At 59.1% G+C, this 56827-nt stretch carries 51 protein-coding genes (1 of these 51 cut by a window edge); 28 read left to right on the forward strand and 23 right to left on the reverse strand.

The genetic code is table 11. From position 1 onward, the window contains the following. The first annotated feature begins 32 nt into the window (after positions 1-32). From ACJ8IN_RS20820 to ACJ8IN_RS20840, 5 genes are all read left to right on the forward strand, one after another. Entirely contained in the window at positions 33-584 is a 552-nt protein-coding gene (locus tag ACJ8IN_RS20820; protein ID WP_033648805.1) for a LuxR C-terminal-related transcriptional regulator, read from the forward strand. A 254-nt stretch (positions 585-838) separates the two neighbouring features. Further along, a complete protein-coding gene (locus tag ACJ8IN_RS20825) occupies positions 839-1225 on the forward strand; it encodes an ArsC family reductase (protein WP_033654592.1) in 387 nt (128 codons plus the stop codon). Then, complete coding sequence (gene dapE, locus ACJ8IN_RS20830; RefSeq protein WP_033648807.1) at positions 1222-2349, forward strand: succinyl-diaminopimelate desuccinylase; 1128 nt, start codon at positions 1222-1224, stop codon at positions 2347-2349. Before ACJ8IN_RS20825 ends, dapE begins: the two co-directional genes overlap by 4 nt. Continuing rightward, positions 2346-3020, forward strand: coding sequence for a M15 family metallopeptidase (locus tag ACJ8IN_RS20835; protein WP_060428641.1), 675 nt, complete (start codon positions 2346-2348; stop codon positions 3018-3020). The genes dapE and ACJ8IN_RS20835 overlap by 4 nt, the downstream gene beginning before the upstream one ends. 2 nt (positions 3021-3022) lie before the next feature. Beyond that, positions 3023-3208 (forward strand): YpfN family protein, encoded by a 186-nt coding sequence (locus tag ACJ8IN_RS20840; protein WP_060428639.1) that lies wholly within the window; start codon positions 3023-3025, stop codon positions 3206-3208. Positions 3209-3238: 30 nt separating this feature from the next. Here the strand turns inward: ACJ8IN_RS20840 and ypfH are convergent, their stop codons facing one another. The 6 genes from ypfH to dapA all read right to left on the reverse strand — a co-directional run bounded on the left by ypfH (position 3239) and on the right by dapA (position 10025). After that, positions 3239-3928, reverse strand: coding sequence for an esterase (gene ypfH / locus ACJ8IN_RS20845; protein ID WP_308325954.1), 690 nt, complete (start codon positions 3926-3928; stop codon positions 3239-3241). 120 nt (positions 3929-4048) lie between these two features. Then, positions 4049-6061: a GNAT family N-acetyltransferase gene (locus tag ACJ8IN_RS20850; protein WP_308325955.1), complete on the reverse strand. Its 2013-nt coding sequence runs from the start codon at positions 6059-6061 to the stop codon at positions 4049-4051. 56 nt (positions 6062-6117) lie between these two features. Beyond that, on the reverse strand, positions 6118-6981 hold the full coding sequence (ypfJ, locus tag ACJ8IN_RS20855) for a KPN_02809 family neutral zinc metallopeptidase (protein ID WP_033635497.1): 864 nt from the start codon (positions 6979-6981) through the stop codon (positions 6118-6120). Between the two features lie 209 nt (positions 6982-7190). Further along, positions 7191-7904, reverse strand: a complete 714-nt coding sequence (gene purC, locus ACJ8IN_RS20860) for a phosphoribosylaminoimidazolesuccinocarboxamide synthase (RefSeq protein WP_004941708.1) — start codon at positions 7902-7904, stop codon at positions 7191-7193. Between the two features lie 170 nt (positions 7905-8074). Beyond that, positions 8075-9127, reverse strand: coding sequence for an outer membrane protein assembly factor BamC (gene bamC / locus ACJ8IN_RS20865; protein WP_033648812.1), 1053 nt, complete (start codon positions 9125-9127; stop codon positions 8075-8077). 16 nt (positions 9128-9143) lie between these two features. After that, positions 9144-10025 (reverse strand): 4-hydroxy-tetrahydrodipicolinate synthase, encoded by an 882-nt coding sequence (gene dapA / locus ACJ8IN_RS20870; protein WP_043147806.1) that lies wholly within the window; start codon positions 10023-10025, stop codon positions 9144-9146. A gap of 110 nt (positions 10026-10135) precedes the next feature. Here dapA and ACJ8IN_RS20875 point away from each other — a divergent pair, with 110 nt between their 5' ends. Both ACJ8IN_RS20875 and bcp read left to right on the forward strand, forming a co-directional pair. Beyond that, the gene (locus ACJ8IN_RS20875) at positions 10136-10741 is read left to right on the forward strand and encodes a glycine cleavage system transcriptional repressor (protein ID WP_369919484.1); all 606 of its coding nucleotides are present in this window, start codon (positions 10136-10138) and stop codon (positions 10739-10741) included. A 2-nt stretch (positions 10742-10743) separates the two neighbouring features. Further along, complete coding sequence (gene bcp / locus ACJ8IN_RS20880) at positions 10744-11208, forward strand: thioredoxin-dependent thiol peroxidase (protein WP_033654587.1); 465 nt, start codon at positions 10744-10746, stop codon at positions 11206-11208. A gap of 43 nt (positions 11209-11251) precedes the next feature. Here bcp and ACJ8IN_RS20885 read toward each other — a convergent pair whose 3' ends face one another. Beyond that, positions 11252-12328 (reverse strand): AI-2E family transporter, encoded by a 1077-nt coding sequence (locus ACJ8IN_RS20885; protein ID WP_033635501.1) that lies wholly within the window; start codon positions 12326-12328, stop codon positions 11252-11254. An 854-nt stretch (positions 12329-13182) separates the two neighbouring features. Here ACJ8IN_RS20885 and ACJ8IN_RS20890 point away from each other — a divergent pair. Further along, on the forward strand, positions 13183-13395 hold the full coding sequence (locus tag ACJ8IN_RS20890; RefSeq protein ID WP_033648813.1) for a hypothetical protein: 213 nt from the start codon (positions 13183-13185) through the stop codon (positions 13393-13395). Between the two features lie 72 nt (positions 13396-13467). Here ACJ8IN_RS20890 and ACJ8IN_RS20895 read toward each other — a convergent pair whose 3' ends face one another. Together ACJ8IN_RS20895 and ACJ8IN_RS20900 are read right to left on the reverse strand one after the other, a co-directional pair. Beyond that, positions 13468-15663 (reverse strand): TonB-dependent receptor, encoded by a 2196-nt coding sequence (locus tag ACJ8IN_RS20895; RefSeq protein ID WP_060423962.1) that lies wholly within the window; start codon positions 15661-15663, stop codon positions 13468-13470. 56 nt (positions 15664-15719) lie between these two features. Further along, on the reverse strand, positions 15720-16802 hold the full coding sequence (locus tag ACJ8IN_RS20900; protein WP_049233876.1) for a YncE family protein: 1083 nt from the start codon (positions 16800-16802) through the stop codon (positions 15720-15722). 392 nt (positions 16803-17194) lie between these two features. Between ACJ8IN_RS20900 and ACJ8IN_RS20905 the strand changes: the two genes are divergently transcribed. Then, positions 17195-17647 carry a GNAT family N-acetyltransferase gene (locus tag ACJ8IN_RS20905; RefSeq protein ID WP_033635504.1) on the forward strand — a complete coding sequence of 151 codons (453 nt, stop codon included), beginning with the start codon at positions 17195-17197 and terminating at the stop codon, positions 17645-17647. 20 nt (positions 17648-17667) lie between these two features. On the opposite strand, the gene ACJ8IN_RS20910 is transcribed toward ACJ8IN_RS20905, so the two are convergent. Continuing rightward, entirely contained in the window at positions 17668-18285 is a 618-nt protein-coding gene (locus ACJ8IN_RS20910) for a LysE family translocator (RefSeq protein ID WP_033635505.1), read from the reverse strand. A gap of 193 nt (positions 18286-18478) precedes the next feature. Between ACJ8IN_RS20910 and ACJ8IN_RS20915 the strand changes: the two genes are divergently transcribed. After that, on the forward strand, positions 18479-18940 hold the full coding sequence (locus ACJ8IN_RS20915; protein ID WP_033654583.1) for an Lrp/AsnC family transcriptional regulator: 462 nt from the start codon (positions 18479-18481) through the stop codon (positions 18938-18940). Between the two features lie 34 nt (positions 18941-18974). On the opposite strand, the gene ACJ8IN_RS20920 is transcribed toward ACJ8IN_RS20915, so the two are convergent. Both ACJ8IN_RS20920 and ACJ8IN_RS20925 read right to left on the reverse strand, forming a co-directional pair. Next, the gene (locus tag ACJ8IN_RS20920) at positions 18975-20183 is read right to left on the reverse strand and encodes an NAD(P)/FAD-dependent oxidoreductase (protein WP_060423959.1); all 1209 of its coding nucleotides are present in this window, start codon (positions 20181-20183) and stop codon (positions 18975-18977) included. Between the two features lie 157 nt (positions 20184-20340). Then, a complete protein-coding gene (locus ACJ8IN_RS20925) occupies positions 20341-20880 on the reverse strand; it encodes an RrF2 family transcriptional regulator (RefSeq protein ID WP_004941666.1) in 540 nt (179 codons plus the stop codon). Between the two features lie 339 nt (positions 20881-21219). Between ACJ8IN_RS20925 and ACJ8IN_RS20930 the strand changes: the two genes are divergently transcribed. The 4 genes from ACJ8IN_RS20930 to ACJ8IN_RS20945 all read left to right on the forward strand — a co-directional run bounded on the left by ACJ8IN_RS20930 (position 21220) and on the right by ACJ8IN_RS20945 (position 24053). Continuing rightward, positions 21220-22689, forward strand: coding sequence for a beta-barrel assembly-enhancing protease (locus tag ACJ8IN_RS20930; protein WP_033635508.1), 1470 nt, complete (start codon positions 21220-21222; stop codon positions 22687-22689). Positions 22690-22709: 20 nt separating this feature from the next. After that, complete coding sequence (gene arsC, locus ACJ8IN_RS20935; RefSeq protein ID WP_033648817.1) at positions 22710-23063, forward strand: arsenate reductase (glutaredoxin); 354 nt, start codon at positions 22710-22712, stop codon at positions 23061-23063. Between the two features lie 200 nt (positions 23064-23263). After that, positions 23264-23494: a hypothetical protein gene (locus ACJ8IN_RS20940; RefSeq protein WP_033644019.1), complete on the forward strand. Its 231-nt coding sequence runs from the start codon at positions 23264-23266 to the stop codon at positions 23492-23494. A gap of 13 nt (positions 23495-23507) precedes the next feature. Further along, the gene (locus tag ACJ8IN_RS20945) at positions 23508-24053 is read left to right on the forward strand and encodes a helix-turn-helix transcriptional regulator (RefSeq protein ID WP_308325957.1); all 546 of its coding nucleotides are present in this window, start codon (positions 23508-23510) and stop codon (positions 24051-24053) included. A gap of 7 nt (positions 24054-24060) precedes the next feature. Here the strand turns inward: ACJ8IN_RS20945 and hda are convergent, their stop codons facing one another. Next, a complete protein-coding gene (hda, locus tag ACJ8IN_RS20950) occupies positions 24061-24762 on the reverse strand; it encodes a DnaA inactivator Hda (protein ID WP_025159568.1) in 702 nt (233 codons plus the stop codon). 272 nt (positions 24763-25034) lie between these two features. Between hda and ACJ8IN_RS20955 the strand changes: the two genes are divergently transcribed. Beyond that, positions 25035-25550, forward strand: a complete 516-nt coding sequence (locus tag ACJ8IN_RS20955) for a hypothetical protein (protein ID WP_060423957.1) — start codon at positions 25035-25037, stop codon at positions 25548-25550. Positions 25551-25583: 33 nt separating this feature from the next. Beyond that, entirely contained in the window at positions 25584-25832 is a 249-nt protein-coding gene (locus tag ACJ8IN_RS20960) for a GlsB/YeaQ/YmgE family stress response membrane protein (protein WP_033635514.1), read from the forward strand. 36 nt (positions 25833-25868) lie between these two features. Here ACJ8IN_RS20960 and ACJ8IN_RS20965 read toward each other — a convergent pair whose 3' ends face one another. From ACJ8IN_RS20965 to upp, 3 genes are all read right to left on the reverse strand, one after another. Further along, entirely contained in the window at positions 25869-26519 is a 651-nt protein-coding gene (locus tag ACJ8IN_RS20965; RefSeq protein ID WP_033648818.1) for a DUF421 domain-containing protein, read from the reverse strand. 108 nt (positions 26520-26627) lie between these two features. Next, entirely contained in the window at positions 26628-27917 is a 1290-nt protein-coding gene (gene uraA / locus ACJ8IN_RS20970; protein ID WP_021504398.1) for a uracil permease, read from the reverse strand. 76 nt (positions 27918-27993) lie between these two features. Beyond that, positions 27994-28620 carry a uracil phosphoribosyltransferase gene (gene upp / locus ACJ8IN_RS20975; RefSeq protein WP_004941642.1) on the reverse strand — a complete coding sequence of 209 codons (627 nt, stop codon included), beginning with the start codon at positions 28618-28620 and terminating at the stop codon, positions 27994-27996. A 255-nt stretch (positions 28621-28875) separates the two neighbouring features. On the opposite strand from upp, the gene purM reads away from it, so the two are divergent. From purM to ACJ8IN_RS20995, 4 genes are all read left to right on the forward strand, one after another. Further along, positions 28876-29913, forward strand: a complete 1038-nt coding sequence (purM, locus tag ACJ8IN_RS20980) for a phosphoribosylformylglycinamidine cyclo-ligase (protein ID WP_025303843.1) — start codon at positions 28876-28878, stop codon at positions 29911-29913. Beyond that, positions 29913-30551, forward strand: coding sequence for a phosphoribosylglycinamide formyltransferase (purN, locus tag ACJ8IN_RS20985; RefSeq protein WP_041036249.1), 639 nt, complete (start codon positions 29913-29915; stop codon positions 30549-30551). Before purM ends, purN begins: the two co-directional genes overlap by 1 nt. Before the next feature lie 114 nt (positions 30552-30665). After that, on the forward strand, positions 30666-31217 hold the full coding sequence (gene speG / locus ACJ8IN_RS20990; RefSeq protein ID WP_004941631.1) for a spermidine N1-acetyltransferase: 552 nt from the start codon (positions 30666-30668) through the stop codon (positions 31215-31217). A 202-nt stretch (positions 31218-31419) separates the two neighbouring features. Continuing rightward, a complete protein-coding gene (locus ACJ8IN_RS20995) occupies positions 31420-31635 on the forward strand; it encodes a hypothetical protein (protein WP_060423954.1) in 216 nt (71 codons plus the stop codon). 119 nt (positions 31636-31754) lie between these two features. On the opposite strand, the gene ACJ8IN_RS21000 is transcribed toward ACJ8IN_RS20995, so the two are convergent. The 3 genes from ACJ8IN_RS21000 to ACJ8IN_RS21010 are packed head-to-tail and all read right to left on the reverse strand — an operon-like array spanning position 31755 to position 39565. Beyond that, on the reverse strand, positions 31755-32021 hold the full coding sequence (locus tag ACJ8IN_RS21000) for a hypothetical protein (protein WP_049213429.1): 267 nt from the start codon (positions 32019-32021) through the stop codon (positions 31755-31757). Beyond that, entirely contained in the window at positions 32018-37837 is a 5820-nt protein-coding gene (locus ACJ8IN_RS21005) for a DUF637 domain-containing protein (RefSeq protein ID WP_308325958.1), read from the reverse strand. The genes ACJ8IN_RS21000 and ACJ8IN_RS21005 overlap by 4 nt, the downstream gene beginning before the upstream one ends. Before the next feature lie 60 nt (positions 37838-37897). Next, on the reverse strand, positions 37898-39565 hold the full coding sequence (locus tag ACJ8IN_RS21010) for a ShlB/FhaC/HecB family hemolysin secretion/activation protein (protein WP_060423953.1): 1668 nt from the start codon (positions 39563-39565) through the stop codon (positions 37898-37900). Between the two features lie 376 nt (positions 39566-39941). Between ACJ8IN_RS21010 and ACJ8IN_RS21015 the strand changes: the two genes are divergently transcribed. Together ACJ8IN_RS21015 and ACJ8IN_RS21020 are read left to right on the forward strand one after the other, a co-directional pair. Next, positions 39942-41396, forward strand: a complete 1455-nt coding sequence (locus ACJ8IN_RS21015) for an SIR2 family protein (RefSeq protein ID WP_060423951.1) — start codon at positions 39942-39944, stop codon at positions 41394-41396. Then, positions 41393-41884, forward strand: a complete 492-nt coding sequence (locus ACJ8IN_RS21020) for a TIR domain-containing protein (RefSeq protein ID WP_033635524.1) — start codon at positions 41393-41395, stop codon at positions 41882-41884. Before ACJ8IN_RS21015 ends, ACJ8IN_RS21020 begins: the two co-directional genes overlap by 4 nt. Before the next feature lie 69 nt (positions 41885-41953). On the opposite strand, the gene pstB is transcribed toward ACJ8IN_RS21020, so the two are convergent. Genes pstB through ACJ8IN_RS21035 form a run of 3 tightly spaced genes read right to left on the reverse strand, consistent with a single transcriptional unit; the run spans position 41954 to position 46612 of the window. Next, complete coding sequence (gene pstB / locus ACJ8IN_RS21025) at positions 41954-42766, reverse strand: phosphate ABC transporter ATP-binding protein PstB (RefSeq protein WP_019452422.1); 813 nt, start codon at positions 42764-42766, stop codon at positions 41954-41956. A 28-nt stretch (positions 42767-42794) separates the two neighbouring features. Further along, positions 42795-44444, reverse strand: a complete 1650-nt coding sequence (pstA, locus tag ACJ8IN_RS21030; RefSeq protein ID WP_033635525.1) for a phosphate ABC transporter permease PstA — start codon at positions 44442-44444, stop codon at positions 42795-42797. Further along, the gene (locus ACJ8IN_RS21035; RefSeq protein WP_197847103.1) at positions 44441-46612 is read right to left on the reverse strand and encodes an ABC transporter permease subunit; all 2172 of its coding nucleotides are present in this window, start codon (positions 46610-46612) and stop codon (positions 44441-44443) included. Before ACJ8IN_RS21035 ends, pstA begins: the two co-directional genes overlap by 4 nt. Positions 46613-47008: 396 nt before the next feature. On the opposite strand from ACJ8IN_RS21035, the gene ppk1 reads away from it, so the two are divergent. From ppk1 to ACJ8IN_RS21065, 6 genes are all read left to right on the forward strand, one after another. After that, positions 47009-49072, forward strand: a complete 2064-nt coding sequence (ppk1, locus tag ACJ8IN_RS21040) for a polyphosphate kinase 1 (RefSeq protein WP_033648827.1) — start codon at positions 47009-47011, stop codon at positions 49070-49072. Between the two features lie 10 nt (positions 49073-49082). After that, entirely contained in the window at positions 49083-50633 is a 1551-nt protein-coding gene (gene ppx / locus ACJ8IN_RS21045) for an exopolyphosphatase (protein WP_041036260.1), read from the forward strand. Between the two features lie 181 nt (positions 50634-50814). Next, positions 50815-50997, forward strand: a complete 183-nt coding sequence (locus ACJ8IN_RS21050; RefSeq protein WP_004941600.1) for a YfgG family protein — start codon at positions 50815-50817, stop codon at positions 50995-50997. Positions 50998-51100: 103 nt separating this feature from the next. Next, positions 51101-52534 (forward strand): magnesium transporter, encoded by a 1434-nt coding sequence (mgtE, locus tag ACJ8IN_RS21055; protein ID WP_033635529.1) that lies wholly within the window; start codon positions 51101-51103, stop codon positions 52532-52534. A gap of 185 nt (positions 52535-52719) precedes the next feature. Continuing rightward, entirely contained in the window at positions 52720-56046 is a 3327-nt protein-coding gene (locus ACJ8IN_RS21060; protein ID WP_308325960.1) for a diguanylate cyclase, read from the forward strand. A gap of 192 nt (positions 56047-56238) precedes the next feature. Continuing rightward, positions 56239-56592: a DNA-binding protein gene (locus ACJ8IN_RS21065; protein WP_033635531.1), complete on the forward strand. Its 354-nt coding sequence runs from the start codon at positions 56239-56241 to the stop codon at positions 56590-56592. A gap of 9 nt (positions 56593-56601) precedes the next feature. Here the strand turns inward: ACJ8IN_RS21065 and alkA are convergent, their stop codons facing one another. After that, positions 56602-56827 carry the 3' end of a DNA-3-methyladenine glycosylase 2 gene (gene alkA / locus ACJ8IN_RS21070; RefSeq protein WP_033654567.1) on the reverse strand. Its footprint extends 1265 nt past the window's final position, so the window shows 226 of its 1491 coding nt (coding positions 1266-1491); its start codon lies off the right edge, out of view; it ends in the stop codon at positions 56602-56604.

The raw sequence follows: 56827 nt of genomic DNA on the forward strand, positions 1-56827 counted from the left end.
ACCGGGAATAAAAAATAAAGGATTATAATAATATGAAGATCGATATTTTCAGCGAATGTACCTATACCATTATCGGTATCAGACAACTGATAAATCAAACATGGTCAGAAAAAAACACGCCAGCCGACTTTAACCGCAGAAGGGTCTGCTTTATCGATGTCACCCTCGCCAATTTTGAAGCGCGTTACCGCGATGAATATGCCAACCCCAAAACCTACAAAATAGTCATTATTACCGACTGTCCGCATGAGATGGTGATTGTCGACAATAAGACCATTATATTATCAAATCTTATATCTTTAAGCCGTTTCAGCCACCTGATCGGCGATTTATATACGCGCTACAGTCACTATACCGAGCCGCCGCAGCTCTCCCGGCGTGAGTCCCTTTTCCTGTCGGAGTGGTCGACGGGAAAATCGCTGACCGATATCAGCAACGCTATGAATATAAGAAACAAAACCGCCAATCATTACAAATCGAGAATCATGAAAAAGCTTGGGGCCAGCAGAATAAAACCGCTGTTGCATATTACCCGCGTACGGTGTTTAACCGATCGTTTAAATATAAAAATTAATAAAGAATAGTTCCTCTGAGCCCAGATCCGCATTGGCGGCTGAACGCGTTCGCCGGCGTCTTTTACAAGCACCGTCGGCGCAGTCTGCCGTTCAACCACATTGCCAACCTCTCTCCCTGGTGCTCAATCGCATCTCGCGCGCATCGTTGTCTGGATCTCGCCGCCGCTTTACTGGCATTATCTCTGCTATCGCCGGGCGGCGAGAAGGCCTAAGACCGCGCCCGCCGCCCAGTATCGACTCGACGAGACAGGTAGCTTTACGCCATGGCAAACAAACCGCAACAGACAACGCTGACGATGTACGGCATCAAAAACTGCGACACCATCAAGAAAGCCCGCCGCTGGCTGGAAGATCAGGGCGTGGCCTATCATTTTCACGACTACCGCGCCGACGGCCTGACCGAACAGCAGCTGCGCGGTTTCGTCGCGCAACTGGGTTGGGAGCCGCTGCTCAATACCCGCGGCACCACCTGGCGCAAGCTGGATGAAGCGCAGCGCAACGCCTGCGATAACGCCGACGCCGCCATCGCGCTGATGCTGGCGCAGCCGGCAATCATTAAACGCCCGCTGCTGGACGACGGCAACGGCCGCGCCCTGCTCGGTTTTAACGCCGACACTTACCAGCAATTTATCGCCGAGGTCGCCGTATGACTTGCCCGGTTATCGAACTGGCCCAGCAGCTGATCAAGCGCCCTTCCCTCAGCCCGAATGACGAAGGCTGTCAGCAACTGATGATCGATCGTCTGCAGGCGATCGGCTTCACCGTCGAAGCGATGGACTTCGAAGACACCCAGAATTTCTGGGCCTGGCGCGGCGAAGGGCAAACCCTGGCGTTTGCCGGGCACACCGACGTGGTGCCGACCGGCGATGAAAAGCGTTGGGACAACCCGCCGTTTGAACCGGCGATCCGCGACGGCATGCTGTATGGCCGCGGCGCGGCGGACATGAAAGGTTCATTGGCCGCAATGGTGGTGGCCGCGGAACGCTTTGTCGCCGCCAACCCGGATCACCGGGGCCGCCTGGCATTCCTGATCACCTCGGATGAAGAGGCCAGCGCCACCCACGGAACGGTTAAGGTGGTCGAAGCGCTGATGGCGCGCAACGAACGGCTGGATTACTGCCTGGTCGGCGAGCCGTCCAGCACCGAGCGCGTCGGCGACGTGGTGAAAAACGGTCGTCGCGGCTCCATCACCGCCAACCTGCATATCCACGGCGTACAGGGGCACGTCGCCTATCCGCACCTGGCGGACAACCCGGTGCATCGCGCCATGCCGGCGCTGAATGAACTGGTGGCGATCGAATGGGATCGCGGCAACGAGTTCTTCCCGCCGACCAGCATGCAGATCGCCAACGTGCAGGCCGGCACCGGCAGCAACAACGTGATCCCGGGCGATCTTTACGTGCAGTTCAACTTCCGTTTCAGCACCGAGCTGACCGACGCGATGATCAAGCAGCGCGTGGAAGAGCTGCTGGAACGCCACCAGCTGAACTACAGCATCGAGTGGCGGCTGTCCGGCCAACCGTTCCTCACCTCGCGCGGCGCGCTGGTGGATGCGGTGGTCAACGCCGTCGAGCACTATTCTGAACTGACGCCGCAGTTGCTGACCACCGGCGGCACCTCCGACGGCCGCTTTATCGCGCAGATGGGCGCGCAGGTGGTGGAGCTGGGGCCGGTCAACGCCACCATCCACAAGGTCAACGAATGCGTCAACGCCGCGGATCTGCAGCTGCTGAGCCGCATGTATCAACGCATCATGGAGCAATTGGTCGCATGATCAACGCAGAGATGCTCACCGGCCGCTCAACCGAACACCTGGCGCCGCTGAGCGGGAACCATCGGCTGCAGCCGCAGGCGGTCAACGCCTTCCTGGCGATGCAGCAAGCGGCGCATGAGGCGGGATTCGATCTCCAGCCCGCCAGCACCTTCCGCGATTTCGACCGGCAGTTGGCGATTTGGAATGGCAAATTCTGCGGCCAGCGGCCAGTATTAGATAAGGACAGCCGCCCGATCGACGTCGCGCCGCTGCCCGCCGCCGAGCGCTGTGAGGCGATCCTGCGCTGGTCGGCTCTGCCGGGCGCCAGCCGCCATCACTGGGGCAGCGATCTGGATGTGTACGATCCGTCGCTGCTGCCGGAAGGGAAAAAGCTGCAGCTGGAGCCGTGGGAATATGAAGAAGGCGGTTACTTTGCGCCGCTCAACCAGTGGCTGACGGCGCATATGGCCGAGTTCGGTTTCTACCGCCCCTTTACCGAAGACAGCGGTGGCGTGGCGGTAGAGCCGTGGCATCTGAGCTACCGGCCGCTGGCGCAAGAGGCCGAACGCTTGCTGACCCCGGCGCTGTTGCTGGCGGCCTGGCAAGACAAGGAGGTCGCCGGTGCCGAATGGCTCGAACGCCATCTGCCCTCGATTTTTTCGCGTTTTATACGCAGTGAAGGAAAGGAGTAGCTATGCAATGGTTAGCTGATTACTGGTGGATTATCCTGCTGATCCTGGTGGGAATGGTCGTCAGCGGCATTAAGGAACTGCGCCGCGTCGACGTGAAAAGCTATCTGGCCAACAAGCCGGAGATACCGCCGCACCGCGACAACAACGCCCAGTGGGATGACGAAGACGACTGGCCGAAAAAGAAATGACATCAGGGCGCTCATCGGCGCCCTGAATTTTTAGCGAAAGGCGATCAGCTCGCCACGCTTGCCGGACAATGCCTCGTCCCAGTAGCGCTGCGGCACATAATAATGCAGCCTTTCCAGCGCGGCGTTCATCATGCCCTGGTTGATTACGTGCCCGACGTTTTCCTCCACGTCCAGCGTAAAATCGGCGCCGCCGGCCCGTAGCGCTTCTGCCGCCGCGTGAGCGTGTTGCACCGCGATCACCGCGTCCTCTTCACCGTGGATCAAATGCACCACGCTGTCGCCGAAAGCCTGCTCAGGCAGCTGGGCGAAACGCCCGCTGAACGCGACCACGCGCCCGGCCAACCGGGTTTCCGCTTTTAGCGCCTCAAGCGCCATGATCGCCCCCTGCGAGAACCCCACCAGCGCCGTGCCGGCATAGCCCACGCCGCTCAGTTGCTGCCAATGGCGCACTACCGCCACAAACTGCGGCATTACGTCTGCGATGCGGGCCGCGCGGTTCTCTTCGGTCACGTCCTGCACCGAAAACCACTGGCGCCCGGCACCGTTGCCAAACGCTTCGGGGCCACCGATGCTCACCACCTGCGCCTGAGGAAACTCTTTGGCGAAGTAGCTGCCGATCTCCCCCATCGCCACCGGGTTGTCGCCGACACCGTGAAACAGCAAGATCAGCTGCGCCGCCGGGGCCGCCGGGCTTTGGACAACGAAATGCTCATGTTTCATCGATGACTCCTTAATAGTAACCAAACCTGGTGCGGCGACAGTCGCCGCCACACCGCTGACAGTGACTATACGCCGTTGAGAAATCGGGAAAATCGGGTTTTATTGAGCGAGTTATTCAATTTATTGCAACGACTGCGTCCAGTCGCGCCAGTAGCGGCAGTGCTGCGCATTCAGCTGTTCCAGCGCCTGCGCCGCTTCGTGCCGCCAGTGGCGCAGCAAGGCTTTCTGGCCGCTAACGCCCGCCAGCTCCGCGCAGGCCGCCGGGGGTTGCCGCCGTTGCAGATGGCCGCGCAGCGCGGGCAGCGGCAGATTGCTGGCCAACAGCAAACGCTGCAATGCCCCCAGGCTGGCCTCCAGCGGCCGATGGGCGAAAGCGAACCCGGCCAGCTCGCGCCAATCCTCTTCGCCGAGCGGCGTATCGCCGTCGTCGCCCGGGATCGCCAGCGCGAGTTCAATACGCTGCCGCAGCCAGGGCCAGTCGCGCGCCAGATGCTTGTGCGCCGCGTGCCGCAGCGCCTCTCCTTGCTCGCTCAGGGGCAGGATAGCCATCGCGGTATAGCAGCCGCTGCTGGCCTCCGGCTTGCTGCCGATGCGCACCAGCTCGAAACCGCAGGATTGCCAAAAGCGCCACAGCGGCTCGGTATAGCCGAAGCTGACCGACAGAAAATCCAGCCCCTGCGCCTGACGGCGTTGCCGCTCGACCAGCTGACGCGCGATACCCCGCCGCCGCAACGCCGGCAGCGTGGCGATGCGGGTAATGCGCCGTGACCGCAGCGTCGGCGCCCACCACTGGCCGCCATGCGCTGCCAGCGACTGCGCCACCAGGTTGCCGCGCGGCCGGCGGCGGCCGGCCCACACATCGTGCGCCAACTCGGCGCTCAAGCCACCTTCGTCCACCAGCCACACGGCGCCAACTACCTCCTGCCCGGCCTGCGCCAGCCCGAAATGCATGCCGGGCGCATCCATCAGCCTGCGTAAGTCCAGCGGCGAGGTGCGGTAATGCGCGCTGCTCAGCAGGGCGTAGAAACGCGCCAGCCGCTGCGGATCGGCGCACAGCTCACGCTGCTCTGCCTGGCTGTAATCGATCGCCTGGCCATCCGCCGGCCAGGCGGGCAGCTCATTGAACAACAGCGCATTGTCCGTGACCCGTTCCAGCGCATCGCCCTGTGCCCAGCGCATCGGCTGTTGCAGGCTCAACGCCTGATAAGACGGCAGCCCGGCGCAAAACTTCAGCAGAAAACCGCGGCCGGTGCCCTCATACCCCTGCACCGTGGTGGTCAGCAGCACGCGCGGGAAATAACCGATCAGCTGCTGCAACAGCGGCGCGGGGATCGCCGCCGCTTCATCCACCAGCAGCCAGCCCACGGCGCCGACGTCCCCCTCCCGACACTGCGCCAGCAAGGCATCAGGCGCCCAAAACTGCGCGCGCCCCTGCGCCCATTCCCCGGCTACCTCCGTGGCGGCGCGGCTCGGCCCGGTGATCCAACAGGTCAGCGGCGACTGCGCCACCAGCATGCCGGCCAGCGTCGATTTGCCGCGGCCGCGGGCGGCGGTCAGCACCCACACGCCGGATTCGGCCTGCAGCAGCGCCGTCAAGATCGCCTGTTGCTCCCCGGTCGGCCGGCCATCCGGCGGCAGCCAACCCTCACGCGCCGGCAGCGCGGCCAGCGTCAGAGGCTCATCCTGCCGCCAGATCGTCACTTCTCGGTCGTCGGCCAGGTGCTGCTGCAGATGGTGAATGAAATGCGGGGTGGTGATCGGCTGTGGGCAATCGCTCCAGCGCAGGCTGTCGCCGTCCGGCAGCTGAGACCATTGCCGCCAGGGCGGCGTCAGCAGCAGCAGCCAGCTGCCGGCGCGCAGTGCGCCGCACAGCGCCGCCAATGCCTCCACGTCCAGCGACTGACCGGCGTCGAACACCGCGTGCAGCCGCTCCTGCCCCAGCAATTGGCGCACGGCGCCACTCGCCAACGCCGTCGGGCCGGGCGGCGGGTTTTGCCCCACCCACGGCCAGTCGCCCGGCAGCGTCGCCGCCAGCCGCTGCGCCTGTTCGCGACACCAGTCGGGCTCACCGCTGAGCACCAGCAGGCGCCGGATGCCCTGCCGCCGCATGAGTTGTTGCGCTGCCTGTAACATAAGGCTGTATCTCAATCCGAAAAAAATGCCGGAGTCAGGCTCCGGCACTTGAGGCGTTAACGGGATGCAAAGGTGTTGCAGGTATTGGGATCGCCGCTGTCGAAGCCCTGTTTAAACCAGGTGTAGCGCTGCTGCGAGGTGCCATGAGTGAAGCTGTCCGGCACGACGCGGCCCTGACTCTGCTGCTGCAACCGATCGTCGCCAATCGCCTGCGCGGCGTTCAGCGCCGCCTGCAGGTCGCCCTCTTCCAGCATCTGCTGCTTCTCGGCATATTTGCCCCACACGCCGGCGAAGCAGTCCGCCTGCAGCTCCATTTTCACCGACAGGCGGTTCACTTCCGCCTGGCTGGCGCCCTGCTGCATCTGGCGCACCTTGGGCTCGATACCCAACAGGTTCTGCACGTGGTGGCCGACTTCGTGCGCCACCACATAGGCCTGAGCGAAATCACCGCCGGCGCCCAGCTTGGTTTTCATGTCCTGATAGAAAGACAAATCGATATACACCGTTCTGTCACCCGGGCAGTAGAACGGCCCCATTGCCGCCTGACCGGTGCCGCAGCTGGTGCGCGTCACGCCGCGATACATCACCAGCTTCGGCGGTTGATAGGTTTTGCCCATGCGCTGGAAAATCTCTTTCCAGTTGTCCTCGGTCGAGGCCAGCACCACCGAGGTGAATTTGGCCAGCTCATCATCTTTCGGACTGATGTTGGCGCTCTGTTGTTGCCCCTGCGGCGCAACGTTACCGCCGTTCAATAGCGGCGACAGATCGATGCCGTAATAGCCGGCCACCAGCACCACCACCAGAATGACGATGCCGCCCTTGCCGCGCACCGGCACGCGGAAGCCGCCGCCGCCCAAACCTGAAGATTGCCCGCGACGATCCTCAACATTGTCACTTTCCCGACGCCCTTGCCAACGCATAAATATACTCCAGATATTTCCCCTGCTCGTTGAAGTTGCGCCGCGATGGTAAGCGCAAAGGCAGCTTCAAGCCTGAGTGGGATAGGTTTTAGTCATCTCGCATCCATTATTATAAATGGTCTGCCGCAGAGGAAATGTAGAAATTTTCTGGAAAAACGCAGAATAGCGGGACGATCCGGCCGGATCGCCCCGAATGGCGGTGCCGACGCTTAGTCGAGCTTCACGCCGATGCGGCGCGCCACTTCTTCATAGGCTTCGATCAGGCCGCCCAGGCTTTGACGGAAACGGTCTTTGTCCATCTTGTCCAGGGTGTTTTTGTCCCACAGGCGGCTGCCGTCCGGCGAGAACTCATCGCCCAGCACCACTTCGCCGTTGAACAGGCCGAACTCCAGCTTGAAGTCGACCAGGATCAGGCCCGCGTCGTCGAACAGCTGGGTCAACACGTCGTTGGCGCGGTAGCTCAGCTCGCGCATGCGCGCCAGATGTTCTTTGCTCACCCAGCCGAAGGTTTCGCAGTAGGATTCGTTGACCATCGGATCGTGCATGGCGTCGTTTTTCAGGAACAGATCGAACAGCGGCGGGTTCAGCACCAGGCCCTCTTCGATGCCCAGACGCTTCACCAGCGAACCGGCGGCGCGGTTGCGGATCACGCATTCCACCGGCACCATGTCCAGCTTCTTCACCAGCACTTCGTTGTCGGACAGCAGACGCTCCATCTGGGTCGGGATGCCGGCTTCTTCCAGTTTGCTCATGATGAAATGGTTGAACTTGTTGTTCACCATGCCTTTGCGATCGAACTGCTCAATGCGCTGACCATCCAGTGCTGACGTATCGTTGCGGAACTCCAACACCAACAGATCGGGATTCTCGGTGGTGTAAACGGTTTTTGCCTTTCCGCGATACAGCTCAGCTAGCTTTTGCATCTTACTTACTCCAGTGATGTATCCCCGATGTCTCCCGAGCGCGGCCCGAAATTAGGGGGTATAGAATTGACCTAATGAATTCTTTGGCGTGCCGGACACTATTGTGCCAAACCTGCGACGCAAACGATACCGTATAGAAAAAACAAAAAGGGGCCGAAGCCCCTTTTTGATTAGTTAACGCTGGTTTTACTGAAGGCAGACTGGAATGCCGCCACCAGTGCGTCGTTTTTCGACTGGGTCAGCGGTTTGCCTTTCGGATCGATAAATTGCAGGCTGGTGCGGTTGTTGAGATCGCCGACCTGCAGCTTGTAATCCCCTTCCGCCAGTTCAGGATCCTTGACGCCCAACGCATCCCAATCGCTGCTGCTCAGGGACTTGTAGGTCACGGCGACGGTGCCCTGCGGACGGCTGCGGTCACCCACTTTCATCCCCAGTTTTTCGAGCGCCGGCGGCAGGCGATCCCACACCACGGTGTACGGGCCGCGCACGACCAGCATCGGCAGGCCGGTATCATCGGCGCCGCTCTGCACGTCCAGCGCGCCGAAGCGGCTGGCGGTTTGGCTGCTCGCCAGGTTGTCCTGCTTGTCCAGGCCTTCGATCAGGGTGTTGATCATCATGCCGTTGTAGCGCTGGATCTCAGACTGATCGGTCACCTGCTCGGTCTTGCCCTGCTGCTGCAGGCCAACGCTTTTCACCACCAGCGCCTGCTGGTAGCCCTGCTGCTGCACGCTGATCTGATAACGGCCTTCGTACTGGTTGTCTTCGTCCAGACGGTTCCACTTCACCCAGTCGGTGGTCAGGGTCTGACCGGCGTCCTGGCGGGAAGCGATCGCGATGTTCTTCGCCTGCAGCAGGCTGACCACGCGCGACCACAGGTTCTGGTTCTGCGGGCTGTTTTCCAGCAGCAGCGTGCCGCTGTCGCCGGCGTATTGCGCGCGTGAACCGCTCAGCAGCGCCAGCGGCTGCACCGGCGGACGAATGTCCAGCTGCTTGCCGACGTTGCCTTGCAGCGTCGTGGCGGGAACGTCATAGTTGCCGCTCTGCACCGGCAGGATCATGCCGGACGGCGCGTTCAGCGCTTTGAGCGGAGCCGCGTCGAGGTAGGCCTCGTCGCCGCTGACCTGGCGCTTGTAGCGCTGATCGCTGCTGCAGGCTGCCAGCATCATCACCAAAGAGATGCCCACTACTTTTGCTACCGTCGACTTTTGCAATGAATAAGCCATCAAATTTCCCTTAGAGTTACAGCAAACCGACGCTTTTCAGCGCGCGCTCCACCACCGGGCGGGCGGCTTCGCTCAACGGCGTCATCGGCAGACGCAGCGTATCGGTTGCCATCAATCCCAACGCCTTACAGGCCCACTTCACCGGAATTGGGTTTGCTTCTACAAATAGATCCTGATGCAACGGCATCAAGCGCTGATTTAAGCGGCGCGCGTCGGCAAATTTGCCCTGCGCCGCCAGCGCGCAAAGTTCCGCCATTTCGCGCGCGGCCACGTTGGCCGTCACGGAAATCACCCCTTTGCCGCCCAGTTGCATGAAGTCCAGCCCGCTGGCGTCGTCGCCGCTCAGCAAAATGAAGTCTTCATCGTCAACCAGCACTTGGATCTGACTAACGCGACTTAAGTTCCCCGTCGCTTCTTTTACAGCAACAATATTCTTGATTTTTGCCAGCCGAGCGATGGTCGGCGGCAGCATGTCGCAGCCGGTGCGCGAAGGCACGTTGTACAGGATCTGCGGCAGCTCGGTGCTCTCGGCGATCGCCTTGAAGTGCTGATACAGCCCTTCCTGCGTCGGCTTATTGTAGTACGGCGTCACCGTCAGGCAGCCCACTACGCCGGTATTGGCGAAGCGGGTGGTGAGCGCGATGGCTTCGGCGGTGGCGTTGGCGCCGGTGCCGGCGATCACCGGAATGCGGCCGTCGGCCAGCTCCAGCGTCTGCAGCACCACGTCAACGTGCTCGTCATGGGCAAGCGTTGCGGACTCGCCGGTGGTCCCTACGGAAACGATCGCCGCGGTGCCACTGGCTACATGATAATCGATCAATTTTTTCAGGCTCGCGCGATCGACAGCACCTTTGTCGTCCATCGGCGTCACCAGTGCAACAATACTTCCCGTAAACATTGGCCGTCCCCTCCACAAACAAGTCACTCATGGTACTTTTGCTGCCTATCCAAAAGCAAGCGCACAACCGCGTTGTAAGCGCTTGGCAGGCGGTTTTTTTTATGTTTACCATGGTAACCCCATTAAGCACGACAGGAAGCGCTATTTTGCCTCAGTCAGACGAACACTATCTCGTGATTACCGCGCTCGGCGCCGACCGCCCCGGAATCGTCAATACCATCACCCGCCACGTCAGCAGTTGCGGATGCAATATCGAAGATAGCCGTCTGGCCATGCTGGGAGAGGAGTTCACGTTCATCATGCTGCTGTCCGGCAGCTGGAACGCCATCACCCTGATCGAATCCACCCTGCCGCAAAAAGGCGCGGAGCTGGATCTGCTGATCGTGATGAAGCGCACAAACTCGCACGAAAGGCCGCCGATGCCGGCCACGGTGTGGGTGCAGGTGGAAGTGAAGGACTCGCCGCACATCATCGAACGCTTTACCGATCTGTTCGACTCCAGCCAGATGAATATCGCCGAACTGGTCTCGCGCACGCAGCCGGCGGAGGGCGACCTGCCGCCGCAGCTGTATATCCAAATCACCGCCCACAGCTCCGGCGATCGGGACGCCTCAAATATTGAGCAAGCCTTCCATCGCCTATGTACAGAATTGAACGCGCAAGGCAGTATTAGCGTGGTGAACTATCCACAGCATGACGAGAAAGATGGAGAGTAGTGATGAGCCCATTGAAAGCCGGTGACACAGCGCCGAAATTTAGTTTGCCTGACCAGGACGGTGAGGAAATTAATTTGGCCGACTTCCAGGGACAGCGAGTTTTGGTTTACTTCTATCCGAAGGCGATGACGCCGGGCTGCACCGTGCAAGCCTGCGGCCTGCGGGACAACATGGACGAATTGAAAAAGGCCGGCGTCGAAGTGCTGGGCATCAGCACCGACAAACCGGAAAAACTGTCGCGCTTCGCCGAAAAGGAGCTGCTCAACTTCACGCTGTTGTCTGATGAAGATCATCAGGTGTCGCAACAGTTTGGCGTGTGGGGCGAGAAAACCTTCATGGGCAAGACCTACGACGGTATTCACCGCATCAGTTTCCTGATCGATGGCAAAGGCAAGATTGAAAAAGTGTTTGATGATTTCAAAACCACCAATCACCACGACATCGTTTTGAACTACCTGCAGCAGTAAATCTCACGAAGCGCAGCGGCCTGCTGCGCTTCGTTATTCCCTCTCAGCCGGCCTCGTCTTCCACCTCGACCCGCAGTTCATCCGGCCAGGCGTGAATCACCGCCTTCACCAGCGTCGCCAGCGGTATGGCGAAAAACACCCCCCAAAAGCCCCACATCCCGCCGAACACGATCACAGAAAGGATAATCACCAGCGGATGCAGGTTGACCGCTTCGGAGAACAGGATCGGCACCAGCAGGTTGCCGTCCAGCCCCTGCACCACCAGATAGGCGACGATCAGCGTCCAGAAATCGGCGCCGACGCCCCACTGGAACAGCGCCACCACCACCACCGGTATGGTGACCAGCACCGCGCCGATGTAGGGGATCAGCACCGAGAAGCCCACCAGCACCGCCAGCAGCAGCGAATAGCGCATGTCCAGCACGGCGAACACCAGGTAGGTCGCCACGCCGACAATCACCATCTCCAGCACCTTGCCACGAATGTAGTTGGTGATCTGCTGATTCATCTCGTTCCAGACCTGCCCCGCCAGGCCGCGATTGCGCGGCAGCACGCGGCGCACCGCGTTCAGCAGCTGCTCTTTGTCTTTCAGCAGGAAGAACATCATCATCGGCACCAGGATCAGGTAGATAGCCAACGTCAGCAGGCCGACCAGCGACGCCAGCGAGAATTTCACCACCGATTCGCCCATGCCGGACAGCCGGCTGCGCAGGTTTTCCGCCATCATGTCGATGATGCCGGCATCCACCAGCGCCGGGTAACGCTTCGGCAGCGTCGCGGCGAAGTTATAGAACTGGTTGAGCATGCCCGGCAGATCGCTCATCAGATTGATGCCCTGTTGCCAGGCGGTTGGCGCGACGACGAACACCAGCAGCATGGCGACGCCCGCAAACACCAGCAGCATGATGCTCGCCGCCCAGGTGCGCGAACAGCCGATGCGCTGCAGGCGCGCGGTCGGCCATTCCAGCAGATAGGCCAGCACAATGGCGACCAGCAACGGGGTCAGAATGCCGTGCAGAAAATAGAGAATGAGGAAGCCGGCAACCAGGATCACCAGCAGCGCGATAGCCTGCGGATCGGTGAAGCGGCGGCGGTACCACTGTAATAACATCTCCAGCATCAGAGCGGGCTCCTCGAGGTTTGACGGGCGGGCATGGCGATTCCTGTGATGGGCGTGATTAAAGCATAGATAGAACGGGCGCACGCGAGGTGTGCAAAGCACTCAGAGTACTCAAAGTTCGCCATACATCAACCGCAATTTGGCTGATTTTATCGCGTGGGCAGGCGATCGGCGCAAAAATCCGCAGACGCGGCGACAGGCGCGGTGAGCGGCCCCTAACGGGGCCGCGGAAGATTACAGCGAGGTACCGATAGAAAGGGGCGAACCGACCGCCAATGCGAACAACAGCACACAGCCAATCGCGATCGCCGCCGCCAAATCATTTTTCATTTTCCCATCCCCTGATGCTTAAACTGATTATCGTCACGAACTCTGTCGGTTCTTGCGTTGCGGCCTTTTCTGATGCACGTCATTAAAAACCCCCGCCGCAGCGGGGGAGAAAACGTTCTGGTGCATCAAGTGTTACAAGGAGGTCATGAGGGATTGCTAACCCTAAATGACTATTTCAAGCTAGGATTATTCCCAGAACATGGCAAGCGATCGCGTCGAGGTTATCCGCACTTTGAGATAAACCTCATAAAAAAATCCCGCACGGCAGCGGGATGAAGGGATGATAACGTCATGAATTTTTTATGCGGACAATGAGGCGGTATTGTCGTCATTTGGCGACAATACCGCGCCGGCACGGCGGTCACAAGGGAAATTTGGCCACGGTGAGGAAATCAGAATTTCGCCACTGCACGCGATCGTGCGCCCGCCAGCATCAACGAAAAAATGAGATTTTCGTCAGACAGCAGCCGGGCAAAAACCGGTAGCATGGCCGATATCATCCCAAACGCCGTAGGGGAAAAAAGATGAACAGCAAACCGTGTGAATTTGATGAAGCCATCTGTCTGGCGATCGGGCGTGGCGTTTGCGAAGTCGTGAAGATAGGGGATGAAATCAGCGTCTTCTCCCTGCTGGAAGCCATCGAGAGCTTCATCGAACGGCAGGCGCTCAGCGAAAGCGAAATCGCGGCGGCGGACGACGCGCTGGATCTGATCAGCGTGCTCACCCATCGGTCATAGTGAAAAACGCTCCCCCGGTGACGAAGAAACCGGCGCCCCATCGCATGTGGGCCGCCGTCGTTTCTGTATCGCTTAGAAGTCGTAAGTTACCGACGCTTTCAGCGTTCTCGCCTGTCCCTGGAAGACGTAAGTGCCATTGCTTTCTACGCCGGACCAATACTTCTCGTTCGTGACGTTGTCCAACCCCACACGCCATACCAGCGTATTTTGATCCTCATTCAAACGCATGCGATAGCGAAGGCCGAGATCCAGGGTCGTGAAACTATCGAGCTTTTTGGTATTGGCGGAGTCGGCATATTGCGAACCGGTATGCCTCACTTTCGCCGTCGCCGTCAGGCCATCGACCGGCCTGATATCGTATTCCGCCCCCAGCACCGCGTAGAAGTGCGCTACGCCGATAGCGTCTTTGCCATCGTTACGGCCGCCCTGGGTTTTGGTCAGCTCGGGCGAAAGCCAGGTAGCGCTGCCGTTAAGGCGCAGGCCGAAGGCCGGTTCGCCAAATACATTCAACTCCACGCCGCGGTTACGTTGCTCGCCGTTCAACGTGTAGTAGTTGTTGCTGTCGATCATGGTGGCCGGCTTTTTGATTTCAAACAGCGCCAACGAGCCGCCCACGCGTTCGAAATCAACTTTCACGCCCACTTCATTTTGCTTGGAACGGGCGATACCGGTACTCTGCCCGAAGTTAGCCGCCTCTTTCGGCGCAATGCCGCCAGGCTGCAACGCCTCGGTATGGTTGGCATAAAGCGACACCGTTTCCCACGGCTTGTAGACCAGCCCGAACGTCGGCATCCAGCGGCTTTGCGTATAACGGGAGGCGGTATCCTCCAGGCCGGTGGCGTTGCTGTAATTACGCACCACCACTTTCTGATGGCGCGCCGCCGCCGTTAACAACACCCGGTCGCCGAAAAAGCCCAACGTATCGCTGAACAACCAGCCCTGCGTCCGGTTACGCGCCGTGGTCAGCGGATCGCTGTAGTTGCCGCCGAAATAGGCGTTGTCCGGTATTGCGACATCATGGTTATCGTAGATATTGGTCGTCGGATTGTTGGCGGACATGCGCCACGCGGTTTTGTCGCGTTTAATCTGCGCGGAATAGCCGACGTTGACCCGATGCGAAACCGCCCAGGTCGTGAACTTGCCCTCAAGCCCCGCCATGCCGCTGAAAGCGTCGATAATGCGGTTGGTGTCCAGGCGCCCAACCGTGGCGTCGCCGTTGGCGTTGATGAGCTTCGGTGCGCTGTAAACACCGGTTTCATGGCCGTGCTGCGCGCCCAAGCCGGCATAGGCCTTCCAGTCGCGGGTTAAATCATATTCCGCTTTCGCCATGCCGAATTCGTTCTCGATATCGCTGTAGCCCCACTGCTGACTGTAATTTTTACGGGTGTCAGGCACCGCGGGTATCACATCGATGCCGCTGATGTTGACCCCCATCGTTCCCCCATGGAAGGTCTTTTTCTGATAACCGAAGTCCAACGATGAACGGAAACGATCGCCGCGATAGTCCAGCCCAACCGATGCCAGCGTAGTGCGCCGCTTATCATCCTCAACCGCCGTTTCACCCTCACGGTGCACCAGGTTGACACGAGCACCAAACTGGTTGTCGTCACCAAAACGGCGGCCCAGATCCAGCGTGCCGCCCACCTGAGAATCGGAGGTGTAGTCGAGGCCGATCTGGGTGGTCGGCGTTTCTTCCGCCCGCTTCGGTTCAAGATTGATCATGCCGCCAACGCCGCTGGAAGCCAGGCCGTTCAATAGGGCGTTCGCCCCTTTGAAGATCTCCACCCGCTCCAGCATCTGGGTATCCATCACCTGGCGCGGCACCACGCCCGGCAGCCCGCCCATCGTCATGTCGTCGCCGTCCAGTTGGAAACCGCGGATACGATAGGTTTCGGCGAAGTTACCGTACCCCTGCACCGCCTGTACACCCGCGTCGTTGCTGACCACGTCGGCGATGGTCTTCGCCTGCTGATCCTGTACCAGCTTCGCGGTATAACCTATGACGTTGAACGGAACGTCCATCGCTTTCTGTTCGCCCAACATTCCCAGGCGGCCGCCGTGGGCGACCTGTCCATCCAGATAGGCGGGAACCAAATCATTGCCGCCGGAGTTGAAATCGCCGTGTTTTTCGGCCCGGACAACCAGGGTGTCCTCCTGGTTTTTCTTGGCGTCGCCGTCTGCGGCCAGCGCCCCCTGGCTCAGCGCGCCAATAGTCAGCGCCAGCAGCGTTTTACGTAAAGGGAAATTCGTTGTACTGGTGTTGTGCATAATTCACTCATGAATGAGGATAAAAGTTAAATGGCCCGTCGCCGGGCCGATGGGGCTTATTTATTCAACGCGATGCGAACCACGCTGTCCGGCCCCTGAGTGGAATGATCTTTGTTAAACGGCTGTTTGACCGTAACGAACAATGTCTGGCCGTCTGCCGACAGCAGCAAGCTGTTTGGATTCGGCGGCAGCGGCCAGCGCTGTTTCACCGCATAGGTCGTCGCATCCAGGCTCAGCACATTGCCGGATTCACGCTGCGAGATGTAAATTTCGTTGCGCCGTGGATTGAAAACGACAGCCAAAGAGTCGCCCACGTCAAGCCGCTTCAATAACTTCCCGGTGTGAATATCCAAGACCAGCGTGGTCTTCGCCTTGGAGTTGTCGGTGACGAACAAACGACCGGTAGCCTCGTCCTCCGCCATATTGAGCAGCAGTGCGGGTTGGTCTCCCAACGGTTTCCAGCGTTTTTCGATGCGGTTGGAACGCGGGTTGATCACCAGGATCTCGCCGCTGCCATTGGCGGCATACACGCGTTGGGTCTGTTCGGAGTAATGCAGGCCGGTCATCCATTTGCCGGTATTTTTAATGCGCGTTTTCAGCTTGAGCGATTCAGCGTCAACCACCCAAATTTGCGCCGGGTCGGCCACCGCCCCCACATACAGCGTGTTGTCGTGAGCCAGAATTTGGCGCGCACCATACGGCAACCCTTTCTCATTGCGCTCGCTGAACAGCAAACGCCCTTTCACCTTACCGTCGGCGGCGCCGATTGCGCTGATACCGCCGTCCAGCGAATTGCTGACATAAAGGGTTTTCCCATCCGCAGAGGCCTGCATGGCGAAATTTTTCAGATCGGTATGCGTCGTGCCAAGGGTTTTCAGGGTCTTGGCGTCCAGCTTATAGACCACGCCACCCTGTACATCTTTAAAACTTTCGGCACTGGCGACGTACAGCGCATCTCCCCCTGGCGTCAGCGCCATTTCATACAAGCCATAAGCCAGTTGGCGTTTGACGATGCTGTCGGATTGCGCCGCTTGCGCCAGAGGTTGCACGGCAGGGGAAGAGGAAGAGGTTTGGTGCGGCGTGCAGCCGCTGAGCGCCATCCCCGTCAGCAGGGCGAGCACAGAGGTTTTCATTTTCATCGGGGAAATCCTTGACCATTCAAAACGGTGTTTACGGCGGGCTCTGCAGTTTAGTTTGGAGCTTTCTCATCACGAGAAATGAGCGCCACCGCGCGTCTCAGTGTTTCCCTGTGAATCAACTATCACGCTAATGCAGGCTAATAACTCCTTCGTGCGCCCGCGAACAACAAAGAGAATGAGAAACATACTCATTATTATTTACGCAATCAAGCGTAATTATTTTCCTTCCTTCTCTAAAAGTCATGGCGACATCTCGTATTATCAAAACCAATACGCCAGCTATCGATCCCGGTGCCGCGCATGGTTATCTCGCCTTACACCGTCGATAAACGGCCTCACCCTGCGTACAGGCACTTAACAACGAGCGAGCAGACAACAGGAGAAGCCCCCTCATGACAACCCCTGCCCCACGGGAGTGGCAGCGTGCGGACTATCTCGTCAGCACCGATCCCGCTCTGCTGGATCTCGATGCCATCCATGCATTTCTGACCCGTTCGTCATGGGCGGAAGGCATTGATAAAGAGACCGTCCGCCAGTCCCTCGCCCACAGCCTGTGTTTCGGTTTGTATCACGGCGCCAGGCAAATCGGGTTCGCCCGGCTGGTTACCGATTACGCCACTTTCGGCTATCTGTGTGACGTGTACGTGCTGGAAACGTACCAAAAAAGCGGGCTGGGTCTGTGGCTGGCGGAATGCTGCCAGGCCCATCCGCTGATGGCGACGCTGCGGCGAGTCATGCTGGTCACCAGCACCGCCCCCTGGCTCTATGAAAAAGTGGGCTATAGCGCCATCAACCGCCCCGACTTTGTCTGGCAGATCGCCCGGCCGGACATCTACCGACGATAGGTGTTTTCGCTGACCAGGCGCTATTTCAGCGCCTGCTCGGCCAGCAGCCCGAGGGCGATGACGATCATCGCCGCGCCGGAGATGCGCCCCACCACCTTCGCGGCCTGTGGGCGCGTGCGCAGTACCGACTGCGATCCGAATCCCACCAGCAGATACACCAGGCCGCAGCTGATCAAATGCACGACGCCCAACGCCAGCATCTGCATCGGCACCGACCATTCGGCCCGGGCGTCGGTAAACTGCGGCAGCAGCGCCAAAAACAGCAGAAACACCTTGGGGTTCAGGCCGCTGACGCACACGCCCTTGCCGGCCCAGCGCAGCCAGGAATCGGAACGCTGATCTTCACCGGCGCCGGGCACCGGCGGGTGCAGCAGCATGTTGCAACCGATCCACAAGAGGTAAGCCGCTCCCAGCAAGGTAAGCGCCGTCAGCGCCAGCGGGTTGCCGACCAGCAGCGCGCCGACGCCCGCCACTACGATCGCAATCATCAACAAATGGCCAAACAGCAAGCCGGCGACGGCGGGCACCACCACCCGGCCGCGAATGCCCGCCGAGATCACATAGGCCCAATCCATACCCGGCGTGATCACCAACAAAATCGATACCGCCCAAAAAGCGGCGAACAGAGCGAGCGTCATACCGCCGCCCTCTCAAACGCGCTGCGCCACACTGAACAGAGAACCATTGCGCTTTCCTCGTGGAAGAAGAACGGCCCCGCCTGCCGCGGCGGCCGTCAAAACCGTTCAACAGATGGCAAGAATATCCTCAAGGGATTAAAATGTGCTTTCAATTACTTGCCTGAAATCGGCATAAGAGGGGAAATTCTTCTAAATGGATAAGATTGATCGCAAGATTCTTGCTGAACTGCAGACCGACGGCCGTTTATCGGTGACCGAGCTGGCCGAGCGGATCGGGTTGAGCGTATCCCCCTGCCACCGCCGGGTGCGGGCGTTAGAGGAATCCGGGGTGATCAGAGGTTACCGCGCCCAGCTCGATCCCGGCAGCCTGGGCTATAACTTTTCCGCCCTGGTGTTCGTCACCATGCGCGAAGGCGATCGCCGCGCCGTTGAAACTTTCGAAAACGCCATGATGGATATTCCCCAGGTGGTGCAGGCGCAGCGGCTATTCGGCGATCCCGACTACCTGCTGCACGTGATCGCCCGCGATCTGCCCGCCTTTCAACAGCTTTACGACGAGAAACTCTCCGCTTTGCCGGGCGTGCAGCGCCTGAGCTCCACGCTGGTGATGAAAACCGTGGTGCCGGAGCGTTCATTCCTGCCGCTGGGAAAATGACGACGGGAGCGTTGCCGCTCCCGTTTTGACTTCTTTAAGGCACAATCACGAAATCCGGATTGGCAATGGCGAACAGCGCCTCGCGATCCGCCGCCGGTGGATAAATCCACTGCGTATTGATCTCCTGCTTAATCTTTTTGCCTTCCTGACGGGTAAAACGCACCTGGCGATCCCAGCCTTCGGTATACAGCGCGCCCCAGGGCCCCAGATCCAGACAGGTCACATACTTCGGCTGGCTGTACGGGTGCGTCGGCAATCCCGCCAGCTCCGCCGCCGCATTGTGGCCGGCCACGCGGCCAAGACTCATCGCATGCTGGCAGGTCATCAGGTTGTGGTTGCCGAGATCGTCGGTCGCCGCCTTCACCGTATCCCCGGTCACGAAAATGCCCGCCGCCGCCGGCGCGCGCAGGAAGGCGTCGCCGATCACCCGGCCGTTGCCGTCGCGCTCGCCGGGGATCTGCTCGGTCAGTGGATGCGCCCGCACGCCCGCCGCCAGGATCACCGTGTTGGCGGCGATGCGCTCACCGTTCGACAGCATCACCCCCTCGGCGTCGATGGCCGAGACGCGCAGGCCGGCCCGCGCTTCCACGCCGCACTCCGCCAGCGCCTGGCGTATCACCGCCCCCGGCTCCGCCCCCATCCCGGCGCCCACTTCCGGCGCGGTATCGACGATCACCACGCGCACGTTCTCGTCTTTGCCCAGCACATCCCGCAGCCGCTGCGGCATCTCCGCCGCGCTCTCCAGCCCGGTCAGCCCCGCGCCCACCACCACGGCGGTGTTGCGCGCCGGCGTCGAGGGTTTGGCCGCCAGCGCTTTGATATGGGCATCCAAACGCTGCGCGCTTTCCAGCGTATCGACGTTGAAACCGTATTCGGCAAAGCCCGGCACCGCAGGCACGGAGAGCCGACTGCCGGTGGCCCACACCAGGCGGTCGTAGACCAGCTCAAGAGATCCCCCCGTCGCCTGCGCCACCGTGAGCGTTTTGGCGGCGGCGTCGATGCGTTCTACCGTCCCGGCCAGGTGGCGCACGCCGACGGCGGCGAGCTGCGCGGAAATGTCCGGGTTCATGTTTTCCAGCACCGCTTCATACAGGCGCGGCCGGATGGTGACCGTGGGCGTCGGCGAAACCATGAGCACCTCGATCTCGTCATGCTTACCGGCGATGTTAATGGCGCGCATGGCGGACACGGCGGCCCAAAAACCGGCAAAACCGGAACCGGCAATCACTATTTTCTGCGTCATGGGATGACTCCTTCATACAGGGTTAACCGGGCGATAAGGCTGCCCGCAGTTTTCGGATGAACGATGCCGTTCCGCTCCCGTAACAGGGTGCAGAAGGCCCGCCCGCCCCTTCCGAAGAGGCGGGAAAAGTGTGTTTCGCTTTAAGGAAAGGCGGTTGTTAGGTCTTGGCGCGCGCCGTTTTGCCGCTGCGCGCGGTGCGCTCCGTCATGCGCTCGTCGAGCCAGAGGTTGACCTCACCGAAGAAGCCCTGCGGCGCCTTGCGGCCAAAGCGGGCCGCGACGGCGCCGAGGGTCTGCGCCGCCAGCGCGTCGCGCATCGCCTTCTCCGCCTGCAGCATCACCGCATGGATCGCGCATTTGCCGGAAACCGCCCAATCCGGCGGGGAATCGTCGAACACCGCACAGCGCCCGCGCACCTCCTGGCAATCGAACAGCGGCTTGTGCCCTTCGATGGCGTCGATGATCTCCAGGAAGCTGATCTCGTCCGCCGGGCGCGCCAGACGATAACCGCCGCGCACCCCTTCACTGGCGGCGACGATCCCTGCCTTTTCCAGCTTGGGGAAAATCTTGGCCAGAAAGCTGGGGGAGATGCCCTGCAGTTCGGCGAGTTCGCGGCTGCTGAGCGCGCGCTGGTTATCGCCGACCAGCCACAGCAGGCAGTGGATGCCATATTCAACGCTGGTTGTGATGTACGCCATGTGTCCGTTTTCGACCGTCAATGAATCTTCAATAACGCAGACTATATGAGTCTGCGTTTATCTTGTCAATAAAACACGGACAAAGTTGATCCGTGTTTTATTCGAAATGCATGCCGCCAGCGACGAAAAAACGCCCTTCAAAATGAAAAATAAAACTTTTTTGCCCGATCCGCGCCCGGCTAACGTTTCCTTGTCGCCTGCGGCTGACTATGATGTGATGGGTGCCGCCGCCGCGGTTTGTGAGCCGCCGCACTTTCGCGCGGATTGCGCCGCGGGAATAAAGAACTCTTGTCTGCTGCTGACGTCTTAGAAATGATTATTTAAGGGAAACGCCTGACTATGACCAACCGGTTGACCAAAACCGCGTTAGCGGTGCTGCTGCTCGGCACGCTGAACGCCACCGCCCTGGCGCCAGCACAGGCGGAAAGCCAGGATCAGTTGCCGGATATGGGCACCTCCGCCGGCGGCACCCTGAGCATCGGACAAGAGCTGGCGATGGGCGATTTCTACGTGCGCCAACTGCGCGCCAGCGCCCCGCTGATCAATGATCCGCTGCTGAGCCAGTACATCAACCAGTTGGGCAACCGGCTGGTGGCCAGCGCCTATTCGGTGCGCACGCCGTTCCATTTCTATCTGGTGCGCAACGACGAGATCAACGCCTTCGCCTTCTTCGGCGGCAACGTGGTGCTGCACTCCGCGCTGCTGCGCGTCAGCGACAACGAAAGCCAGCTGGCTTCGGTGCTGGCACACGAAATCTCGCACGTCACCCAGCGCCACCTGGCGCGCGCAATGGAAGATCAACAGCGCAACGCCCCGCTGACCTGGGTGGGCGCGCTCGGCTCCATCCTGCTGGCGATGGCCAACCCGACTATGGGCATGGCGGCGCTGAGCGGCACCCTGGCCGGCACCCAGCAGGGCATGATCAGCTTTACCCAGTCGAACGAACAGGAAGCCGACCGCATCGGCATTCAAGTGCTGCAGCGTGCCGGATTCGATCCGGAAGCGATGCCCGACTTCCTGCAGAAGCTCTCGGATCAGTCGCGCTACGCCTCCAAACCGCCGGAAATGCTGCTGACGCACCCGCTGCCGGACAGCCGCCTTTCCGACGCGCGCAACCGCGCCAACCAGATGCCGAAACACATCGTGCAGTCTTCGCAGGATTACCTGATGGCCAAGGTGCGCGCACTGGGCATGTACAGCTCGGAAGGCTATGGCCTGAACGAAGAGCTGCTCGGCTCGCTCAGCAAGGGCAATGTGCGCGAACAGGCGGCCGCCAAATACGGCCGCGCCATCCTGTTCTATGAAGCGAAAAAATACGACGACGCACGCAACATCATTCAACCGATGCTGGCGCAGGATGCGAAAAACGTCTGGCTGATCGACCTGATGACCGACATCGATCTCGGCCAGAAACGCGCGCCGCAGGCCATCGCCCGGCTGCAGGCGGCCAACGCCGCCCAGAGCAACAACCCGGTGCTGCAGCTCAACCTGGCCAACGCCTATGTCGAAGGCAACCAGCCGGCGCAGGCCTCGAAGATCCTGAACCGCTACACCTTTGCCCATCCGGACGATCCGAACGGCTGGGATCTGCTGGCGCAGGCCAGCGCCGCCCAAGGGCTGCGCGATGAAGAACTGTCGGCCCGCGCCGAAAGCCTGGCGCTGACCGGCCGGCTCGATCAGGCCATCGGCCTTCTCAGCAATGCCAGCTCGCTGCAGAAACTCGGCAGCCTGAAACAGGCGCGCTACGATGCGCGCATCGACCAGCTGCGCCAACTGCAACAGCGCTTCCGCCAATACCAGCGCAGCTGATGCAACAAGGAATGAACGCCATGAAAAACGTCACGATTTACCACAACCCGCGCTGCTCCAAGAGCCGTGAAACCCTGGCGCTGCTGGAACAGCACGGCGTCGATCCCAAGGTGGTGCTGTACCTTGAAACGCCCCCGTCGGCCGATGAGCTGAAAAAGCTGTTGAAGGAACTGGGCTTCACATCGGCGCGCGATCTGATGCGCAAGAAAGAAGACCTGTACAAGGAATTGAAGCTGGCGGACGACAGCCTGAGCGAAGAACAGCTGCTGGCGGCGATGACGGCGAACCCGAAACTGATCGAACGCCCGATCGTGGTGAAAGGCAGCAAGGCGCGCATCGGCCGGCCGCCGGAGCAGGTGCTGGAGATTTTGTAAACGGTCAACCCGCCTCTTATTGAGCCGTAACATACCAATAGCCCTGAACAGGGCTATTTTTAATTGTTTGTTATATAAATACTTTTCATCATCCTCAACTTCTCCTGTTGCTATGCTGCACAAATGCCGAGCCTCACGGCAAGACAGGCGTTGACAACCGTCAACACCCCCACTACCCTAATCGCATCACTGGACGAGCGATGAAAAAACACCCAGACAAGCATATCCAGGCGGCATTAGCTTACGCCCTTTCTCAGGGCTGGCATTTTCGTCCCAGCAAGGGGCATGCTTTTGGCCGACTGCATTGCGCCTTTGCCGGACATCAAGAACATATGATGAGCATCTGGAGCACGCCGAAAAATCCAGAGGTACATGCCAAACAGATTCGGCGCAAAGTCGATCACTGCCTGGCGCTGTCGCAGAAAAAATAACCGGAGAATCACCATGACGCTCTTTCATTTCTCATTGACGCTAGATGGAGTGACCGCCGATACCACCGGGTTGGAGGATGCGCTGCATGCAGCGGGATGCGATGACGCGCTGATCTGTTTCTACGGTAAAACCGTCTACCTGGAGTTCGATCGAGAAAGCGATAACTTTGCGCACGCGATTTGCAGCGCCATCAGTGATATTGAGTCTGCAAATATTAGCGCCAAGGTGATATCGGTAGACTCCAGCCTGGTGGGATTAAGCGATATTGCCGAGCTCACTGAACTGTCGCGTCAGGCGATCGCGATGCTAAAAGACGGGACTCGCGGCCCCGGCGGCTTCCCTTCCCCCATTCAACGGCTGGGCGGCACCTCACCGTTATGGCGCTGGGCTGACGTGGCGGCCTGGTTGGCGCAACAAGGGAAAATCGACCCACGGCTTGCAGACAATGCGCAGTGTCTGGAACATATCAATCTCGCTTTGCAACTGCGAAGCGATCGGCAACGCCAGCAGGTTGAGCACTACAGCTCCCTGCTGGAACATGCAGAAAAACAGGTTTGATGGCTCGCTACAGCCCCAGGATCTCTTTAACGAACGGGATGGTCAGCTTGCGCTGGGCGGTGATCGAGGCACGATCGAGTTGATCGAGGGTCATAAACAGCGTGCGCATCTCGCGATCCAGCCGTTTCAACAGGAAGCGGCCCACGTCTTCCGGCAGCTCGAAGCCGCGCAGTTTGCCACGCAGCTGCAGCGCCAGCAGTTTCTCTTCGTCCGACAGCGGCTGCAGCTTGTAGATCTGCCCCCAGTCCAGGCGCGAAGCCAGATCCGGCAAACGCAGGTTCAGCTGGCGCGGCGGGCGATCTCCGGTGATGAACAAACGGGTGCGGCCGGTTTCCAGAATGCGGTTGTAGAGGTTGAAGATCGCCATCTCCCACTCTTCGTCGCCGGCGATGCATTCAATATTGTCGATGCAAACCAGCGCCAACTGCTCCATGCCGTCCAACACTTCAGGCACGAAGTAGGCGCGCTTGTCGAGCGGCACATAGCCCACCGCCTCGCCCTTCTGCGAAAGCTCGGCACAGGCCGCATGCAGCAGATGGCTGCGCCCGCCGCCTTCACGCGACCAAAAATAGATATAGCTGCCATGTTCCTGACGGACGGCGGATTGGATCGCGGCTAATAGGGATGGGTTCTCGCCCGGATAAAAACTGGCGAAAGTTTCATCATCGGGAAGATAAAGTGGCAGTGAAAGCTGTGCCGGCGTATTCAGAGAAGCACCTCAACCAAAACTGGCAGAAAAACGTAGGCAGTTTAACACAGAAAACGGGCGCTGTTGAACCGGCAGGATCTTATGCCGCAATAGTGAGCAATGCCTAAGCGCCGCTTGATCGGCTGCGGTGTCCGCCAAGGCAAGAATTGCCCGATATCATTCCCTAACTCCATGCCTGCGCAGGTTAAATTTGTAATTTAAGTAAAATCTGACCTAGTATAGGTAGGCTAAATGCAATCACCATCAACAAGGTTTCTGCAAGGATATAGACGATGAAAGTATGGAATAAAGTGCTGTTGGCCTCCTTTATCGGGTTGTTGGTTGCCGGCTGTGATGACTCGTCCAAGGTTGACGCCAACCTGGATAAAGCCAAAGACAGCGCCGAGCAGATGAAAGACGCCGCCCAGAAAAAAGCGGACGATCTGACGGACAAAGCGAAAGCAACGGCGGATGAAATCAAAAAAGAGGCCGCCACCCAGGCTGACCAGCTGAAAGACAAAGCCTCGGCGATTAAAGATGAAGCTGCCAAACAGGCGGACGCCATCACCAACGACGCCAAGGCCAAGGCCGCCGCGATCAAGGATGACGCAGGCAAACAAAGCCAGCAGCTGGTGGATCAGGCCAAGGCCATCAAGAACGACGCCATCAACGGCGCCAACGATCTGACCGAGCAGGCCAAGGCCAAGACCGAAGCCATCAAGAGCAGCGCCGAAAACAAAGCGCAAGAGTTGAAACAAGAGACCGATGCGGCGGTGAACGGCAATACGCAGCCGGCCACCCAGCAGTAAGCTATTCTCAGCCACAAAAGAAAGGAGCAGTAAATGGGGATTATTTCCTGGATTATTTTCGGCCTGATCGCCGGTATTTTGGCTAAGTGGATCATGCCCGGCAAAGACGGCGGCGGCTTTATCCTGACCATCGTGCTGGGGATCATCGGCGCCGTGGTCGGCGGCTATATCAGCACCTTCTTCGGCTACGGCAAGGTTGACGGCTTCAACTTCGGCAGCTTTGTGGTGGCGGTCATCGGCGCTATCGTGGTGCTGTTCGTGTACCGCAAAATTCGCAGCTAATATGATATTGGGGGGGCTGAGGCTCCCCCTTTTTCACTATTTGACCATGCGTCCGTCATTAAGAATGAACGCAGTTCTACCGTCCCAAAACTCAGCAATAAAAATATCTTTCGGCTCTATACCGTGTTCACGGATAGTTTGGCTCAACCACTCCTCATCTTTATTAATCTCCTGCAGCTCATAAGGCCTGGCCCTGCCATTTTTCATAATGATAATCGAAGGCAGCTCATTTCCCTCACATACCGCGGTGATCTGACCGCCCGGCTCAATTTGCGCATAGACAATCTCCTGAAAGGCGTGAATCCCCTGCGCATGCAGCTGTGAGGAAACGTTCAAGATGTCGATTTTATTTTTCTTGGCTAAAATATTTTCCATCAAAAAGCGGCCGTTTTTTATAATTGGTATCGGGTTGCCGATAGTGACCGAACGAAAGAAGTTGCAGTGTTTACTGATTGCATTCAACAGAGAAATTAGCCCTACACCGATAAGCAGTACAACGACATACTGGTACAAGGGGATGCTATCGCTATAGATAACGCCCCCAATAATGCCCCCGAGCACAAAGTTGCCGATAAAATCCACAGGGGTCATTTGCGATAGCTGGGTCTTTCCGGACAGGTTCAAGTGGGTGATAACAATGACAAAGCCAATAACAAATTTGAGCAAAATATATCCGTAGTACTCCATATCCTTTTCCTTTTAATCGATGTTGTTAATGCTATCAGCTACTTTATCCCAACGGATGTAAAGGCAGAAATACGAGTAAAAAGGGCAGCCCCTGGGCTGCCCTTTTCGTTACTTCTGCTCCGCCGGTTCGTCCGGCGCGTCGAGCACCTCTTCTTCCTTGCGGAACAGGCTGATGACCTTGAATAGCAGGCTCAGGCCGATACCCACGATGGTCGCCAGCGCCATGCCTTTCAGCTCCGCCGCACCGATATGCACCTTGGCACCGCTTACGCCGATGATCAGGATCACCGAGGTCAAAATCAGGTTTTGCGCTTTGTTGTAATCCACTTTGGACTCGATCAGCACGCGAATGCCCGAGGCGCCGATCACGCCGTACAGCAGCAGGGAAACGCCGCCCATCACCGGCACCGGCACCGCCTGGATCGCCGCCGCCAGCTTACCGATGCAGGACAGCAGGATCGCCAACACCGCCGCGCCACCGATCACCCAGGTGCTGTAGACCTTGGTGATGGCCATCACGCCGATGTTCTCACCGTAGGTGGTGTTCGGCGTAGAGCCGAAGAAGCCGGAGAACACCGTCGAAATGCCGTTGGCGAACATCGAGCGGTGCAGCCCGGGATCGCGGATCAGATCTTTCTTCACGATGTTGGCGGTCACCACCAGGTGGCCGACGTGCTCGGCGATCACCACCAGCGCCGCCGGCAGAATGGTGAAGATGGCGAACCACTCAAAGCGCGGAGTGTAGAAGGTCGGCAGCGCGAACCAGTGCGCCTCGCGAATCGGAGTCAAATCCACCACGCCCATGAAGAACGACAGCGCATAGCCCACCAGCACGCCGATCAGGATCGGGATAATCGCCAGGAAGCCGCGGAACAGCACCGAGCCGAGCACCGTGACCGCCAGCGTCACCAGCGAAATGGTGATGGTGGTCGAATCGGCGCTGGTGCCTTCCGCCGGCAGCAGCCCCGCCATGTTGGCCGCCACGCCCGCCAACTCCAGCCCGATGACGGCGACGATCGCCCCCATCGCCGCCGGCGGGAACATCACGTCCAGCCAGCCGGTGCCGGCCTTTTTCACAATCAGCGCCACCAGGCAGAACAGCACGCCGCACATGATGAAACCGCCCAACGCCACTTCGTAACCGAGCGGCAACAGCAGCAGTACCGGCGAGATAAACGCGAAGCTGGAACCGAGGTAGGCCGGGATCTTGCCTTTACAGATGAACAGATACAGCAGCGTGCCAATGCCGTTGAACAGCAGCACGGTCGCCGGGTTGATCTTGAACAGGATAGGCACCAGCACGGTGGCGCCGAACATGGCGAACAGGTGCTGGAAACTGAGCGGAATGGTCTGGAGCAGCGGCGGGCGCTCGCTGACGCCGATGGCGCGACGGGTCATGTGTGCTTTTCCTCGGTTTATTGGTTTTATAGGTTTTAGTCAAAAAAAAGCCGACTCGTTAAGTCGGCTCAAATGTTTACTTGGTACCAAATATCTTGTCGCCCGCATCGCCCAGGCCAGGCACGATGTAGCCCTTGTCGTTCAGGCACTGATCGATGGAGGCGGTGTACAGCTCAACGTCCGGGTGCGCTTTCTCCAGCGCGGCGATGCCTTCCGGCGCCGCCACCAGAACCAGCACCTTGATGCTGTGGCAGCCGGCTTTCTTCAGCAGATCGATAGTGGCGATCATCGAACCGCCGGTGGCCAGCATCGGGTCGACGACCAGCGCCATGCGCTCTTCGATGTTGGAAACCAGCTTCTGGAAGTACGGCACCGGCTCCAGGGTTTCTTCGTCGCGGTATACGCCCACCACGCTGATGCGCGCGCTCGGCACATGCTCCAGTACCCCTTCCATCATGCCCAGGCCTGCGCGCAGGATCGGCACTACGGTAATCTTTTTCCCTTTGATCTGATCCACTTCAACTGGCCCGCACCAGCCTTCGATGGTGACTTTTTCCGTCTCCAGATCGGCGGTCGCTTCATAGGTCAGTAAACTACCCACTTCTGAGGCCAGCTCACGGAAGCGTTTGGTGCTGATGTCATTTTCGCGCATCAGGCCAAGCTTGTGTTTTACCAGCGGGTGTTTCACCTCAACGATCTTCATCATTTTTCTCCTATTAAGGTGGTTGCGGCCAAAAAAATCGCGGGATTATACCTCCTTTTTTTCGCCGCGCCACCCACAATAGCCCGATCGGGATCAACAAAAGTTTGAATATCAGTATAGATGACGAAAAAGCGGAGCCGGTTCACAAGCCGCTCGCAAACGTTTGCCTGCGCTGTTAGAATTGCCGCGCCTTATTCCGGAATCAACATCGGAAGCACAGTTTTCAAACCGCAAACCGTCGTGGGGAATCGCGCAGTGACCGACAAAACCTCTCTCAGCTATAAAGACGCAGGTGTCGATATCGATGCTGGCAACGCATTGGTAGACCGCATCAAAGGTGTAGTTAAACAGACCCGTCGCCCGGAAGTGATGGGCGGTCTGGGCGGGTTTGGCGCCCTGTGTGCGTTGCCGCAGAAATACCGCGAGCCGGTGCTGGTTTCCGGTACCGACGGCGTGGGCACCAAGCTGCGTCTGGCGATGGATCTGAAACGCCACGACACCATCGGCATCGATCTGGTGGCGATGTGCGTCAACGATCTGGTGGTTCAGGGCGCCGAGCCGCTGTTCTTCCTCGACTACTACGCGACCGGCAAGCTGGATGTGGACACCGCGGCCAGCGTGATCACCGGCATCGCCGAAGGCTGCAAACAGTCCGGCTGTGCGCTGGTGGGCGGCGAAACCGCTGAAATGCCGGGCATGTACCACGGCGAAGATTACGACGTGGCCGGTTTCTGCGTCGGCGTGGTCGAAAAATCCGAGATCATCGACGGCAGCAAAGTGCAGTCCGGCGACGCGCTGATCGCCCTGGGCGCTTCCGGCCCGCACTCCAACGGCTACTCGCTGGTGCGCAAAATCCTGGAAGTGAGCAACACCGATCCGACCGCCACCCAGCTGGAAGGCAAACCGCTGGCCGACCACCTGCTGGCGCCGACCAAGATTTACGTGAAGTCCGTGCTGGAGCTGATCGAGAAGGCGGACGTACACGCCATCGCTCACCTCACCGGCGGCGGCTTCTGGGAAAACATTCCACGCGTGCTGCCGGAAGGCATGCAGGCGGTGATCGACGAAGCCAGCTGGCAGTGGCCGGCGGTGTTCACCTGGCTGCAGCAGGCCGGCAACGTCAGCCGCCATGAAATGTACCGCACCTTCAACTGCGGCGTAGGCATGGTCATCGCCCTGCCGGAAGCCGAAGTGGAAGCGGCCATCGCGCTGCTGACCGCGGCAGGTGAAAAAGCGTGGAAAATCGGTAAACTGACCGCCTCTTCCGACGAACAACAAGTGGTCATCAACTGATGAAAAAGATCGTGGTGTTGGTCTCCGGCCAGGGGAGCAATCTCCAGGCGCTGATTGACGCCTGCCAGCAGGACCGCATCGCCGCCGAGATCGTGGCGGTGTTCAGCAACAAGGCGCAGGCTTACGGCCTGCAGCGCGCCGAGGCGGCGGACATCGCCACCCAGGCGCTGGATGCCAAGGCCTACGCCGATCGCACGGCGTTCGACGCCGCGTTGGCGGACGCCATCGACCAGTACCAGCCCGATCTGGTGGTGCTGGCCGGCTACATGCGCATCCTCAGCCCGCAGTTCGTGCAGCGTTATGCCGGCCGCATGCTGAACATCCACCCTTCCCTGCTGCCGAAATACCCCGGGCTGCATACCCACCGTCAGGCCATCGACAACGGCGACAGCGAACACGGCACCTCGGTGCACTTCGTGACCGAGCAGCTCGACGGCGGCCCGGTGATTTTGCAGGCCAAGGTGCCGATTTTCGCTGACGACGAAGAGGATGACGTGGTTGAACGGGTGCAAACCCAGGAACACACGATCTATCCGCTGGTGGTGAGCTGGTTCGTCGACGGCCGCCTGGCGATGCGCGATGGCGCCGCCTGGCTGGACGGCGAACGCCTGCCTGAGCAGGGCCACGCCGCCGACTGATGCGCGCAGCCTGAACCTTGCCTAAACGGCGCCCACGCGGCGCCGTTTTTTTTTCGCCTTCATCCATTCTGTGAAGTTATACTTTGCACAATTTCACGGCACAGAGGAGCCCACATGTCCAGCACTGCCAGCGTCAGGTTACGCCCATTGGAACGGGACGATCTGTCGTTCGTCCACCAGATGGACAACAACGCCAGCGTTATGCGCTATTGGTTTGAAGAACCTTACGAAGCCTTTGTCGAGCTTTCCGATCTCTACGACAAACACATCCACGATCAGAGCGAGCGCCGCTTTATCATCGAGCACGAAGGCGCCAAGGTCGGCCTGGTGGAGCTGGTGGAGATCGATCACATCCACCGCCGCGCAGAGTTCCAGATCATCATCGATCCCGCCCACCAGGGCAAAGGCTATGCCAGCACCGCCGCCCGCCTGGCGATGGACTACGGCTTCTCGGTGTTGAACCTGTACAAGCTGTACCTGATCGTCGACAAAGAGAACCCGAAGGCGATCCACATCTACAGCAAGCTGGGCTTCAACGTGGAAGGCGAGCTGATCGACGAGTTCTTCGTCAACGGCGAATACCGCACCGTGCTGCGCATGTGCATCTTCCAGCCGCAATACCTGGCGAAGTTCAAAACGCCCAATGATAAGCCGCTGGTGAAGTGACAATTAGCGAGAAAAAATAGAAAACCCGCGCAGGCGGGTTTTTTATTGGGAAATAAGTGGCTAGTATTAAGGCATGCTATTTTATCGTCAGGAAATAGCCTGATGAATACGGAAATAAATAATATCTCCCGAGATAATTAATCGAACAATAATTAATGGTGATAGTAAGAGTTACCCTCTGCCTCTACAAAGGAAAAATATAATGACGACCATCTCAAACCTGCTGCTTTTTATCGGTCTGGTCATGTTCGCCATAACCGCCGGCCTGAATACCTATAGCGGCTACACGCCTGCAGATCCCAATAGCGCCCCGCTGTTTTCCCCGCTCTGGTGGACGCGCTGGTTCCCGCTCTACGCCTCGGGCGCTGCGTTGCTGTTGATAGGGCTGGTATTGCGGGTTTCGGGGCGGGGACGATAAAAAAACAGAAACGGCTCCGAAGAGCCGTTTCCATACGTGGGTCAGCAGCCTCCATAAACGGTATTATTTACCTATTTATGATGCATAGCACGTTGCTGAAATAGGGGCGAAGCCATTTCCTAACTTATTTCCTTGATAATATTCTGTACGATAGGTGTAACAGCTGCTGTCAATTTTTCATTGTCAATAGTGAAGATCAAAAGTTCAATATCGCTTTCCGCATCAAGTAGCAACTGTCGTAACCATTTTTCCTCTATCGCTACAATACTGTTACCTGCGTTATCTATTTCTGATTGAACTTCAGCCACAGATAGTTTTCCCTCTAAAAAGGCCACACAGGAAAACCTAAGTTTTTTAATTACATCGGGATAAATCCACTCACTCATTTTTCACTCCTACGAAGGATTGTGATTATGATGTTACCATTGTTTTCAGTAACCACACCAATGTCACCAGCCCGATAAATTGTCCTTTGAATACCATTGGATATGCTTGTTTCAGTAACACCTGTTTTAATTACATGTTCAACTATATTTGGAGAAATGGTTTTTCCAGGTCCAATGGTTCCTGCTGGGGAACCTAAGCTTGTTGGTTGCATTCGGTCAACGGCATGTTGAGAGTAAAGACGATCACCTATACGTGCGTATTGACGTCCATCAACTGTTTTTTTCGGATAATTTTGCCAAGAGTCCCACGGAAGTTTCGTCTCACTTTTGGGCATGCGGTCTAGAGCAATTAATGTGTTTTTCTCGGCAGCTTTGGAAGTAGCTTTAAGCGTGTTACTAGTTATTTTTACACCCAGCTTACCTGCACCGGCGGCCCCAGCAAACAGCCCTAGCCCGGCCATCGTCAGTTTACCAAACTCCAGACCTGCACCAAAAGCGCCATCCACGCCGGCATGTTCGTACTTCGTCTTGAATGTCTCGATCCGCCCCAGGTATTCCTGTTTCACACTCTCTCCGATAATCGAGAATCGTTCATCGTTCTTTATCAGAGCTATTAATGCATCCGCGGCCTCGCGTGGATTACTGGCCACGGCGACCAAACCATCCACCGTATCGCTGATTTCAACCGGGATGCCCGAGACTACACCTGCCGCAAAGGCGCCATCCTGGGTATGGCTCGTTATTCCCCAGTTCGCCAACACAACCGCTTTATCGAGCGGCGATTTCGCGGCCGCCAAATCTTTCTCCATCAATTCTTGCTGTTTGTGGCTGAGATAGTTGTATCGGAACGCATTCTCACCACCGGTGGCGCCACTGTAAGCACCATCAGACTTGCCGGTGAAGACTGCGCCTGCGGCTGCGCCCAGCACTCGTGCCATCTGCGCCTGCTGTTCCGATTTCTTCTGCCACTCCTCCGGCTTGATGATATTGTCGCCCAATATCACCCCGGCCAGCTCCGCCGCCAGCGCCCCTGCCGCTGCGCCTTTGGCATTGCCCTTGCCGATTTCTGCGGCCACGCCCGCTAGAACGGCATGGCTTACGGCTCGGCCCGGTATATTGAGAACCTGACCGTTATCTCCAATCAGATTGGCGCCCTCGGCCTGAACCTGGCTGCCGATGTTCGCCAGCAGCGCATTGGTCAGGTTGTCCTTGAAGCTGCCGCCGTTGATGGCGGTATTCAGGCTGGAGCTGATGACCGATTGCCCGGCCACCCGCTGCGCCACCTTGCTCCAGTCACCGTTGCTCAACTGCGGCAGTTTGACGTTGTTTGGATTGAGCGGTTTGCCCGCCGCGTCCTTGCTCCAGCCCATCGCGCTGTCGAAACCGTTGAGCGCGCCGCCGATCGCCATCGCCGTGGCGGTCGCCTTGACGTTCTCATTGCTACCCAGCGCCTGCAGGGTTTTTGACAGGTTGCCCTGGTTCTCCACCAACGCCACCGCCGCCTGGGAGGCCAGCGAAGACATCCCGGCGGTGACCGCACCGCTGGTTACCGCCCCGCCGCCCACGGCGCCGGAAACGCTGGAGGCCGCCGTGGCCGCCAGTGAACTGCCTGCGGTCACCGCCGCTGCCGCAATGGCGATCACCGCCGCCACCGCCGGGTTCAGGTGCTGGCTCTTGTAATCCCAGCTGTCGTAAGCGTCTTTGACCTTGCTCCACTGCACGTCGTTGCGCTTGTTCAGATCTTTGACCCAGGTGGTGCCCGGCGTATTGCCCAGGGCGTCGATGGCGCTTTGCAGCGCCTGGCCGTTTTTCACCTTCACATCGGCGCTGACGCCCTTGGCGGCCTCTACGGTCAAGGCGCCACCGGTATGAATGCTCGGCAGCACCCACTTATTGTCTTCGTACCCTTTATTGGCCTGCTTGATAAAGAAGCCTTTCGAATTGCTGACGGTCTGTTCGAAAGAGGTGTTTTTCACCGCGCGGAAGTTAACCTGGCCACGGGAGCTGGTCAGGCGTGCGTTTTGCCCAGCGGCGATTTTGCTGGCTTCATAGGTGCTGTCGTCGCGGCTCATCAGCGTGATATTGCCGGCGGCGGTAAACTCGGTAACCTTGTTGGTCACGTCGTGGCGGGTCTGCTTAACCTCGGTTTTCTTGCCCCACCATTTGCGCTTGGTTTCCTTTTTCTCGTAATGGCTGGACTCTTCCATCGCCTGGGCGTAGAGATAGCCACCCTTGGCGGCGATATCCATATTGCCGACACGCCGAGCCTCTGCCTGGTTGTGGGCATCGACCTGGGCTTTTTGTTTGGCCTCGTCCGCCCCTTTGCTTTTCGCCTCGTTGCGGGCGGTTGCCAAGCGTGATTGAGCGCCATCGCGATCTTGCGTGGCCTGAGTAAGGCGCTGTTGCGCGTTATTGAACGCTGATTGCTCGGCATTTATTTCATTCGGAAGGATATTCGCACGCTTCTCTTTTTCCAAGAGTTCATGGGTGATGCCGATACCCTCGGCAGCGAGGGCGGCACTTTGTTGCCATAAACCCCAATCGTTAATTTCCATTAACTTGCCATGCTTGGCGGAAAATTCCTGAGTCTTCCTTAAATTATCTGCTTGTCTTTGTCTTAGCGTATCAATGTCACGCTGCAACGTATTAAATTCATTGCTTTTACTGTTTTTCGCTTGTTCAGCCCGGCTCTTGTCCTGCAGAGCCTGATTGATACGCTGCTGTGCATTTTGAAGCTGCTGCTCTGCAATGGCTATCCGGCTTCCCCAATCCGTCACCGCCACCGACGGTTTCCAGTTCGCCCCTAATCCTTTAACCACCAGTTTGGTCGCCTGGAACAGAATGCTGCCGCCGGAAATCACCGTCATAAGGCCGCCGGCATTCAGCTCGGTGCCCTGCTGAGTACGGGTTTCGGTGAACTCGTTGCCGCCCTCGCGGTAAGTGTGATTTTGCACCGCCTCGAAACGCATATCGCCGCCGGAGGTCAGCGTCATGTTGGCGCCGGAGGTCAGCCTGGCGCCGTAAGTCAGCAGTTGGTTATTCGCCGACGCGGTCAGGTTTTTACCCGCGCTGAGGGCTGTGACCACATGGCGGTCGTCTTTGTTGTTGTCGTTGGCGGCATCAATGGCGGAATAGGCCAGGTTCGACAACCATAGATTCTGCCCGGCCAGCAGCGTGATATTGCCGTTAGCGGAGAGCGCGCCGCCCTGGGTGCCGATGTCGCGGGCCGAGTTAATCAGCAAATTGCCGCCGGCGTGTACCCGGCTGCCCAGTTCAGGCGTGCGGGACACAGGGAAAAGCGCATTGAATCGGCCGTCAAGTTCACGGTAGTTAAGATCGGCGTTATGGGCGGCTAACAGCGTAACGTCCTTGTCCGCATTAATCTTGGCGCCGCGGAGCGCCAGATAGCCACCGCTATTGAGCAGAACCGAACCCGTTGCCCTCATTTGGCCACTGGCCAACAGCTGGTTGAAGTATTCCTGCCGTTTAGCCGGAGAAACCGGCCCCCCCAATAGCGCCCCCTCCAACAACGCGCTGTTTTTTACGATTGCAATGCTGCCGTTAGCCGTCATGGCGATATTGCGACTTTGCGGCGCCAGCAGCGTATTCAGCAACGTAATGGTACTGCCAGCCGTGAGAGACAGATCGCGTGAAGCCTCAAGGCTGCCCAACCAACGCGAACCGTCAGGGCGGAAGTAGTGAGGTTTCTCGCTGGAATGTATCTTTATCTCACCGTTTTTGGCGTTTAGCGTGACGTCCTGCCCTTTCAGCTCACTTTGCCAGGCGTCGATGGCGTTGACCGCCGTCAGAGACAGCTCTTTTCCGGCGGCCAAAATGCCTTGCCCAAGAACAATCCGATCTTCGGCAATCGCGGTGATATTGCCGTCGGCACGAATCGCATCAGTACCGACGATGTTTTTGGCATGCAGTAGAACATTCCGTGCCTTTAGCGACTCTGGCCTGCCGGAGGTGACCACTTCATTCAGCTGATTTTCATGAGGCGTCGGCGTACTGATCTCTATCTTATTTTTAAAATCTGCAGTGAGATTATTGCCGGCGGTAATCGATGATTTTTGCTGCCCCTTTGCTCGCCAGACGACAAGTTCCTGCTGCTTGGTATAAGGCGCTTTTTCCGTGACATACAGCAGATCCCAATCTCCGGGAGGCGCATCTTCGTCACGGGCAAACGCCCCAACGCCAAACGTGTTCGTTCCCAGACGCCAGTACCGATCTTTCTGGCCGAGTTGAATGCTCTTTACGGTAAAATCGTTCCCCGTCAGGATCAGATCTTTGGCCGCGCTGATATTCGACTGATCGTTCCATAACGTTGTCGCGTTGATATAAGCGTTGTTGCCTGAATTTATCACCCCCGGCGCCTGCGATTTCACCAGAAGATACTCGTCTTTCCCCACATTAACCTTGTCGCCTTTCGACAGGTTGATTTCGCCAAACCAACTGCCGATGCCAAAGTCCTTCAGTTCAGGCTCCAGCAGCACAATAGCGTCAACACCTTGCCGTGAGTCGTAATAACTTCCTACCAAGGATTTATTGAACGCTTTAGAGTTAGCGGGAGTATTTTTCCAAACGGCTTGAACCTCTTGCCTGACATTGTTCAAATTCTCCGTGCGTATAACCAAGTCACCGCTGTTGGTCTGAATGCGTGCAGAGCGGTTTTCTATCTGTTTGGCTTTATTCCCCTGAGCGTCTTTCTGAATCCAGAGATTATTGTTGCTATGCAATGCGGTGTTGTCGCCATCACGTAGTGCCACATTGCGTACCGTATCGGCAAACACCCGCATATCGCGATGCGCCGTAACATTGCCGTTGTTATTGAGCGTATCGGCAGCCATTGTCACGTCACGTTCACCGCGCACCTTAACGCCCGATGAGATATGAATTTCCCTGGCGCTGGCGTTCAAGTCTGTCGCTGCCTGTGTATTGCCCAACTCAATCCGCCCGCTAACGCTCAGCGTAATATCCCGCTGTTTGCTGGTGAGGTCTTTCAGGTTAACCCCCACCCCATTCTCGTTGGCCACCAGGCGGATTTTGTTGGCGTACATGCCGCCCAGTGCCTTGGTGTCCACCGCCAACACTGGTTTGGCGCCTTCGCCGGCGATCGGCTTGATGGTGCCGTCTTTAAAACTGATGCGGTTAGCGCCCTGGGTCAGCGACAGGTTTTGCGCGTTGATTTTGCCGTTCAGCTCGGTGGCGCGGCTGATGATGTCAACATAGTCGGCGCCGCTGCCGTCCAGCCCTTTACCGCCGATGGTGACGCCGCCTTTTTTCACCTCCAGCGCCTCCAGCGCGCCCTGCTTGTCGAACTGCGGTTTGCCGGTGGTCAGCGTCACGCCCGGCGCGTTAATAAAGCCGCAGCCGTTGCAGGTTATGCCATTTGGGTTGGCGATCATCACGTTGGCCTTACTGCCGAACACCTCGAGCTTGCCCTGCAGCTCGGAACGACTGCCGCCGATCACCTCATTAATGATCAATTCCGCCGGCTTTCCCTTCAGGTAGGTGTTGCCCTGCGCGCTGTAGATTTCCACGCCCAGCTGCGTTTTGCCCCCGTGCGTGGCGTTATTCAATACGGCGCCCTGTGGCCCAACGTTGAAATCTTTATAGGTGTTGTGGGAGATACCCGCCCCGTTCGGCGTAGCGATATTCACCACCGGCACGTCGCCCGGCTTGATAACCACCTGCGTATTGCCGTTAGCGGCGGTAATGCCGGCGGCGAACGCCGGGTGCAACGGCTGGAAAGCCGTCAGGTAGATCAGCAAATAGCTGGCGCCCCGCGCCAAAGGGGAAGTGGACTTATCCATATTCATTCCTTCGAAAGGATGTTGTTTTGAACGCCGAGGCGCTCCTGCTGTGTGCTGGCGTTATAACGTGACGGTGGCTTGCCAGTAGGCCACCCAACGATCCGGTTGCAGGCTGCCTGGGTGCGTCAGCGGTTTACCGACGGTGACCGCCTGATTGAACCAGCGGCCGCTTAGCGTGGCCCCCAGAGCCGCGCCGGCGACGCTGCCGCCGTCTATCAGCCCGGCGCGCCCCTGCAACCAGCCGGCGTCTAACGCGCCGGTGAAAGAAAGCTCCCCCAGCCCCGGCAACGTCTGCCATTGCCAGTTGAGTTCATTGCGCCAGTAGGCGCCGCGATTGCCGGTCAGGTACTGCTCTTTAAAGCCACGCACCGAGTATTGCCCGCCAATGGAAATGCGCTCGCCGGCATACAGGTTGTCTGCGCTGGTTTGCCCATAGGCCGAGGTCAGGTAGTAGAGAGAGGGGGCGAGCGGATAAAAGTAGCTGGCGCTGAGGCCAAGCTTGCGGAACTCGCTGCGCGGCGCCCCGTCGCGCTCAGGATCGTCGGCGGTGGCGCCCAGCATGCGCAGCCCGCGGCTTACCGTCGGGTTCAGCGTCATATAGCCGCCGCCCGCAGCCGCACTGTAATTGAGGCCCAGGCTGGCGACGCTGAGCGTCGGGCTGCTGACGCCCAACCGTTCCCCCGCCAGCTTATTTTCCGTGGTGCGCCGCGCCAGCCCGATATCGACGGCCAGCTTGCGTTTGCCATCCCGCAGCAACGTGCGGTTGGCGCCCAGACGCTGGGTCTGGTTGTTGCCCTGATAGCGGTAAGCCGCGCCGTTGAACGGCACCCGCTGGAAAAAATCGTTCCAGGCGTACTGGTAACTGAACAGCCAATAGCCGTAGGGTAAGGTGACGCCGCCGTTCAGGCTGCGGCTGCGGTGATGCGGGCTGAAATCGTTATTGCGCGCTGCGGAAAGCGACCATTGATCGGCGAGGCGCAGCGGGTTATCCAGCGTGAAGGCGGCGTTCATCTGCCCGGTGCCGGTGCTTTTCTGGCCGCTGTTATCGGCGCCGAAAGAGAAAGAGACAGGCGCGCGCCGGGCACCACGCAGCAAAACCACGTTGGAAAAGCCGGGTTGTTCGCCGGGTTGAATATCGATAGCCACCTGTTGCGATGGCAGGCGGTTGAGCTGCTCCATGCCCTGCTCAATATCGCGCAGATTCAATACGTCGCCAACCAGGCCGGGAAACGCCATTTTCAGCGCCAGCGTCTGCTCGCCGTTCTGCGTGATGGACTCGATTCGCCCTTCGCTGGCGCTCACGGTCAACACGCCGCGGGAGATATCCTGCTCCTGCAGCCAGGCCTGCGAGGTGACATAGCCGCGTTGCAGATAAGCATTGGTGGTTTCGCGCACCAGACGGTTGATGTGCTCTAGCGTCAGGCAGCGCCCCTGATACGGGCGAGCCAGGCTTTCCTTCACCGACCAGGAAAGATGTTCGGCGCCCTGAAAAACGATTTGCCTCACCGGCTGGCAAACCGCCCCTGCGGCGGCCGACACAGGCAGCGGCAAGGCCGGCAACTCAACGTTATTTTGCAGCGCCTCGCGTTGCTGCTGCGCCTGTTCCAGCAACGTTTTCTGCTGCTGGGTAATGCTGTCGCGGTCAGCAGGGCTGGTGATTTCCGCACACCACGCCGGAGCGCAGAGCGCCAAGAGTGCAGGCCAAATCCCGGGCTTCCATGCACACATTTAAACACATCCATTTACGTTAGTTTACATAGCCTATCGAAGTATATACATTTTACGCCGACGATCAATGATAATGAGAATTGTTTTTGTTTGATCGGGTTCACAACGTGGTTAAACATCAGGAATATATTTTGTCGAGCTTGCCGCCACATTTCCTGATGGCGGATATTATTACCACATGAATTAAAAACCCAAATAATTGCCAATAATAAATTCAAGAGTTAAATAACACGCACAATATCGCTAAAAATAAAAAATAAAGTTTACAAAATTAACCCGCCGTCTTACCGTGATATTTTGTTTAATGCAATTATTCATGAAAGCCATAATTTACAACTAACCAATCAAGAACCTCGAACAATATCAGGATTTCCTAATGCCAGAACGTGATATAGAACTGTTTATTCGTGATTACGTTAATGATATCAAAGCCGGCAGCGCCGCGCTGTTTGCCGGCGCCGGGCTGTCCATACCCGCCGGCTTTGTCAGCTGGAAAGAGCTTATCGGTGATATCGCTTATGAATTGGGGCTGGATATAGAAAAAGAAAGCGACCTTATTTCTCTGGCTCAATATCATCTCAATGAAAAAGGCAACCGGCATAAGATAAATCAAAAAATAATTACAGAATTCGCTGAGCAAGCGGAAGAAACTGAAAATCATCGGATCATTGCCAGATTGCCGATAGCGTCACTCTGGACAACCAACTACGACGATCTGATTGAAAAAACCTATGCCCGTTATAATCGCGTCTGCGACGTTAAAACCACGCCGGAAAGTCTGACCAACAATATTCACAAGCGCGATGTTGTCTTATATAAAATGCATGGTGATTATAGAACACCCAACCAGGCGATTATCACCCGCGAACAATACGAAACTTACTCCCGTACACACCTTCCTTTTATCAACATGCTGATGGCGGAGTTGACCGCCAAAACCTTCCTGTTTATCGGTTTCAGCTTTGAAGACCCCAACCTGCAATACGTATTGAGTCGCCTTTACGCGCAGTACGGCGAAGGGAAAAGAAACCACTTCTGCATCATGCGGCGCGTTCAGCCTGGCGACAGCGGCTGCGAGGATCAGGCGTCTTATGATTACAACAGCCGAAAACAAAGCCTGATGATCAACGATCTACGCCGTTACGGCATTCAAACGCTGCTGGTGGAGGACTATCGGCAAATCACCGACCTGCTGTATGCCATCGAAACGCAATTCAAGAAAAGCACGGTGTTTATCTCCGGCAGCGCCGACAACTACCACCCCTATGCCCGTGAAGAGTCCATCCAGTTCATACACCGCCTGGCGCGCCTGCTTATCCGCAAACAGTACCGCATCGTCAACGGCTTCGGTTGGGGCGTGGGCACGGCGGTGATCAACGGCGCATTGGAAGCCATTTACGCCAGCGGGGGGAAAATCAGCGAAAGCCAGCTGGTATTGCGCCCTTTCCCCCAATTCGCCAGCGGGGGCATTACGCTGCCGGCACTTTGGCACGAATACCGCCAGAACATGATTTCGCTCAGCGGCATCGCGGTTTTTTTGTTCGGCAACAAGCGTAACGCCGAAGGCGAATGCGTGCTGGCCGACGGTTTATTGAAAGAGTTCCACATCGCTGCGGAACAAGGCTGCGTCTGCATTCCTATCGGTTGTACCGGCGGCGCATCCGCCGAGATCTACCGAAAAATCAAGGAGGAGATGAAAGACACCCTCTATCACCGCCATCCCGTCGCCATGAACCTGCTGGATCAACTTAACGAGCCGGGCAGCCTGGCGGAGAAGAAAACATGCCTGTTGGCACTTATCGATATCATTACTAAGGATAATCCTCGATGACCAGAAAATGTTTTTACAGTTTCCATTATGAGCCGGACAACTGGCGCGCTTCTCAGATACGCGAAATGGGCTCGCTGGAAGGTAACCGGCCGGCCACGGATAACGATTGGGAGGAAGTGAAAAAAGGCGGTGACGACGCCATCGCCGCTTGGATCAAAGGCCAGTTGGACAATCGGAGCTGCGCCGTGATTCTCGCGGGTAAAGATACCGCCAATCGCAAGTGGATCAACTTCGAAATCTGTGAAGCCTGGAAGAAAGGCATGGGCGTGCTGGTGGTGTATATCCATAACCTGAAAGACAGCGCCGGCGAACAAGCCCGAAAAGGCAACAACCCGTTGGATCATATCAAGCTGGGGGATAGAAAGCTTTCCGGAATCGCCAAAGCCTATGATCCGCCTTATTTGACCAGCGCCAATGTCTATAATCACATCAAGGAAAATCTGGCGGAGTGGGTAGAAGAAGCGATCCGCATTCGCGAAAATTACTGACGGCCGCCCTAAAGACGAAAGGCTGCATTATCCCGCAGCCTTTCGTTCGCTAGGGGTGCGGCACGTCGCTCACCCATACCGCCCGGTAATATAATCTTCGGTGCGGCGCTGGCGCGGCGAGGTGAAGATGGCGTCGGTGTCGTTGTACTCCACCAGCCGCCCCTGATGAATAAAAGCGGTGTAGTCGGAGACGCGCGCTGCCTGCTGCATGTTGTGCGTCACCAGCACCACGCTGTAACGCTGTTTCAGCGCGGAAATCAGCTCTTCGATGGTCAGCGTGGAGATCGGATCCAGCGCCGAGGTCGGCTCGTCGAGCAGCAATACTTCCGGTTCGATGGCGATGGCGCGCGCGATCACCAGGCGCTGCTGCTGGCCGCTGGACAAGCGGAACGCATTTTCGCGCAGCCGATCCTTCACCTCATGCCACAGCGCGGCGGCGCGCAGCGAACGCTCCACCGCCTCATCCAGCAAGCGCCGGTCGCGCACGCCCTGCAAGCGCAGGCCGTACACCACATTTTCATAGATCGATTTCGGGAACGGGTTCGGCCGTTGGAACACCATGCCCACCCGCCGCCGCAGCGCCGCCACGTCGATCTGTGCGCCGGAGATCGCCGCGCCGTTCAGCTGCAGATCGCCCTCGATGCGGCAGTTGTCCACCAGATCGTTCATGCGGTTGAAACAGCGCAGCAGCGTCGATTTGCCGCAGCCCGAAGGGCCGATCAGGGCCGTCACCCGGTGCTTCGGAATGCGCAGCGAAATGTCGTGCAGCACCTGTTTGTCACCATAAAACAGGTTCAGTCCGTTGACCGCCAGCGCGGTCTGTTCATCGTCGAGATGCTGGACATCCAGCCGGGGCAAACTGCCTGGCGTCATCAAACCCATTACGCACTCCCCAAAAATAGCGTCATTGTTACTGCGACCATGCTCGGTACCGCTCCCTCAGCGAATGGCGGATGCCCATCGCCGCCAGATTCAAACTCACCACGATCGTCACCAGCAGGAAGGCGGTGGCGAACACCAGCGGCCGCGCCGCCTCTACGCTCGGGCTCTGGAATGCCATATCGTAGATCTGGAAGCTCAAATGCATAAACTTCCGCTCCAGGTGCAGATACGGGAAAATCTCGTCCACCGGCAGCACCGGCACCGATTTCACTACCCCCACCAGCATCAGCGGCGCCGTCTCCCCGGCGGCGCGCGCCACCGCCAAAATCAGGCCGGTCATCATCGCCGGCGCCGCCATCGGCAGCACGATGCGCCACAGCGTCTCGGCCCGGCTGGCGCCCAGCGCCATCGAGCCCTGCCGCAGCGAGGTGGGAATGCGCGACAGCCCTTCCTCGGTGGCGACGATCACCACCGGCAGCGTCAGCAGCGCCAGCGTCAGCGCCGCCCACAGCACGCCGGGCGTGCCGAAGGTCGGGTTGGGCAAGGATTCAGGATAGAACAGCTGGTCGAGCGTGCCGCCTATCATATAAACGAAAAAGCCGAGGCCGAAGACACCGTAGACGATCGAGGGCACGCCGGCCAGGTTGACCACCGCGATGCGAATCACCCGCGTCAGCAGATTGTTGCCGGCATACTCGTGCAGATACACCGCCGCGATCACGCCAAACGGCATCACCACGATCGACATCAGGATCACCATCAACACCGTGCCGAAAATGGCCGGGAACACCCCGCCTTCGGTATTCGCCTCGCGCGGGCTGTCGGTGAGGAACTTCTTCACCTGCTCGCCCCAGTGCGCCAGCTTCTCGCTGGTGTTCATGGCGTTCGGGTACCAGGCATCGCGTACCTGGCTGAGCGGAATGGTCAACGTCTGGCCGTGCATGTCGCGCAGTAGCAGCGCATCGCGCTGGCGATCGCGGTTCAGCCCCGCCAGGCGTTCGGACAGCAGCTGGTATTGCCGCTGCAGCTCCAGCCGCTCGGCCTTGATGGCGTCCTGCGCGCGGGCGTCCAGCTTATCGTCGCGCTGCAGGCGCTTTTCCCGCAGCCGCAGCGCGTCAAACTGCTGATTGATGCGCGCCATATCGCGAAATTGAATGTCGTGCGCCTGGCGCGAGAGCGCGGCGATTTGCGGCAGCCGCTGCTGCAACGCCTGCCCCAGATTGCGGCCGGTCAGCGGTTGCCCGTCCTCCAGCAGCCCCGCCAGATAGCCGTAAGCGGTGCCGTGGCTGTCGCGCTCCAGCACCAGCAGGCTGCGCGGCGTGCTTTGGCTGCGGATGTCGCTGGCCAGCAGCGTGCGGAAATCCTGCCCTTCACGCTCGCGGTTACCGACCTTGATCAGATAACGTTCGACGCTTTGCGCCTCGCCCGGCGGCGTCACGCCCGCTTCCGTTAGCTGGCGGCGCGAAATGCTTTGCTGTTGATACAGCTCGCCGATCACCGTCACCGGCCCGGCGCCGTTCTGATTCAGCTCGAACTGATAAACCGGGCTCGGCCAGAAATAGCGCATCCCTTGCCCGGCCAACAGCAACAGAATGCCGATCAGCGCCAACAGGCTGACGGCGACCGAACCGGCGGTCAGCCAAATCCACGGCGATCCGCTCTTCACCCAGTTCTTCATGGCGCCTCCTGATTCGGCGTGTAGCGCTTGCGCAGCCGCAGGCGCACCGCCTCCGCCAGCGTGTTGAACACGAAGGTGAAGATAAACAGCACCAGCGCGGTCAGGAACAGCACGCGGTAATGGCTGCTGCCGGAGACCGCCTCCGGCATTTCGATGGCGATATTGGCCGCCAGCGCTCGCAGCCCCTGGAACAGGCTGCCGTCGATAATTGGCGTATTGCCGGTGGCCATCAGCACGATCATGGTTTCCCCCACCGCGCGGCCAAAGCCGATCATCAGCGCGGAGAAAATCCCGGCGCTGGCGGAAGGCAGCACCACCTTGATCACCGTCTGCCATTGGGTGGCACCCAGCGCCAAAGAGCCCTGGCTCAGGGTAGCCGGCACGCTGAACAGCGCATCCTCCGCCAGCGAGAAGATGATCGGCACCAGCGCGAAGCCCATCGCCACGCCCACCACCAGCGCATTGCGCTGGTCGTAATTATCCCCCAGCCAGAAATGCAGCGGCTCACCGAACAGCGCCACCTCCAGCCGCGGCCCCAGGCTGAGCGCCAGCCACACCGTCAACGCCAGCAGCGGCAACAGCAACAGCAGATCGACACCCGGCCGGCAACGCGGCATAAAGCGATGGGTCAACGCGCCGCACAGCAGCACCGCCGCCGCCAGCAGCAGCGGCAACGCCAGCACCGCCAACAGGTATTGCTCGATGATCGGCGCCAGCCAAATGCCGGCCACCAGCCCGATCACCACCGTCGGCAACGCGCCCATCACTTCGATAGCCGGTTTGATCACCCGCCGCAGCCCCGGCGTCATAAAATAAGCGGTATAGATAGCGCCGGCCAGCGCCAGGGGAATGGCGAACAGCATCGCGTAAGCCGCCGCCTTGAAGGTGCCGAAGATCACCGGCATCAGGCTGAATTTCGGTTGATAACTGTCTTCGCCGGAGGTGGATTGCCAGACGTAGGCCGGCTGCGGGTAGTTCTCATACCACACCCTGCCCCACAGCGAACGCCAGGTGACGTCTGGATACGGATTGTCGAGCGCATAGCGCTGCCAGCCCTGCGCGCTCTCCAGCAGCAGGCCATCGCCGCGCGGCGCGAACGCCATCTGCCGCACCTCGGCGCCCAAGCGGGCATTCAGCAGCGGCTGCGGCTGAATGGCGGAGAACAGCGAAAAACCGCCGTCGGGCCGCAGAGTGGCGAACACCCGGCGGTAAGGCTCGGCCACCGTCAGCTCCCGCCCGTCGGCGCCGTGGTCGAAATGCTGCACCGGCGTCAGGCGCCAGCGCTGCTCTTTTTCTACTTCGAACCACTCGCGCAGATTGCCGTCGGCGCCCTTGATCAGCAGCGCGCTGCCGCCGGGCAGCGCCGTCATCTGATACGGGGCATGTTCGCCAAGGGTACGCGTTTCACGCAGTTGCAGCTGCGCGCCGTCGATCTGATAACGCGCCAGCCGGTTGCCCGCCAACAGGTAAAGCTGGCGGCCATCCGGCGTCAGCACCAGTTGCTCAGCATCATGTTCCAGCGGGCGCTCGCTGAACTGCGGCGGCCGGTCGGGGCTGAAACGGCCAAACACCAGGCGCCGATCGTCGGTCACCCCGGCCAGCAGATACTGCCCGCGATGCGCATCCGCCAGCGTCATCAGTTTCAGCGGCTTGCGCTGTGGATCCAGCGCCAACGGCTGCTGCCCGAGCGGGAACAGCCACTGCGGCCGGCCGGTCTCCGCCGTCGCGAAATCCGCGCGCGCCACCACCAACCGGCCGTCGGCCTGCGCCAGTGCAAACAGATCGCGCTCTCCGGCGGCCTGCGCGAGCAGTGCCGGCTTGGCCAACAGCGTCTGCTGCGCCAGCGGCGCCTGGGGCTGGCCGTTCGGGGTCGGCGTCAGGCGATAAAATTGCCCCGCGCCCTGCGCGTCGATGCGGTAACCGACGCGCTGCTGCACGTCCATGCCCAGCGCCAGCGCCGGGGCCGACGCCGCGATCGGCAGCGGCTGCGCCTGGCCGAGCGAGGCCGGTTTGAACAGCGGCAGCACCGCAAACAGCAGATAAACGAAGATCAGCATCAACGTCATCAGCACCATCAGCCCGCTGGCGGTCACTGCCGCCTGCACGCCGCGGTCGATGCGCCCGCGCATGCGATCTCGGGGATGTTGATTGGCCGTCGTCTGTGTCATGTGTCTCGCTGTCGCTGATGTAATCAGGCTTGCGCCGTAAGATAACCGGGCATCTTATGTCAGTTTTATGACGTTTGCATGACAAAGTTACCCTGCTTTGCCCAGGTTTTTTACACTACAAACAGACAATATGGCGTCGGTATATTGCTGAAAAATGACCGTAAACACGCTTAATATCACCAAAAATAAGCCAGATAATCGTCATTTCATGCTACTCACTTCACTGCCGAGCGTCCCGCCTCGGCGAAAATTTATTGCCGCCGAAAAATGCCGCGCGCCAACGCAATGGATATGTTGGACTTTCCTGTCAATCTCTCGCAATAATGATCAAGGACACTAGAGCGGCATCCGGGCGCTGCGTCCCGGATCCTATTCTAAATTTGAACTGGAGTGGCAATGGGTCAGGAAAAGCTCTACATCGAAAAAGAACTAAGCTGGTTATCCTTTAATGAACGCGTGTTGCAGGAAGCCGCAGATAAGAGCAATCCCCTGATTGAACGTATGCGTTTTCTGGGCATTTACTCCAACAACCTCGACGAATTCTATAAAGTCCGCTTCGCCGATCTCAAACGGCGCATCCTGATCAGCGAAGAGCAAGGCTCCGCCGGCGCCTCGCGCCACCTGCTGAAAAAGATCCAGGCCAAGGTGCTGAAAACCGATCAGGAGTTCGACGGCCTGTACAACGATCTGCTGCTGGAAATGGCGCGTAACCAGATCTTCCTGATCAACGAACGCCAGGTGTCCGAGAACCAGCAAATCTGGCTGCGGCAATATTTCAAACAGCATCTGCGCCAGCACATCACGCCGATCCTGATCAATCACGACACCAATCTGGTGCAGTTCCTGAAAGACGATTACACCTATCTGGCGGTGGAGATCATCCGCGGCGCGCGCATCGACTATGCGCTGCTGGAGATCCCGTCCGACAAGGTGCCGCGCTTCGTCAATCTGCCGCCGGAAGCGCCGCGCCGCCGCAAGCCGATGATCCTGCTGGACAACATTCTGCGTTACTGCCTGGACGATATCTTCAAGGGCTTCTTCGACTACGACGCGCTCAACGCCTACTCGATGAAAATGACCCGCGACGCGGAGTACGATCTGGTGACCGAAATGGAATCCAGCCTGCTGGAACTGATGTCCTCCAGCCTGAAACAGCGCCTGACCGCCGAGCCGGTGCGCTTCGTGTATCAGCGCGACATGCCGAACGAAATGGTGGAACTGCTGCGCGGCAAGCTGGGCATCTCCAACTACGATTCGGTGATCGCCGGCGGCCGCTACCACAACTTCAAAGATTTCATCAGCTTCCCGAACGTCGGCAAGGCCAACCTGGTCAACAAGCCGCTGCCGCGCCTGCGCCACATCTGGTTCGACGGTTTCCGCAACGGCTTCGACGCCATTCGCGAAAAAGACGTGCTGCTCTACTATCCGTACCACACCTTCGAGCACGTGCTGGAGCTGCTGCGCCAGGCGTCGTTCGATCCGAGCGTGTTGGCTATCAAGATCAACATCTACCGGGTAGCGAAAGATTCACGCATCATCGAATCGATGATCCACGCCGCGCACAACGGCAAAAAAGTCACGGTGGTGGTCGAGCTGCAGGCGCGCTTCGACGAAGAAGCCAACATTCATTGGGCGAAGCGCCTGACCGAGGCCGGCGTACACGTGATCTTCTCCGCGCCGGGCCTGAAAATCCACGCCAAACTGTTCCTGATTTCACGCCGTGAAGGCGATGAAATTGTGCGCTATGCTCATATCGGCACCGGCAACTTTAACGAAAAAACCGCGCGCATCTACACCGACTATTCGCTGTTGACCGCCGACTCACGCATCACCAACGAGGTGCGTCGGGTGTTCAACTTTATCGAGAACCCCTACCGGCCGGTCACCTTCGACAACCTGATGGTGTCGCCGCAGAACTCGCGCCTGAAGCTGTATGAGCTGATCGACAACGAAATCGCCAACGCCCAGGCCGGGGAACAGGCCGGCATTATGTTGAAAATTAATAATCTGGTGGATAAAGGGCTGGTAGATCGGTTATATACCGCGTCCGGCGCCGGCGTGAAGATCCGCCTGCTGGTGCGGGGCATGTGTTCCCTGATTCCCAACCTGCCGGGGATCAGCGACAATATTCAGGTGATCAGCATCGTCGATCGCTTTTTGGAGCACGACCGGGTTTACGTTTTCGACAATAAAGGTGACAAACGGGTGTATCTGTCCTCCGCCGACTGGATGACCCGCAACATAGATTACCGTATCGAAGTGGCGGTATCGCTGCTGGATCCGGCGCTGAAACAGCGCGTTCTGGACATTTTGGAGATCCTGTTCAGCGATACGGTCAAGGCCCGTTATGTGGATAAAGAACTGAGCAACCAGTACGTGCCGCGCGGCAACCGCCGCAAAGTGCGTGCCCAGGTGGCTATTTACGAGTATTTAAAAGCTCTGGAACAACCAGGACAGTAGGCCAGCAACTATGCCGCTAAAAAACACTGCAACGAACAAACCGCAGGAAATCGCCGCCATCGACCTCGGGTCGAACAGTTTCCACATGGTGATCGCCCGCGTCGTCAACGGCGCCTTACAGGTATTGGGCCGTTTAAAACAGCGGGTGCATCTCGCCGACGGATTGGACAGCAACAACGTACTCAGTGAAGAGGCGATAGAACGCGGCCTGGCCTGCCTGGCGCTGTTTGCCGAACGGCTGCAGGGCTTCCCGGCGGATAACGTCACCATCGTCGGCACCCATACCCTGCGTCAGGCGGTGAACGCCGAAGTGTTCCTCAAGCGCGCCGCCAAAGTGATCCCCTACCCGATCGAAATCATCGCCGGTCAGGAAGAAGCGCGTCTGATCTTCATGGGCGTGGAGCACACTCAGCCGGAGAAAGGCCGCAAGCTGGTGATCGACATCGGCGGCGGATCCACCGAGCTGGTGATCGGCGAAGACTTCGAGCCGCTGCTGGCGGAAAGCCGCCGCATGGGCTGCGTCAGCTTCGCCCAGCTGTTCTTCCCGGGCGGCGAGATCAGCAAAAACAACTTCCGCCGTGCGCGGCTGGCGGCGGCGCAAAAATTGGAAACGCTGGCCTGGCAGTACCGCATTCAGGGCTGGCAGTACGCGCTGGGCGCCTCGGGCACCATCAAGGCCGCCCACGAAGTGCTGGTGGCGATGGGGGAAAAAGACGGTCTCATCACCCTGGATCGCCTGGAAATGCTCGCCGAACAGGTGCTGCAGTTCAAAAGCTTCAGTTCGCTGAGCCTGCCGGGGCTGTCAGAGGATCGCCAATCGGTGTTCGTGCCGGGGCTGGCTATCCTGTGCGGCGTGTTCGACGCGCTGGCGATCCGCGATCTGCGCCTGTCCGACGGCGCGCTGCGCGAAGGCGTGCTGTATGAAATGGAAGGCCGCTTCCGCCATCAGGACATCCGCAGCCGCACCGCCAAGAGCCTGGCCGATCACTACAACATCGACCGCGAGCAGGCCAAACGGGTGCTGGAAACCACCGAGCTGCTCTACTCGCAGTGGATGGCGCAAAACACCAAGCTGGCGCATCCGCAGCTGGAGGCTCTGCTGAAATGGGCCGCCATGCTGCACGAGGTGGGGCTGAGCATCAACCACAGCGGCATGCACCGCCATTCGGCCTACATTCTGCAAAACTCCAACCTGCCTGGCTTCAACCAGGAACAGCAGCTGCTGCTGGCGGCACTGGTGCGTTTCCACCGCAAGGCGATCAAGCTCGAAGAGCTGCCGCGCCTCAACCTGTTCAAGAAGAAGCACTACCTGCCGCTGATCCAGCTGCTGCGTCTGAGCACCCTGCTCAACAACCAGCGTCAGTCGACCACCACGCCGGAAACGCTGCGCCTGAGCACCGACGACAATCACTGGACGCTGCGCTTCCCGGCCGGCTACCTGGCGCAGAACAACCTGGTGCAGCTCGATTTCGAGCGCGAACAGGCCTACTGGAACGACGTCGTCGGCTGGAAGCTGCTGATCGAAGAAGAAGGCTCGCAAAACGAACAGCGCTCCGCCTGATCCCCCGCCCCCTGCCAGACAGGGGGTTTTTCTTTCCACCCTCGCCCCGTCAACCTAAACGAAGCCCTAATACGCCGCCCCGTACGCCGGAAAAAAATGGACAACTTTTGTCATCAGCGCCTAAAATCCGCTTACAAATTCACGAGCGAATAACACAGGACACCGGCATACCGGGTGATATATGCGCAAGAAAACCACCGGACAGATGACGAAGATAGTGTTGTTTATCAGCTTTATCATTTTAGTCGGCCGCCTGCTGTACGCCGCCGTTGTGGCGGTGCCTCATCATCAGGAAAAAAAGCAGGCCGCTGCGCAAAACGCCGCCGAAGTCAGCGCGCCGCAACAGGACGCCTCCTCTGAATAACCGCCGCACCCCGGCCGTTTCATAAAAATGACGCCGGCACCCGCTATGCTCTATCTTTTAATGAGCCTGCGTCAGGAACGCCGAGCGCCCGTAAAGGAACACCATGTCAGCCGCAACCCATAACGTCAAAAAAGTCGCTGAATACCGCCAGCGCATTCTCACTCTGCTGTTGAACAATAAGGAGTTGGTCGACGGCATTCTCGGCCGGCCAGGGGATGAACACGCCCTCAGCCAAAGCGAACTGCTGAACCAGACGGCGGAAATCACCGGTCTGTTGGACGATATGCACGCCGCCGACCTGGCGGACCTGCTGGAGGCGCTGCCGCAGGACGAACGTATGGCGCTGTGGCGGCTGGTGGGCAACAGCAAGCGCGGCCAGACGCTGGTGGAGGTCGCCGAACCGGTCTGGGACAGCCTGATCGAGGAAATGAGCGACAAAGACCTGCTCAAAGCGATCAAAACGCTGGACGTCGACGAACAGGCCTACCTGGCGCAATACCTGCCGCGTAACCTGATGGGCCGGTTGCTGACCTCGCTGGAGCCGGAGCAGCGCGCCCAGGTGCGCGAGATGAGCCAGTACGCCAAAGACAGCGTCGGCTGGATGATGGATTTCGAACTGGTGACGGTGCGGCCGGACGTCACGCTCGGCGCGGTGCATCGCTTCTTGCGCATGCGCAAAACCATTCCCGACGCCACCGATAAACTGTTCGTCACCGATCGCAAAAACACCCTGTTGGGCGAGCTGCCACTGACCGCAGTGCTGCTGAACGATCCGGAGATCCCGGTGCGCGAAGTGATGGACAGCGATCCCGCCACCTTTCAGCCCGAAGACAAGGCCGATGAAGCGGCCGGCGCGTTCGAACGTTACGACCTGATCAGCGCCCCGGTGGTTGACGCCAAGGGCAAACTGATGGGCCGCCTGACCATCGAAGAGATCGTCGACGCCGTCAACGAAGAGAGCGACACCAACCTGCGCCGCATGGGCGGTTTGAGCCCGGAAGAAGACGTGTTCGCCCCGGTCAGCAAGGCGGTCAAGACCCGCTGGGCCTGGCTGGCGATCAACCTCTGCACCGCATTCATCGCCTCGCGGGTGATCGGCCTGTTCGAACACACCATTTCCCAGCTGGTGGCGCTGGCGGCGCTGATGCCGATCGTCGCCGGCATCGGCGGCAACACCGGCAACCAGACCATCACCATGATCGTGCGCGCGCTGGCGCTGCACCAGATCGAAGTCGGCAACATCTCGCGCCTGATGCTCAGAGAGCTGGGCGTCGCCATCATCAACGGCGTGGTGTGGGGCGGCATCATGGGCGTCATCACCTGGCTGCTGTACGGCGACGCGGCGATGGGCGGCGTGATGACGCTGGCGATGTTGCTCAATCTGCTGCTGGCGGCGCTGATGGGCGTGGTGATCCCGATGACCATGCTCAAAATGGGCCGCGATCCGGCGGTCGGCTCCAGCGTGCTCATCACCGCGCTGACCGATACCGGCGGCTTTTTCATCTTCCTCGGCCTCGCCACCCTGTTCCTGCTGTAATACGCGAAAAGCCGGCCGCGCGCCGGCTTTTTCGCCATTCTGTCGCCGGGTTTGCGTTAACGCAGTAAAGTCGGCCATCCCGGTAGGTTTTCCTCTCGCGCTGTACTACCCTTTGCCAATAAATCGTCTTAATTCATCCACGTCATGAATCCAATCACTGACAGAGGCCATCGGTAAGGGTGTCTATGGAGATCAGCGCGCCGAACACGTTCGGCACCCACAAAGGCGTCGTGCTGACGCATTCCCTGTTAGTGGCGCTGGCGACGTTTCTGCTCGCCTTGCTGAGCCTGTCGCTGTCCAGCGAAGCCAGCCACTTCACCCCGCTGTGGTTTCCGACCGCCGCCGCGATCGCGGTGCTGTACCGCCACGCCCCGCGCCACTGGGGCCTGCCGCTGTTAGCCAGCGGCCTCGGCATCGTGCTCGCCAGCTTCTTGCTGTTCGGCGTCAGCGCCACTCCCGTCAAGCTGGCCGCCATCAACCTGCTGGAAGCGGCGGTTTGCGCCCTGCTGTTGCGCCGCATGCTACACCCGTACGATCCCTTGAACGATCTCGCCAGTTGGCTGCGTTTTGTGGTGTGCGCGGTGATTTTTACCCCGCTGTTCAGCGCGCTGCTGGCCGCCAGCCTGGTGCCCGCGCCAGGCCAGCCTTTTTGGCAGCCGTTCGGTACCTGGTTCATTTCCGAAGCGATAGGGGTGCTGTCGCTGGCGCCGATCGGCCTCTCTTATAACCGTCGCACCCTGACGGCGCTGAACCCGTTTCCATTATTGCTGACGCTGATGGTTACGCTGGCTTTCAGCTTTATGGCGCTGACCTACCTGCCTTTTCCGTTCACGTTCGTGATTTTGCCGCTGCTGTGGGCAGCCATCGCACTGCCGCGTTTTGAGGCGTTCACCGTTTGCTTCTGCACCCTCTTGCTGATCACCGTGATGATTTCGCTGGGGTTGCTGCATTTCCAGGCTTCCGGCAAGCACCTTGGCGATCTCGGTCTGTACTTGCCGATGCTGCTGATTTTAATCCCGGCGCACGCGATGGCGGTGGTGATGCACGCCTTTCGGGTGGAAAAACAGCACATCGTCGAGAGCGAAAGCCGCTTTCGCAGCGCGCTGGAGTATTCCGCCATCGGCATGGCGCTGGTGTCGCCGCAGGGGAAATGGCTGCAGGTCAATCAGGCGCTGTGCGCGCTGCTCGGCTATACGCCTGAGGCGCTGCATAAGCTGACCTTTCAAGAAATTACGCATCCCGACGATCTCACCGCCGATCTCAGCCAGTTGCACGACCTGCTCGATGGCCATATCAGCAGCTACACCATGGAGAAACGCTACATCCGCAGCGACGGCCAGACCGTCTGGGCGCTGCTGGCGGTCTCGCTGGTGCGCGACGCCGAAGGGCTGCCGCTGTACTTCATCTCGCAGGTGGAGGACATCAGCGATTTGAAGCGCAGCCAGGCGGAAAACAACCGGCTGGTGGAGCGCATTACGCTGGCCAATCAGGTGGGCGGCGTCGGCATCTGGGAATGGGTGATGAGCCAGGAAAACTTCACCTGGGATCAGCGCATGTTCGAACTCTACGATCTCAATCCCGACCAAACGCCGACGCTGGCGCTGTGGCGCACCCTGTTGGTGCCGGAAGATCGCGACCGCACCGATCGCGAGCTGGCCGCGCTGTTGGCCGACCCCAAGCCTTTCGTCATGGAATACCGCATCGTGACCCGCCAGGGCAGCGTGCGCCATATTCGCGGCCAGGGCAACGTGATCCTCGACGATCAGGGCCGGCCGCTGCGCATGATCGGCACCAATATCGACATGACCGAGCTCAAGAGCCTCGCCGAAGCGCTGCACGAGGAGAAAGAGCGTTTGCACATCACCCTCGACGCCATCGGCGAAGGGGTGATCTCCACCGACAGCCACCTGCGCATTACCTTTATGAATCCGGTGGCCGAGCAGATGTGCGGCTGGCCGCTCGATCTGGCGATCGGTATGCCCGTCGCCGGCGTGGTACGCCTGACCAACGGCAAAGACGGCCCGGAAATCGAAAACCTCACGCAATATCCACGGCAGTGGCCGGCGGATTACGCATTGGTGCTGCACAGCCGCGACGGGCGCTATTTCGACGTGCAGCAGTCTGTCTCACCGCTGAAAACCCTCGACGGTGAAACCATGGGCGCGGTGATGGTGCTGCAGGATGTCACCGCCTCGCGCGAACTGATGAAAAAGCTCAGCTACAGTGCCTCGCACGACGCGCTGACCGGCCTGCCGAACCGCGCCAGCTTCGAGAAGCAGCTGAAAGCGGCAATCGTCGCCGGCGGGGAACCGTCACCGCCGCATTCGCTGGTGTTCCTCGATCTGGATCGGTTCAAGGCGGTGAACGACACCGCCGGCCACGCGGCGGGCGATGCCTTGCTGCGGGACATCGCCCAGCTGATGCGGCACCAGCTGCGCAACAGCGACTGCCTGGCCCGGCTGGGCGGCGACGAATTCGGCCTGATCCTGTTCGACTGCCGGCCGGAGCAGGCCAAATCGCTGATGCAACAGGTGGTCAACCAAATCAGCCAGCATCCGTTCTACTGGGAAGGGAAAATTTATCGCGTCGGCGCCAGCGCCGGCATCACGCGCATCGGCGGCGACGCCAAAAGCAGCGAGCTGCTGGCCCAGGCCGACATCGCCTGCTACACCGCCAAGCACCACGGGCGCGGCCAGGTGTATCTGTATGAAGCACGGCAAAAACAGCTGCTGGAGCGGCAGCATGAATTGCTGAGCCTGCAGGAGGTACAGACGATCGTCAGCGAGGGGCAGCTGCGGCTGCTGACCCGCGCGGTCGCACCGCCGGCGACGCCGCTGTCGGCCGCGTTCCACCAGGTGAAGCTGCAGGTGATGGTGCCGGACGATCGGCCGCTGCCGCACGAGGCATTCATCGCCGCGGCGCAGCTGTACGGCCTGATGCCGGACATCGACCGCTGGGCGGTGGCGCAGCTGCTGGTGCACTGCGCCGACGACATCAAGCGCAAGGGGCTGTCGCTCGCGTTGCCGCTGGCCACCGACAGCCTGCTGAACACCGACTTCCAGCGCGAGCTGACGGAAAGGGTGCGCGCTTCCTCGCTGCCGCCACAGGCACTGCTGTTCAGCGTCGATGAGGCCGTGGTGCTGGAACACGCCGCGCAGTGCCGGGCGTGTCTTCGCGAACTGCAGCAACTGGGTTGCCGGCTGATCGTCAATGGCTTCGGGCATAACATCAATGCCTTCGATGAGCTGGGCGATCAGAAAATCGACATCATTCGCGTCGATGAACGCTTTATCACCAATGTGCACTGCAACCAGATGGATGAACTGATGGTCTCGATGCTCAACGGCGCGGCGCATCGGATCAAAGCGCAGACGCTCGCCGGGCCGGCCCACCAGCCGGTGACGCTGCAGGCGCTGCGCGATATCGGCGTCGATCTGGCGGATGGCGATCAGGTAGCGCTGGAGCAGCCGCTGGCGGTGTTGCTCAGCGACGGCTACTTCGGCATTCGCTAACCCCTCCCCCTCACCGGCGCCGTCTCGCGGGCGGCGCCGCACTCCCGTTATTCACATTGTGTTAACCCATGCGAGATTAGTGATATAAATAACACCTGAAGCTTAAACGATTAAATAAGATGAAACTCCCATGCGAACATCAGCGTATCCGTTGATTTTCCTCGACATGTGATGGCTCAGGGATAAGGGACTATGGAAAAGAAATGGTTTTCCGCCAGGGAACTGATGGGCAAGGCGGGGTTGCCTTCAACCCCGCAAGGGGTCAATTTGATGGCCCGACGCGAAGGCTGGCTCAGCCGCCGCCGCAGCGGCGTGCAGGGCAAAGCGCTGGAATACCATATCGACAGCCTGCCGTACGGCGCGCGCAGCCTGTCGGCCTTGCGCGAGACAGACCCTCCGGGCTACGACGTCAAACGCCAGGATCCGATACGGGTCTGGATCGAGTATTACTACCACCTGACACCGGCCGAGCGGGAAAAGCTGCTGGCGTTCCTGATGCGCGAGGGCATGAGCCGCCTGCTGCAGCTGATCGAGCCCCCCCGCTAGCCCGAATGCTCAATCCTCCCCTTCCGGCGCCCAGCCGTCGTTGTGCCACAGATGCAGCGTGGCGTAAGAGCGCCACGGGCGCCAACGTTCGGCATAGCGTTCGATCTGGCGCGGCGTCATGCCGGGGAAACGCTGTTTGATCAGGTAGTCGCCGGCCAGAAACACGTCCGGCCAAGACCAGGCGCGCATCGCGATATAGCTGGCGGTCCAGCTGCCGATGCCCGGCAGCGCGGTC

The sequence above is a fragment of the Serratia sp. CY31944 genome (genome assembly GCF_052169175.1).
Taxonomy (GTDB): Bacteria; Pseudomonadota; Gammaproteobacteria; order Enterobacterales; family Enterobacteriaceae; genus Serratia; species Serratia sarumanii.

Excerpts from the sequence above, each read along its gene's own strand:
- pstA (WP_033635525.1), bottom strand. The coding sequence starts at position 44,444 with ATGAAGAACTGGGTGAAGAGCGGATCGCCGTGGATTTGGCTGACCGCC.
- ACJ8IN_RS21015 (WP_060423951.1), top strand. The coding sequence starts at position 39,942 with ATGCCAGAACGTGATATAGAACTGTTTATTCGTGATTACGTTAATGAT.
- dapE (WP_033648807.1), top strand. The coding sequence starts at position 1,222 with ATGACTTGCCCGGTTATCGAACTGGCCCAGCAGCTGATCAAGCGCCCT.
- ACJ8IN_RS20955 (WP_060423957.1), top strand. The coding sequence starts at position 25,035 with ATGAAAGTATGGAATAAAGTGCTGTTGGCCTCCTTTATCGGGTTGTTG.
- ppk1 (WP_033648827.1), top strand. The coding sequence starts at position 47,009 with ATGGGTCAGGAAAAGCTCTACATCGAAAAAGAACTAAGCTGGTTATCC.
- ACJ8IN_RS20960 (WP_033635514.1), top strand. The coding sequence starts at position 25,584 with ATGGGGATTATTTCCTGGATTATTTTCGGCCTGATCGCCGGTATTTTG.
- ACJ8IN_RS21020 (WP_033635524.1), top strand. The coding sequence starts at position 41,393 with ATGACCAGAAAATGTTTTTACAGTTTCCATTATGAGCCGGACAACTGG.
- ACJ8IN_RS20905 (WP_033635504.1), top strand. The coding sequence starts at position 17,195 with ATGACAACCCCTGCCCCACGGGAGTGGCAGCGTGCGGACTATCTCGTC.
- ACJ8IN_RS20915 (WP_033654583.1), top strand. The coding sequence starts at position 18,479 with ATGGATAAGATTGATCGCAAGATTCTTGCTGAACTGCAGACCGACGGC.
- purN (WP_041036249.1), top strand. The coding sequence starts at position 29,913 with ATGAAAAAGATCGTGGTGTTGGTCTCCGGCCAGGGGAGCAATCTCCAG.
- bcp (WP_033654587.1), top strand. The coding sequence starts at position 10,744 with ATGAGCCCATTGAAAGCCGGTGACACAGCGCCGAAATTTAGTTTGCCT.
- ppx (WP_041036260.1), top strand. The coding sequence starts at position 49,083 with ATGCCGCTAAAAAACACTGCAACGAACAAACCGCAGGAAATCGCCGCC.
- ACJ8IN_RS21050 (WP_004941600.1), top strand. The coding sequence starts at position 50,815 with ATGCGCAAGAAAACCACCGGACAGATGACGAAGATAGTGTTGTTTATC.
- ACJ8IN_RS20850 (WP_308325955.1), bottom strand. The coding sequence starts at position 6,061 with ATGTTACAGGCAGCGCAACAACTCATGCGGCGGCAGGGCATCCGGCGC.
- ACJ8IN_RS21035 (WP_197847103.1), bottom strand. The coding sequence starts at position 46,612 with ATGACACAGACGACGGCCAATCAACATCCCCGAGATCGCATGCGCGGG.
- ACJ8IN_RS21065 (WP_033635531.1), top strand. The coding sequence starts at position 56,239 with ATGGAAAAGAAATGGTTTTCCGCCAGGGAACTGATGGGCAAGGCGGGG.
- ACJ8IN_RS20965 (WP_033648818.1), bottom strand. The coding sequence starts at position 26,519 with ATGGAGTACTACGGATATATTTTGCTCAAATTTGTTATTGGCTTTGTC.
- ACJ8IN_RS20995 (WP_060423954.1), top strand. The coding sequence starts at position 31,420 with ATGACGACCATCTCAAACCTGCTGCTTTTTATCGGTCTGGTCATGTTC.
- ACJ8IN_RS20945 (WP_308325957.1), top strand. The coding sequence starts at position 23,508 with ATGACGCTCTTTCATTTCTCATTGACGCTAGATGGAGTGACCGCCGAT.
- ACJ8IN_RS20885 (WP_033635501.1), bottom strand. The coding sequence starts at position 12,328 with ATGCTGGAGATGTTATTACAGTGGTACCGCCGCCGCTTCACCGATCCG.
- ACJ8IN_RS20895 (WP_060423962.1), bottom strand. The coding sequence starts at position 15,663 with ATGCACAACACCAGTACAACGAATTTCCCTTTACGTAAAACGCTGCTG.
- ACJ8IN_RS20840 (WP_060428639.1), top strand. The coding sequence starts at position 3,023 with ATGCAATGGTTAGCTGATTACTGGTGGATTATCCTGCTGATCCTGGTG.
- ACJ8IN_RS20940 (WP_033644019.1), top strand. The coding sequence starts at position 23,264 with ATGAAAAAACACCCAGACAAGCATATCCAGGCGGCATTAGCTTACGCC.
- ACJ8IN_RS21060 (WP_308325960.1), top strand. The coding sequence starts at position 52,720 with ATGGAGATCAGCGCGCCGAACACGTTCGGCACCCACAAAGGCGTCGTG.
- arsC (WP_033648817.1), top strand. The coding sequence starts at position 22,710 with ATGAAAAACGTCACGATTTACCACAACCCGCGCTGCTCCAAGAGCCGT.
- ACJ8IN_RS20875 (WP_369919484.1), top strand. The coding sequence starts at position 10,136 with ATGGTAACCCCATTAAGCACGACAGGAAGCGCTATTTTGCCTCAGTCA.
- mgtE (WP_033635529.1), top strand. The coding sequence starts at position 51,101 with ATGTCAGCCGCAACCCATAACGTCAAAAAAGTCGCTGAATACCGCCAG.
- dapA (WP_043147806.1), bottom strand. The coding sequence starts at position 10,025 with ATGTTTACGGGAAGTATTGTTGCACTGGTGACGCCGATGGACGACAAA.
- ACJ8IN_RS20920 (WP_060423959.1), bottom strand. The coding sequence starts at position 20,183 with ATGACGCAGAAAATAGTGATTGCCGGTTCCGGTTTTGCCGGTTTTTGG.
- ACJ8IN_RS20890 (WP_033648813.1), top strand. The coding sequence starts at position 13,183 with ATGAACAGCAAACCGTGTGAATTTGATGAAGCCATCTGTCTGGCGATC.
- ACJ8IN_RS20925 (WP_004941666.1), bottom strand. The coding sequence starts at position 20,880 with ATGGCGTACATCACAACCAGCGTTGAATATGGCATCCACTGCCTGCTG.
- ACJ8IN_RS21010 (WP_060423953.1), bottom strand. The coding sequence starts at position 39,565 with ATGTGTGCATGGAAGCCCGGGATTTGGCCTGCACTCTTGGCGCTCTGC.
- purC (WP_004941708.1), bottom strand. The coding sequence starts at position 7,904 with ATGCAAAAGCTAGCTGAGCTGTATCGCGGAAAGGCAAAAACCGTTTAC.
- uraA (WP_021504398.1), bottom strand. The coding sequence starts at position 27,917 with ATGACCCGTCGCGCCATCGGCGTCAGCGAGCGCCCGCCGCTGCTCCAG.
- ACJ8IN_RS20825 (WP_033654592.1), top strand. The coding sequence starts at position 839 with ATGGCAAACAAACCGCAACAGACAACGCTGACGATGTACGGCATCAAA.
- ACJ8IN_RS21000 (WP_049213429.1), bottom strand. The coding sequence starts at position 32,021 with ATGAGTGAGTGGATTTATCCCGATGTAATTAAAAAACTTAGGTTTTCC.
- speG (WP_004941631.1), top strand. The coding sequence starts at position 30,666 with ATGTCCAGCACTGCCAGCGTCAGGTTACGCCCATTGGAACGGGACGAT.
- upp (WP_004941642.1), bottom strand. The coding sequence starts at position 28,620 with ATGAAGATCGTTGAGGTGAAACACCCGCTGGTAAAACACAAGCTTGGC.
- ypfH (WP_308325954.1), bottom strand. The coding sequence starts at position 3,928 with ATGAAACATGAGCATTTCGTTGTCCAAAGCCCGGCGGCCCCGGCGGCG.
- pstB (WP_019452422.1), bottom strand. The coding sequence starts at position 42,766 with ATGGGTTTGATGACGCCAGGCAGTTTGCCCCGGCTGGATGTCCAGCAT.
- ACJ8IN_RS20910 (WP_033635505.1), bottom strand. The coding sequence starts at position 18,285 with ATGACGCTCGCTCTGTTCGCCGCTTTTTGGGCGGTATCGATTTTGTTG.
- ACJ8IN_RS20820 (WP_033648805.1), top strand. The coding sequence starts at position 33 with ATGAAGATCGATATTTTCAGCGAATGTACCTATACCATTATCGGTATC.
- ACJ8IN_RS20835 (WP_060428641.1), top strand. The coding sequence starts at position 2,346 with ATGATCAACGCAGAGATGCTCACCGGCCGCTCAACCGAACACCTGGCG.
- ACJ8IN_RS21005 (WP_308325958.1), bottom strand. The coding sequence starts at position 37,837 with ATGGATAAGTCCACTTCCCCTTTGGCGCGGGGCGCCAGCTATTTGCTG.
- ACJ8IN_RS20900 (WP_049233876.1), bottom strand. The coding sequence starts at position 16,802 with ATGAAAATGAAAACCTCTGTGCTCGCCCTGCTGACGGGGATGGCGCTC.
- ypfJ (WP_033635497.1), bottom strand. The coding sequence starts at position 6,981 with ATGCGTTGGCAAGGGCGTCGGGAAAGTGACAATGTTGAGGATCGTCGC.
- ACJ8IN_RS20930 (WP_033635508.1), top strand. The coding sequence starts at position 21,220 with ATGACCAACCGGTTGACCAAAACCGCGTTAGCGGTGCTGCTGCTCGGC.
- bamC (WP_033648812.1), bottom strand. The coding sequence starts at position 9,127 with ATGGCTTATTCATTGCAAAAGTCGACGGTAGCAAAAGTAGTGGGCATC.